Raw genomic sequence first — 57,671 nt, forward strand, 5'->3', positions numbered from 1 at the left:
GCCGCGTTCCTGACGCTGCACCCGACGCAGTATGCTGAGGTGCTGGTGAAACGTATGCAGGCAGCAGGCGCGCAGGCTTATCTGGTTAACACCGGCTGGAATGGCACCGGCAAACGTATCTCCATCAAAGATACGCGCGCGATTATTGACGCCATTCTGAACGGTTCTCTTGATAACGCGGAAACCTTCCGTCTGCCGCTGTTCGATCTGGCGATCCCGACTGAACTGCCAGGCGTGGATACCCACATTCTCGACCCGCGTAACACCTACGCGTCGCCGGAACAATGGCAGGAAAAAGCCACCGCGCTGGCGAAACTGTTCATTGAGAACTTCGAGAAGTATACGGATACCCCGGCAGGCGAAGCGCTGGTTAGCGCCGGACCGAAGCTGTAAGGAACAGGCCGGATGGCGGCTTTGAACGGCGTCATCCGGCGTTAAGAAGAAAGGGAGGATAATACCTCCCTTTCTTATGCCTCTTTTGTCGTCCCCTGGACGCGAGCCACAGGAACCGGTAGCCAGGCGCGAATTGACAATCCGCCACGCTCGCTGGTGCCAATCTCCAGCATCCCGTTATGGTTATCGATAATGCGCTGCACAATCGCCAGCCCCAGCCCTGTGCCGCTGGTGCTACGGGCGCTGTCGCCGCGCACAAAAGGCTGGAACAGATGTTTACGCTGCTCCGGCTTAATGCCCGGCCCGTCATCTTCTACCTGAAACCAGGCGCGATGCGACTCGGTGCCGCTGCTGACCTTAATCCAGCCGTTGCCATAGCGGGCAGCATTGACCACCATATTCGCCACCGCGCGCTTAATCGAGAGCGGGTGCATTTTCACCTGGATGCTCCCTGCCTGAAGCGCAGTGTTAATCTCACGCTCATAGCCGCTTTCCGCCGCAATCACCTCGCCCAGCACGGAATTGAGATCCGCCATCTCCATTGGCATTTCCTGACCGGTACGCAGATAGTCAATAAACTGTTCGATAATGGCGTTACACTCTTCGATGTCTTTATTGATCGACTCCGCGAGATAACCGTCTTCCTCGCCCATCATCTCCGTCGCCAGACGAATACGGGTCAGCGGCGTGCGCAAGTCGTGGCTGACGCCCGCCATCAATAGCGTACGGTCATCGGCCAATTGTTTCACGCCGGCTGCCATATGGTTAAACGCCCGAGTCACAGAGCGCACCTCAGAGGCGCCATATTCACGCAGCGGCGGCGGAATAATTCCCTTCCCTACCTGCAGGGCGGCATGTTCAAGATCCACTAACGGTCGATTCTGTATACGAATAAACAGCCACGCGCCGCCTATCGCCAGGAGCATGATCGCCAGCGTGTAACGGAAAAGCGGAGAAAAATCGCCCTGATGAATCTCGGTCAGCGGCACGCGCACCCAGATATTGGGCGACAGCCAGGTTTTGAGCCACACGACGGGCGAGCTTTTGTTGACCTCAACGCGCACTTCCGTCGGGCCGCCTAATTGCTGCGCCATCTGGTGGCTTAAGAATTCGTAGTGTTGCGCCCAACGCAGCCCGGCCTCTTCGGCGGCTTCGTTGGTGTAGAGAGAGATCCCCAGCTCGCGATAGATTTCCCGGCGAAACGCAGGCGGCACGACTAACTGCGTGCCGTCCTCCAGTTGCAGCTTATCGGTCATCAGCATACGGACTTCGTAAGCCAGAACCTTATTAAACTGCTGGAGGCTCGGCAAAATCGCGAAGTTCAGCACCACCAGGTAGGTCGTCACCAGGCTGACGAACAGCAAGGTGACGATGAGCAACAGCGTGCGGGCAAATGAACTTCGCGGCGAGAAGCGCATTCGCCTCATGCTTTAGAACCGTCCGGTACGAAGACGTAGCCCAGGCCCCATACGGTCTGAATATAACGCGGATGTGCCGGATCTTCTTCCACCATACGGCGCAGGCGGGAGATCTGGACGTCGATGGAGCGTTCCATCGCGGAATACTCGCGGCCACGGGCCAGATTCATCAGCTTATCGCGAGAGAGCGGCTCGCGCGGATGGCTGACTAACGCTTTCAGTACCGCAAACTCCCCGCTGGTCAGCGGCATCGGTTCATCTTCACGGAACATCTCGCGCGTACCGAGGTTCAGTTTAAACTTACCGAACGCGATAACGGCCTCTTCCTGCGACGGCGCGCCGGGCAGTTCGTTTGCCTGACGACGTAGCACGGCGCGGATACGCGCCAACAGCTCGCGCGGGTTAAACGGTTTAGGAATGTAGTCATCGGCGCCGATTTCCAGCCCGACGATACGGTCAACTTCTTCACCCTTCGCCGTGACCATAATGATCGGCATTGGATTACTCTGACTACGCAGGCGACGACAAATCGACAGACCATCTTCACCTGGCAGCATTAAATCCAGTACCATGAGATGGAAAGATTCACGGGTCAGCAGACGATCCATCTGCTCGGCGTTAGCGACGCTTCGAACCTGGAAGCCCTGCTCGGTCAGATAACGTTCCAGTAGCGCCCGCAGACGCATATCGTCATCAACCACCAGAATCTTATAATTCTCTTGCATTGTCTGTACTCCCAAAGGTTCGCAACAAATGTAAGTGTGTATTCTTAAAAAAGCTCACGTGAGTCACCAGCAAATTCTGGTATGAATTTCAGGCTAAATTGTTACAAAGCATATTTAACAGCAGCTTAAATATACAATTAATCGGCAACCCCATTATTTATTCTGTCGGGACGATCACGTTATACCCCGTGTGCGCAATATCGACAGCAAAGGTAAATCAACGAGATGAAAACGCCCCTGATCACCCGCGAAGGGTACGAAACACTCAAACAAGAGCTCAATTATCTCTGGCGTGAAGAGCGCCCGGAGGTCACCAAAAAAGTGACCTGGGCTGCGAGTCTGGGCGACCGCAGCGAGAATGCCGACTATCAGTATAATAAAAAGCGCCTGCGTGAGATCGACAGACGCGTCAGATATCTGACCAAATGCATGGAAAATCTCAAAATCGTGGATTATTCCCCGCAGCAGGAGGGCAAAGTCTTCTTCGGCGCCTGGGTGGAAATTGAAAATGATGACGGCGATACGCTGAAGTTCCGCATTGTCGGCTACGATGAAATTTTCGGACGTAAGGATTACATCTCTATCGACTCGCCGATGGCGCGGGCGCTACTGAAAAAAGAAGTGGGCGATCTGGCGGTGGTCAACACCCCTGTCGGCGAAGCAAACTGGTACGTCAATGCGATCGAATACGTCAAATAAGACAAGAAGAATCCTAAGCCCCCGCTGATGGCTGGCATTTTTGCCAGCCAATCCGTATAACTATCCCCTGATTTTTATCCTGAAGACGAAGCTAACCCATGATGAATGATTCTTTCTGCCGCATTATTGCGGGTGAAATCCAGGCAAATGCCGGACAGGTTGAAGCTGCCGTTCGCCTGCTTGACGAAGGGAACACCGTGCCGTTTATCGCACGTTATCGTAAAGAAATCACCGGCGGTCTGGATGACACGCAGTTGCGTAACCTGGAAACGCGTCTGGGCTATCTGCGTGAGCTGGAAGACAGGCGTCAGGCCATCCTCAAGTCCATTTCCGAACAAGGCAAACTGACCGATGAGCTGGCTGGCGCCATCAACGCTACGTTAAGTAAGACCGAGCTCGAAGACCTCTACCTGCCCTATAAACCTAAACGCCGCACCCGTGGACAAATCGCCATTGAAGCCGGCCTTGAGCCGCTGGCCGATCTGCTCTGGAACGAGCCGTCCCACGATCCTGACGTGGAAGCGGCAAAGTACATTGATGGCGACAAAGGCGTGGCGGACACGAAAGCCGCGCTCGACGGCGCACGCTACATTTTGATGGAGCGCTTTGCCGAAGACGCCGCATTGCTGGCGAAAGTGCGTGATTACCTGTGGAAGAACGCCCATCTGGTCGCCACAGTCGTGAACGGCAAAGAGGAAGAAGGGGCAAAATTCCGCGACTATTTCGACCATCATGAGCCCATTGCTAACGTCCCGTCTCACCGTGCGCTGGCCATGTTCCGTGGTCGTAACGAAGGCATTCTGCAACTTTCGCTCAATGCCGACCCACAGTTTGATGAGCCGCCGAAAGAGAGCTACTGCGAGCAAATCATCATGGACCATCTCGGCCTGCGGCTAAATAACGCCCCGGCGGATAGCTGGCGCAAAGGCGTAGTGAGCTGGACGTGGCGTATCAAAGTCTTAATGCACCTCGAAACCGAACTGATGGGCACCGTGCGCGAACGTGCGGAAGATGAAGCGATTAACGTGTTTGCCCGTAACCTGCACGACCTGCTGATGGCAGCCCCCGCAGGCCTGCGCGCCACGATGGGCCTTGATCCTGGCCTGCGTACCGGCGTAAAAGTCGCTGTCGTTGACGGCACCGGCAAGCTGGTGGCGACGGATACCATTTATCCGCATACCGGTCAGGCGGCCAAAGCGGCTACCGTGATCGCCGCGCTGTGCGAAAAATACCACGTCGAACTGGTCGCGATTGGCAACGGTACGGCCTCGCGTGAAACCGAACGCTTCTATCTCGACGTACAGAAACAGTTCCCGAACGTGACGGCGCAGAAAGTGATCGTCAGCGAAGCGGGGGCGTCCGTATATTCCGCTTCTGAGCTGGCGGCGCAGGAGTTTCCAGATCTCGACGTCTCCCTGCGCGGCGCGGTCTCTATCGCGCGTCGCCTGCAGGATCCGCTGGCGGAACTGGTGAAAATCGATCCGAAATCGATCGGCGTCGGCCAATATCAACACGATGTCAGCCAGACGCAGCTGGCGCGTAAGCTGGATGCGGTGGTCGAAGACTGCGTAAACGCCGTCGGCGTCGATTTGAATACCGCCTCCGTACCGCTGCTGACCCGCGTCGCGGGCTTAACGCGCATGATGGCGCAAAACATCGTCGCCTGGCGCGATGAGAACGGTCAGTTCCAGAATCGCCAGCAACTGTTGAAGGTGAGCCGTCTGGGGCCGAAAGCGTTTGAGCAGTGCGCGGGCTTCCTGCGTATTAACCACGGCGATAACCCGCTGGATGCCTCCACCGTCCACCCGGAAGCCTATCCGGTTGTCGAACGCATTCTGGCGGCGACGCAGCAAGCGCTAAAAGATCTGATGGGCAACAGCAACGAATTGCGTCACCTCAAGGCCGCTGATTTTACCGACGATAAATTCGGCGTGCCGACCGTGAGCGATATCATCAAAGAGCTGGAAAAACCGGGCCGCGACCCGCGTCCTGAATTTAAAACCGCGCAATTCGCCGATGGCGTTGAAACCATGAACGACCTGCTACCGGGGATGATTCTGGAAGGGGCGGTCACTAACGTCACTAACTTCGGCGCGTTTGTCGATATCGGCGTTCATCAGGATGGTCTGGTCCACATCTCTTCCCTGTCGACTAAGTTCGTCGACGATCCACACACCGTGGTAAAAGCTGGCGACATCGTGAAGGTGAAAGTGCTGGAAGTGGATCTGCAACGTAAGCGTATTGCGCTGACGATGCGTCTGGACGAACAGCCCGGCGAAACCGCCGCTCGCCGCGGCGGCGGCGCCGATCGCGCTCAGGGCAACCGCCCGGCATCAAAAGCGGCGAAACCGCGCGGTCGTGACGCCCAGCCAGCCGGTAACAGCGCCATGATGGACGCGCTGGCAGCGGCAATGGGAAAAAAACGCTAATCGGGTAATACGCAGGCCGGGTTACTTCTTATCCGGCCTGCGATTTTGCAATACGTCCAACCCTTTCTTTTTTAATTAACAATTAAATCTTACCCATTAGAATCTGTTAATTAATTTTCTTCTGCTATCCGCACTATTAATTATCACTTTATTAACAGATGAAACCTTAATTAAACATTAAAAACGGTGAATATTTGCACATTAGGGGTATTTGCAAAAAGACAAATAAATGTTGAGCCATATCAATATCGGCGCAAATTATCGCTTATTTGTACATTCCGTCACATTTTAATCGTTGAAGATAGAAACCATTCTCATTATCATTGTGTTGTTGATTATTTACTCTTTCCTTCGTTGGCTAAACATCGGGTCTCCTGCCGCCCCCCTGAGCGCCGCATGAGGTATACATCCAGTTAGTAAGAAACAAGTAGGTCGTATGCAATTCACTCCTGACACTGCGTGGAAAATCACCGGCTTTGCGCGTGAAATCAGCCCGGCGTATCGTCAAAAACTGCTTTCGCTCGGCATGTTGCCCGGCTCTTCATTTAATGTCGTCCGCGTCGCGCCCTTAGGCGATCCGATCCATATCGAAACACGACGCGTGAGTCTGGTTTTGCGTAAAAAGGATTTGGCGTTAATAGAAGTGGAAGCGGTTTCCTGTTAATACAGTGAGTCTATAAAAATGAAAAAATTAACCATTGGTTTAATTGGTAATCCTAATTCCGGCAAGACCACCTTATTTAACCAACTCACCGGCGCGCGTCAGCGCGTGGGGAACTGGGCGGGCGTCACCGTCGAGCGTAAAGAGGGCCAGTTCGCGACAACTGACCACCAGGTCACGCTGGTAGATTTACCCGGCACCTATTCTCTGACGACCATCTCGTCACAAACCTCTCTCGACGAACAGATCGCCTGCCACTACATCCTGAGCGGCGACGCCGATCTGTTGATAAACGTTGTGGACGCCTCCAATCTGGAGCGCAACCTCTATTTGACGCTGCAACTGCTGGAGCTGGGTATCCCCTGTATTGTCGCGCTCAACATGCTGGATATCGCCGAAAAACAGCAGGTTCGTATTGATGTCGACGCTCTGTCCACGCGTCTGGGTTGCCCTGTCGTACCGCTGGTATCGACTCGCGGTCGCGGTATCGAGGCGCTGAAACTGGCCATTGACCGTCACAACGCTAACGACAACGTCGAACTGGTGCATTATGCCCAGCCGCTGCTGCGCGAAGCAGGTTTCCTGGCCGACGCGATGGCCCAGGAGATGCCTTTACAACAGCGCCGCTGGCTGGGTCTGCAAATGCTGGAGGGCGATATCTACAGCCGGGCTTACGCAGGCGAGGCGGCGCAAAACCTGGACACCTCCCTGGCCCGTCTGAAGGACGAAATGGACGACCCGGCGCTGCATATCGCCGACGCCCGTTATCAGTGTATCGCCGCTATTTGCGACGTGGTCAGCAATACCCTGACAGCCGAACCCAGCCGCTTCACCAGGGCGGTCGATAAAATTATTCTGAACCGCTTCCTCGGCTTACCGATTTTTTTGTTCGTGATGTACCTGATGTTCCTGCTCGCCATTAACATCGGCGGCGCGTTGCAACCCCTGTTTGATGCCGGTTCCGTCGCCATCTTTATTCATGGCATTCAATGGATTGGCTACACGCTGCACTTCCCGGACTGGCTGACCATCTTCCTGGCGCAAGGTCTTGGCGGCGGGATTAACACCGTGCTACCGTTGGTACCGCAAATCGGCATGATGTACCTGTTCCTCTCCTTCCTTGAAGACTCCGGTTATATGGCGCGCGCGGCCTTCGTCATGGATCGCCTGATGCAGGCGCTGGGACTACCGGGTAAATCCTTCGTGCCGCTGATTGTCGGCTTCGGCTGTAATGTACCTTCCGTGATGGGCGCCCGCACGCTTGACGCTCCGCGCGAACGCCTGATGACCATCATGATGGCGCCGTTTATGTCCTGTGGCGCGCGCCTGGCGATTTTCGCCGTCTTTGCCGCCGCCTTCTTCGGGCAAAACGGCGCGCTGGCGGTCTTCTCGCTGTACGTGCTGGGTATTGTCATGGCGGTATTAACCGGCCTGATGCTGAAGCATACCATTATGCGCGGCGAAGCCTCTCCGTTTGTGATGGAGCTGCCGGTTTACCACGTCCCGCATATCAAGAGCCTGATCATCCAGACCTGGCAACGCCTGAAAGGTTTTGTACTACGCGCCGGTAAAGTCATTATCATCGTGAGTATTTTCCTGAGCGCGTTTAACAGTTTCTCGCTGAGCGGCAAAATCGTCGATAACATTAATGACTCCGCCCTCGCCTCTGTAAGCCGGGTCATCACGCCAGTCTTTAAACCGATCGGCGTCCATGAGGATAACTGGCAAGCGACCGTGGGTCTGTTTACGGGCGCCATGGCGAAAGAGGTTGTCGTCGGTACGCTGAACACGCTCTACACCGCCGAAAATATTCAGGACGAAGCGTTTAATCCTGCCGACTTCCACCTCGGCGATGAACTGCTGGGCGCGGTTGACGATACCTGGCAAAGCCTGAAAGACACCTTTAGCCTGAGCGTACTGGCTAACCCGATCGAAGCGAGTAAAGGCGACGGCGAAATGGCGACCGGCGCGATGGGCGTGATGGGTCAAAAATTCGGCAGCGCCGCAGCGGCGTACAGTTACCTGATTTTCGTCCTGCTTTACGTACCGTGTATCTCGGTAATGGGCGCTATCGCCCGCGAGTCCAGCCGCGGCTGGATGGGCTTCTCCATTCTGTGGGGGCTGAATATCGCCTATTCGCTCGCCACGCTGTTCTACCAGGTTACCAGCTTCAGTCAACACCCGACGTACAGCCTGATCTGTATTCTGGCAGTGATCGTCTTTAACGTTGTGGTGTTAAGCCTGTTACGCCGCGCCCGCAGCCGTGTAGACATTGAACTGCTGGCAACCCGCAAAAACGTCAGTTCCTGTTGTTCGGGCACTGCGGGCAATTGTCACTAAGGGATGTAAAAAATGGCTTCATTGATACAGGTTCGCGATCTACTGGCGCTACGGGGGCGTATGGAGGCAACGCAGATCAGCCATACGCTGCACGCTCCGCAGCCCATGATCGACGCCATGCTGAATCAACTGGAGATCATGGGTAAAGCGGTACGTATCCCGGAAGAACCGGACGGCTGCCTTTCAGGCAGCTGTAAAAGTTGTCCGGAAGGTAAAGCCTGCCTGCGCGAATGGTGGGCCTTGCGTTAGCCTTCGCCGGGTAGTGACGTAACGCGTCTTATCCGGCCTTTATCCCGCGTTATGTTGCCCGGTACGCGTCACGCTGCCGGGCAATTTTGCGTCATGCCTTCCACAAAGATGAAAGCGTTACCGCCGTGCGCATTTATCTCCCCACGCGCCTCGCAAGCGCGCTAATCCTCTACTGCAATCAGCCCGGTCTGCGCGTAGTGTCACGCCATTGAACTTCACCGATGACGGATCGATATGGCGACCTCAACAACATCCACGCCGCATGACGCGGTATTCAAACAGTTTCTATGCCACCCCGATACTGCACGGGATTTTTTGGAAATTCATCTCCCGACGACATTACGTCAAATCTGTAATCTGAATACGTTACGGCTGGAGTCCGGTAGCTTTATTGAAGAGGATTTACGCCCCCATTATTCCGATATTCTTTGGTCGCTGGAAACAAGTGAAGGTGAAGGTTACATTTACGTGGTTATTGAACATCAGAGTACGCCAGACGCGCATATGGCATTTCGGCTGATGCGTTACGCAATGGCTGCAATGCAACGGCACCTGGAGGCCGGGCATAAGACGTTGCCGTTAGTGGTGCCAATGCTGTTTTATCACGGAAACCGCAGCCCGTATCCGTTCTCATTATGCTGGCTGGATGAATTTGCCGACCCGGTGATGGCGCGTAAGCTATACGCCACCGCCTTTCCTCTGGTCGATATTACGGTCGTGCCGGACGACGAGATTATGCGGCACCGACGGGTCGCGCTGCTGGAACTCATACAAAAACACATCCGCCAGCGTGATCTGATGGGGCTTGTCGAACAGCTGGTCGCCCTGCTGGTTAAGGGATACGCTAATGACACCCAGCTTCAAAGTCTGTTTAATTACATGATGCACACTGGCGACGCCGCGCGCTTCAATACGTTTATCCGCCAGGTGGCTATGCGTATCCCACAGCATAAGGAGAAGATCATGACTATCGCAGAAAGATTACGTCAGGAAGGGCATCGTAACGGGTTACAGAAAGGGCTACAGCAAGGCAAACAGGAAGGCCAACGGCTCGCCGCATTGCGCATTGCCCGCTCCATGCTAAACGATGGTTTCGATCGCGATACCGTGCTTAGGGTTACCGGGCTGGCGCCTGCCGATCTGGCGTCTGAAAGCCATTAACCTTGCAGAATGGTCCGGGCCCGGCAACGCCCTGGTTACAGCGATGATTTTAGCGTCATCAGCGCCTGACAAAACGCCGCCGGATGCGAGATAAACGGCGCATGGGCCGCCTTCGCCATTATCTGTGATGTACTGTGCGGCCATAACGTATCGAGCAAAGGCACGATTTTACGCGGCACCAGACCGTCCAGATAACCATACAAACGCAAAAACGGCATGTTCACATTTTTAAGCGCTTCTCGTAGATCGACCGTTTTTAAGATTTCCAGTCCGCCATTGAGCACGTCTACATCCGGCATAGGCTGCGCCAGCACCACGCTTTTTAAGGTGCGGGCATCCTGACGCGCCGTCTCCGTCCCTAACGTTTGCAGCGCCAGAAAACGCTCCACCGTGCGCTGAAAATCGTCGCTAAGCTGCTGCTGGAATCCGCCGAGGATTTCTGGTTTTATTCCCGGCCACCCCTCACGCGCGCTAAAGCATGGCGAAGAGGCGACAGTCACCAGCGCCTGGACGCGTTCAGGGTGGGTGAGCGCCATCTGACTCGCCACCAGGCCACCCAGGCTCCAGCCAAGCCAGATAGCCTGGTCCGGCGCGTTTTTCGCTACCTGCGCCGTCATCTCTTCAAACGTCATAGCGCCAAACCCCGAACTACGGCCATAGCCCGGCAAGTCGACCAGATGCAGCGTAAAATGCGAGCCGAGTTCCTCGCGAATGCAATGCCATACCTCCGCGTTCAATCCCCATCCGTGCAGCAGCACAAGATGACAATTTCCCTCGCCGTAGGTCTGCCACCAGATGTCATTCATCAGTTACTGTTCTCTTTTGTCTAACAAGGATGCACCTATGCTAACAGTACCGGGATTATGCTGGCTATGCCGAATGCCGCTGGCGTTAAGCCACTGGGGGATTTGTTCCGTATGCGCGCGCGCCGTTCGTCAGCGCGTCAGCCTGTGTCCGCAATGCGGATTACCTGCCGCGCATCCTTCGCTCCCCTGCGGTCGCTGCCTGCAAAAACCACCGCCCTGGCAGCGTCTGGTGAGCGTCAGTGACTATACGCCGCCCTTGAGTTTACTGGTGCATCAGCTTAAATTTACCCGCCGCAGCGAAATTGCCGCCGCTCTGGCGCGTCTACTGTTGCAGGAAGTACTCATGGCGCGCCGCAGCACTGGCTTGCAGCTTCCCGATAGAATCGTCAGCGTTCCGCTCTGGTCGCGCCGACACTGGCGGCGGGGATTTAACCAAAGCGATCTGTTATGTCAACCGTTAGCGCGCTGGCTTGGCTGCGCGTGGGACAGCCAAACCATCACGCGGGTACGGGCGACCGCAACACAACATCATCTCAGCGCCAGGTTACGTAAGCGCAATTTGAAAAACGCGTTTCGCCTTGAATTGCCGGTACAGGGTCTCCATATGGTTATTGTGGATGATGTCGTCACTACCGGAAGTACCGTCGCGGAAATCGCGCAACTGCTTTTGCGCAACGGCGCAGCGACTGTCCAGGTATGGTGCCTGTGTCGAACCTTGTAGAGCCTCGATGATGGGCGTATTATAACCAACTAAAATAGTCAACTATTAGGCCATTACTATGATCCGTATTTCCGATGCTGCACAAGCGCACTTTGCCAAACTGCTGGCAAATCAGGAAGAAGGGACGCAAATCCGCGTATTTGTCATTAATCCCGGCACTCCTAACGCAGAGTGCGGTGTTTCTTATTGTCCGCCCGACGCCGTAGAAGCCACCGATACTGCACTGAAATTTGACCTGTTGACCGCTTATGTCGACGAGCTGAGCGCGCCCTATCTGGAAGACGCGGAAATTGATTTCGTGACCGACCAGCTAGGTTCTCAACTTACATTGAAAGCGCCAAACGCGAAGATGCGCAAAGTGGCCGATGACGCGCCGCTGATGGAGCGCGTGGAATATGCTCTGCAATCGCAGATTAACCCGCAGTTGGCGGGCCACGGCGGTCGCGTCTCGCTGATGGAAATTACCGATGAAGGCTATGCAATTCTGCAGTTTGGCGGCGGTTGTAACGGTTGCTCGATGGTTGACGTCACGCTGAAAGAAGGGATCGAGAAACAGTTGCTGAATGAATTCCCGGAACTGAAAGGGGTTCGCGATCTGACCGAACACCAGCGCGGCGAGCACTCCTACTACTAAGATTTTCCCCGCATCCATGCCCGATGGCGCTTGCGCCTGTCGGGCCTTGTCTGCGCCACCGTAGGCCGAATAAGGCGTCTACTCCTCCATCCGGCGCCATCAGCCACCTCTCAGAACAATGGTCCTTCTTCTTGCGCCGATAACATGACCTGTGTCTCATAATTTAAATTTTGCCTGCCAGGGTCATTTTCAACACCCATATGTTACCCGTATCATTCTTATGGGCACCTAACATCCATATAACATCTGACTACGCTCATTCGTTTCAACGGTAATCAGTATTGGTGCTATTGCGACTCTGTTCCCGTCGGGAACAACAGGAATTTGTCGTCGAAACAATGACGTTACCCATAACAAAGTAAAGGCCAGGTAAATCATGCCATTAGTCATCGTTGCTATCGGTGTTATCTTGTTACTTCTTCTGATGATCCGCTTCAAAATGAACGGATTTATCGCCCTTGTCCTGGTAGCGCTCGCTGTCGGGTTGATGCAGGGAATGCCGCTGGATAAAGTCATCGGCTCCATCAAAGCCGGTGTCGGCGGTACGCTTGGCAGTCTGGCCCTGATTATGGGGTTCGGCGCCATGCTGGGCAAAATGCTTGCCGACTGCGGTGGCGCTCAACGTATCGCCACTACCCTGATCGCGAAATTTGGTAAAAAGCATATTCAGTGGGCCGTAGTGTTAACCGGCTTTACCGTCGGCTTCGCTCTGTTCTATGAAGTGGGCTTCGTTCTGATGCTGCCGCTGGTATTCACCATTGCCGCAGCGGCGAATATCCCGTTACTGTACGTCGGCGTGCCGATGGCCGCGGCGCTCTCCGTCACACACGGCTTCCTGCCGCCGCACCCGGGTCCAACCGCGATCGCCACGATTTTCCATGCCGATATGGGTAAGACGTTGCTGTTTGGTACGATTCTGGCAATCCCGACCGTGATCCTTGCCGGACCGGTTTACGCCCGTTTCCTGAAAGGTATCGATAAGCCGATCCCGGAAGGCCTGTACAGCGCGAAAACTTTTACGGAAGAAGAGATGCCGGGCTTTGGCGTCAGCGTCTGGACGTCGCTGGTTCCGGTGATTCTGATGGCGATGCGTGCGATTGCCGAGATGATTCTGCCAAAAGGCCACGCTTTCCTGCCCGTTGCCGAGTTCCTGGGCGACCCGGTAATGGCTACGTTAATTGCCGTACTGATTGCGATGTTCACCTTTGGCCTGAACCGCGGGCGTTCCATGGATCAGATTAACGATACGCTGGTCTCTTCCATCAAAATTATCGCCATGATGCTGCTGATCATCGGCGGCGGCGGCGCGTTCAAGCAGGTGCTGGTCGATAGCGGCGTGGATAAATACATCGCTTCAATGATGCATGAAACCAATGTCTCTCCGCTGTTGATGGCGTGGTCTATCGCGGCGGTGCTGCGTATCGCGCTGGGCTCTGCGACTGTCGCGGCGATTACCGCAGGCGGCATTGCGGCGCCGCTGATCGCCACTACCGGCGTTAGCCCTGAACTGATGGTTATCGCGGTCGGTTCCGGGAGCGTGATTTTCTCTCACGTCAACGACCCGGGCTTCTGGCTGTTCAAAGAGTATTTCAATTTGACTATCGGCGAGACCATTAAATCCTGGTCGATGCTGGAAACGATCATCTCCGTCTGCGGCCTAATCGGCTGTCTGCTACTGGGTATGGTGGTTTAAGCGAGGCGGCTTGTAGGCCGGATAAGGTAGCAATGTGCGCCAGGATTGCCTGATGGCGCTGCGCTTATCAGGCCTACGTGCTCTCACCATAATAAAGCCGGGGAAATCCCCGGCTTTATTACTTCTTCTTCGCGGCCGCTTTTCGGCGCTTATCCAAATCCTTAATCAGCTTGTTTACGCCCTCATCGGCAAACATGGCCTCAAGAGATGCAGACAATTTCCGCCGCCAGTTTTTATACTGATCGCTGGTGCCCGGTACGTTAACCGGATCGGCCATATCCAGCCAGTCCTCCGGCTGAAGCCCCAACAGACCGCTGTTACTGTCGGCGATGTAGCGCTGAAGCCCGCGATTTAGCGTTGGCGTCATCGACATTAACGATGCCTTATGCCCGGCGCGTTTTGGCAGACAGCCATATTTATGCAGCGCGTCCAATAGCCCCTGTTTCGCCCGCTCGCGATCCTCATACAGCCCGCGCAGAATCACTTCATCCGGATAAAGCCCCAGAGCTTTACCCAACGTCAGGTCACCGCATTCCCAATAGCCGCGCAGCGTGGGGAGATCGTGCGTCGAGGCGACAGCCATCGATTGTTGCGGATACGCGCCTGGCGCGCGGAAGTTTTTCTCAAGATCATTTTCAAACCACAGCACTTTATAAGAATAGACCCCGCTATCGCGCAGCTTGCCGACAATCTCAACTGGCACCGTCCCCAGATCTTCACCTATCACCATACAGCGGTGACGTTGGCTCTCCAGCGCCAGAATAGAAAGCAAATCATCTACCGGATAATGGACGTAAGCCCCCTGATCCGCTGTTTCGCCATACGGTATCCACCACAGACGCAGCAACGACATGACATGGTCAATGCGCAACGCGCCGCAGTTTTGCATATTGGCGCGCAGCAGGTCGATAAAGGGCTCATACGCCCGGGCGACAATGATATGCGGGTCCATTGGCGGCAGCCCCCAGTTCTGACCGAGCGGGCCGAGGATATCCGGCGGCGCGCCGACAGATGCTTTCAGGCAGTACAGCTCCCGGTCGCACCAGGTTTCCGCGCCGCCTTCCGCTACGCCAACCGCCAGATCGCGGTACAGACCAATCGGTAGTTTAAAACTCTGGCAGGTATCCCAGCAGGCGGCGAATTGGCGCCAGGCCAGCCACTGAAGCCAGAGGTAAAACTCCACCTCTTCGCGGTGCGCTTCACAGAATTGTTTTACAGCGGGAGACTCTACCGACTGGTACGCCTCCGGCCAGGCTGGCCAGCCCCAGCGCTGCTCATCCTCTTTTACCTGATACGCATGCAGCGCGTCGAATGCCGCCTGCCAGTAAAGGCTCTCGCCTTCGCGGGCGATAAAGTGACGAAACTCCGCCATTTGCGCATCGTCGCGAGCGGCAAACCGCGTCCACGCCATCCGCAGCGCCGTGATTTTCAGCGCGGTAACGGTAGCGTAATCCACCCATTGCGCATCGCGTGCCTGTCGCAGCTTTTGCTGTGTGGCGGGCATTTGCCACCATGCCTGCGCCTCTTCGCTCAGGCGGAAATCTTCGACGGCGTTGACGTCGATATATATCACGTTCAGCCAGCGACGAGACGAGGGGCTGTAGGGACTGGCGCTCTCCGGATTCGCCGGATAAAGCGCGTGGATCGGGTTCAGGCCGATAAACGCGCCGCCGCGTGTCGCCACATCGACCAGCATCGACTTCAAATCGCCGAAATCGCCAATACCCCAGTTTTTTTCTGAACGCAGAGTATAAAGCTGGACGCAGGCCCCCCAGAGTTTTTTCCCTTCCAGCAGCGCCTGCGGCTCATAGCATCGCGGCGGGGCGACGATAATCCGGCAGTGCGTACGCTGTTCATCCTGGGTCAACGTCAGGGTGTGGTAGCCCTCCGGCAATGTAGCCGGAAGGTTAAGTTTTTTACCGCCCGTCACGCGCCCTTTGTAATGCATGCCCTCTTCCGTAGTCAGCAGCCAGGCAAACTCACCGCGCCCCTCTACCGGCAACGCCATTTTTTTACCCGCGGTATAAACCTTCACATTCGGCACGACCGCCTGTGGTCCTGTTGTCGTGCCGTGCATCGCCGCCAGCAAACGTCTCTTGGTTTCAGCGCCAATAGACTGCGGTTTGCCATGAGCATTGATGTAACTGGGGCTGATCCCCGCCGCCAGCGCGGCACTATCGAGACGTTTATTTTCCATCGCGCTCCCTTAGCGTTTTGCCTGCCAGATACGGGCCTGATAATCGCGAATAGAGCGATCGGAACTGAACATACCGCAGCGCGCGGTATTGAGGATCGCGGCGCGCGTCCACGCTTCCTGGTCGCGATACAGCGCATCCACCTGCTTTTGCGCCTCGACATAAGCGGCGAAGTCCGCCATGACCAGGTACGGATCGCCCCCCTGTTTGCCGAGGCTATGCAGCATCTGGTCAAAGGCATGTTTATCGCCATCGCTGTATTGACCGCTTTCCAGCTCTTTTAGCACCGCATCCAGCACTTTGTCTTTTTTACGCCATTTCACCGGATCGTAGCCTTTGGCTTTGAGCGCCTTGACCTCTTCCACAGTATGGCCAAAGATAAAGATATTCTCTTCACCCACCTTCTCAGCGATTTCAACGTTAGCGCCGTCCAGCGTTCCCACAGTCAACGCCCCGTTCAGCGCCAGTTTCATGTTGCCGGTGCCGGACGCCTCTTTCCCGGCGGTAGAAATTTGCTCTGAAATATCCGCCGCCGGAATGAGCATTTCCGCCGCCGAGACGCAGTAATCCGGCAGGAAAACCACCTTCAGCTTATCACCCACCGCCGGGTCGTTATTAATGGCTTCCGCAACCTTATTGATAGCAAAAATGATGTTCTTCGCCAGGTAATAGCCCGGCGCCGCCTTCGCGCCAAACAGGAATACGCGCGGTACGCGATCAGCCTGCGGGTTTTCGCGAATCTCGTTGTACAGCGCCAGAATATGCAACAGATTCAGATGCTGACGCTTGTACTCGTGCAGACGTTTGATCTGAATATCAAAAATCGCATGGCTCGAAATCTCAATCCCGGTACGGGCCTGGATAAATTTCACCAGCCGTTCTTTGTTCGCCCGCTTGATGTCGCGATACTGCTGACGGAATGTGGCGTCGTCAGCGTATTTTTCGAGGTTGATCAACTGGTCGAGATCGTTAGCCCACTCTTTTTTCAGCGTTTTATCCAGCAACGCCGCAAGCTGCGGATTGCACTGTTTGATCCAGCGACGCGGCGTAATGCCGTTGGTGACATTGTGGAATTTGTTCGGCCAAAGTTGGTGATATTCCGGGAACAGATCTTTCACCACCAGATCGGAGTGCAGCGCCGCCACACCGTTGACCGCAAAGCCGCTGACCACGCACATATTGGCCATGCGCACCTGACGGTCATGCACCACCGCCAGTTTTGCCCATACCTGCTTATCACCAGGCCAGGTGTTATCGACCAGCGTCTTAAAGCGATCGTTAATCTGCTTGATAATCTGCATATGACGCGGCAGCAGCGCTTTCACCAGCTTCTCATCCCAGCACTCCAGCGCTTCCGGCATCAGAGTGTGGTTGGTGTAGGCGAAGGTTTTGCTGGTGATAGCCCAGGCGTCATCCCAGCTCAGTTGGTGCTCGTCAATCAGCACGCGCAGCAGTTCCGGAATGGCAATAGTCGGGTGGGTATCATTTAGCTGAATGACCTCATAATCCGCCAGCTCATGCAGTTTGCGTCCGGCCAGATGATGGCGACGCAGAATATCCGCTACCGAGCAGGCGCACTGGAAGTATTGCTGCATCAGGCGCAGTTTTTTGCCCGCCGTGTGGTTATCGTTGGGATAAAGCACCTTCGTCAATTTTTCCGCATCGATACCCTGCTGTTCCGCCCGCAGGAAAGCGCCGTCGTTGAATTTGGTCAGATCAAACGGATGCGCGTGGGTCGCCTGCCACAAACGCAGCGGTTGCGCGACACCGTTACGATAGCCTAACACCGGCAGATCCCAGGCCTGGCCTGTAATCACAAAACCTGGCTCCCAGCTCCCTTCTTTGGTGACTTTACCGCCGATCCCAACCTGGACGTCCAGCGCCTCGTTGTGGCGGAACCACGGATAGCTGCCGCGATGCCAGTCATCCGGCGCTTCCATCTGCTTGCCTTCAACAAATGACTGACGGAACAGCCCATACTGGTAGTTCAGACCATAGCCCGTAGCGGACTGCCCGACGGTGGCCATCGAATCGAGGAAACAGGCGGCCAGACGACCCAAACCACCGTTGCCGAGCGCCGGATCGACTTCCTCTTCCAGCAGATCGGTCAGATTAATATCGTGCGCTTTCAGCACATCGCTAACGTCCTGGTACCACCCCAGATTTAACAGGTTATTTCCCGTCAGGCGGCCAATCAAAAACTCCATCGAAATGTAGTTCACATGACGCTGGCCTTTCGTCGGCTGCGCTACCGGTTGCGCGCTCAGTAATTCCGCCAGCGCGCCGCTAACGGCCTGCCACCACTGACGAGGCGTCATGTCGGACGCCGACAGTAAACCGAAACGCTGCCACTGACGCGTCAGGGCGGCCTGGAATTGATCTTTATTGAAGGTTGGCTGTGACATAGGAAATCCGTCCTCGGGTAATAAAACAACGTTATCGCTAGTTTGCCAGGCTCGATGTTGACCTTCCTCCTCCCGGCAATGATTAGGGAGGGAGGAGGAGCGGGGATGAGCATAAAAGTGTGATCGCCGCCACTTACCCCTGTATAAACGCGCCGATTCCTGTCAACGACACCCAGTGTTACGCATAATCAAATGAATAAACAGAAATAACAGTAAATCGCGAAGGGATATTTTCGAAGATTATATGAACGCCAAAATAGTTTCTTACCTGAAATATTCAGCGGCGGGAGATTCACTAACTAAACATAATTAATTAAACGCCTGGTATCGCCATTGTGTTAAATCCGGATGATGTCCAGGACATTATTTACAATAACGGAAATATGACCTCAGCCCAGCGCTGACGCTCGTTTCAACCGCGCCGAATACTTTTTTAATACCGTTATTTAGAATTGTGACAGAGTGCAAATTCAGACACATAAAAAGTCTGCTTAGCTTGCATTAAAATGCTTTCTGGCCGACCTTATATCTATTAATTACGAAGCGCAAAAAAAATCGCAGTTCCCCCCATTTCCCACAGTGAAGTGATTGCTATGTTGATTCCGTCTAAATTAAGTCGTCCGGTTCGTCTCGACCATACCGTGGTTCGTGAGCGGCTGTTGGCTAAACTTTCCGGCGCGAACAATTTCAGGCTCGCCCTGGTAACCAGTCCTGCTGGCTATGGGAAAACCACGCTTGTCTCACAGTGGGCGGCGGGCAAAAATGAATTAGGCTGGTACTCTCTCGACGAAGGCGATAACCAGCAAGAGCGGTTCGCCAGTTACTTAATTGCCGCAATCCAACAGGCCACCGGCGGACACTGCTCTACCAGCGAAGCGATGGCGCAAAAACGTCAGTACGCCAGCCTGACGTCCCTCTTCGCACAGCTCTTTATTGAACTGGCGCAGTGGCATCGCCCGCTTTATCTGGTGATTGACGACTACCATTTGATTACCAATCCGGTGATTCACGACGCGATGCGCTTTTTCTTACGGCATCAGCCGGAAAATTTCACCCTGGTGGTGTTATCGCGTAATTTACCGCAACTGGGCATCGCTAACCTGCGCGTGCGCGATCAGCTGTTGGAAATCGGCAGCCAGCAGTTGGCTTTTAACCATCAGGAAGCAAAGCAATTTTTTGACCGTCGCCTTTCGTCGCCCATTGAAGCCGCTGAGAGCAGCCGCATGTGCGACGATGTTGCCGGTTGGGCCACTGCGCTACAGTTGATCGCCCTCTCCGCGCGCCAGAACCATACCTCTGCGCATCACTCCGCCCGCCGTCTTGCCGGGATTAATGCCAGCCACCTTTCTGATTATCTGGTGGACGAAGTACTGGATAACGTGGATGTCAGCACCCGACATTTTTTACTTAAAAGCGCGATCTTACGCTCAATGAATGACGCGTTGATCGTACGCGTGACCGGCGAAGAAAACGGCCAGATGCGGCTGGAGGAGATTGAGCGCCAGGGGTTATTCCTGCAACGCATGGACGACACGGGCGAGTGGTTTAGCTATCACCCGTTGTTTGGTAGCTTTCTGCGCCAGCGTTGCCAGTGGGAACTGGCGGCGGAACTGCCGGAGATCCACCGTGCGGCCGCGGAAAGCTGGATGGAACAGGGTTTTCCCAGCGAAGCTATACATCATGCGCTGGCGGCGGGTGACGCGCAAATGCTGCGCGATATCCTGCTTAATCATGCGTGGGGGCTGTTTAATCACAGTGAACTGGCGCTGCTGGAAGAGTCATTAAAAGCGCTGCCGTGGGAAAGCCTGCTGGAAAATCCGCGGCTGGTGTTGTTACAGGCCTGGCTGATGCAAAGCCAACACCGCTACAGCGAAGTGAATACGTTGCTGGCGCGCGCCGAGCAAGAGATCAAAGGGGTCATGGACGGCACGCTACATGCTGAATTTAACGCGCTGCGCGCTCAGGTCGCCATCAACGACGGCAATCCGGAAGAGGCAGAGCGGCTGGCGAAACTGGCGCTGGATGAGCTTCCTCTCGCCTGGTTTTATAGCCGCATTGTCGCGACCTCCGTTCACGGAGAAGTGCTGCACTGTAAAGGCGATCTCAGCCAGTCTTTATCGCTGATGCAGCAAACCGAACAAATGGCGCGCCATCATGACGTCTGGCATTACGCGCTGTGGAGCTTAATTCAACAAAGCGAAATTCAGTTCGCCCAGGGATTCCTGCAGGCCGCATGGGAAACGCAGGAGCGAGCCTTCCAGTTGATCAAAGAGCAACATCTGGAACAACTGCCGATGCATGAGTTTCTGGTACGTATCCGCGCGCAATTGCTGTGGGCGTGGGCGCGCCTTGACGAAGCGGAGGCCTCGGCGCGCAGCGGTATCGCTGTGCTGTCCACCTTCCAGCCGCAACAACAGTTGCAGTGCCTGACGCTACTGGTGCAGTGCTCGCTGGCGCGCGGCGATCTGGATAATGCCCGTAGTCAGCTTAACCGACTGGAAAATTTATTAGGCAATGGTCGTTATCACTGCGACTGGATCTCTAACGCCGATAAGGTGCGTGTCATTTACTGGCAGTTAACCGGCGACAAAAAATCCGCCGCCAACTGGTTACGTCATACGCCCAAACCGGCGTTTGCCAATAACCATTTTCTGCAAGGGCAATGGCGGAATATCGCCCGCGCGCAGATCCTGCTGGGCGAATTCGAGCCTGCGGAAATCGTGCTGGAAGAGTTAAATGAGAATGCCCGTAGCCTGCGCTTAATGAGCGATTTAAACCGCAATCTGCTGTTACTCAATCAGCTTTACTGGCAATCCGGGCGGAAAAACGATGCCCAGCGCGTATTGCTTGATGCCTTACAGCTTGCCAACCGCACCGGATTTATCAGCCATTTTGTGATTGAAGGCGAAGCCATGGCGCAACAATTGCGTCAGCTGATTCAACTCAATACGCTGCCGGAGATGGAGCAGCATCGCGCGCAGCGCATCCTGCGAGAGATTAACCAACATCACCGGCATAAATTCGCCCATTTTGACGAAGGCTTCGTCGAGCGTCTGCTTAACCATCCGGATGTCCCGGAGCTTATTCGCACCAGCCCGCTCACCCAGCGTGAATGGCAGGTGTTAGGGCTTATCTATTCCGGTTACAGCAACGAACAGATTGCCGGCGAACTGGCGGTGGCCGCGACCACCATTAAGACGCATATCCGCAACCTCTACCAGAAACTCGGCGTCGCGCACCGTCAGGACGCGGTACAGCACGCACAACAGTTGCTGAAGATGATGGGGTACGGGGTTTAACGTGTGCCTGATGGCGCTTCGCTTATCAGGCCTGCAGAGTCATTTTAAATCATATTGATATTGCTGGTTTTGTAGGCCGGGAGCATAAACGTAAATCCAGACGTTGAGTTGGCTTCAGGCCCGATGGCCGTCGCTCAGCCGCAGGTTAAATGGCGCCCATCCATCCGGCGGGTCCCATTCGCCACTGCCATAAATAATACCCTCCCGGATATCGTGAATAATGACGCCATCAATACCACACGGTTCCGATCGCCAGATAATGCCGGAACTCACGTTGATAAGAAACGTATACTGAAAGGTTGTGACCAGGAAATTCTCGCTCAGCGAGGCCTTATGATCCCAAACATCGGGTATTGAATAAATATGGCCAACATAATCATCAAGAAACAGGCTCTTAACCTGATGTGAATCCGTATCAAATAAGTGAACGTGCTGACCGTATAATATCGCAATAGTCTTATCATTATTCATGATGCCGCTGAAGCACTGCTCAACGATCCAGCGCCCCTCTTCCAGCGCGACAAAAAGACACAGCACGATAACCGGCTCGCCGTCCTGACTCACCAGCACTCTTCGCCGCATCGTTGAAGGGCCGGAAAAGGGATTAACATCCCTCTCCGGGATGGCGTCAGCAACGCGTTGTTCAGCATCAAGGAAATCAGCGTGGTATGTTATGATCCGCTATCCTTTTTACTTACCATAACCTGCACCATCCCCCTCGCCTCCTCCAGGTTGAACGTTACCGGCAAAAACCGTTCCACCACCACAATATTGGTAAGCAAGTGAGCGGAAGCCCGCGCCACGGTAAACGCGCCTTCGCCCGCCAGCGCCAGCGGTAAAATCAGCTGGTCGGCCAGATGCTCTCCCACCGCTGCCGGGCTTGCGAGATAGCGCCGCGCTTCATGCGCAACCTGGTTAGCTACCGCTTCCGCGCTGGTGCCTTTTACGCCGAACGCGGCGAACAGTTCGGTTAACTGTTCGCTTTGGATCACCAGCAACAGCGCATTGCCCGGCCCGCAGCCGCCTTCCAGCGCAACGACGTTTTTCTCCGCCTGCGGGAAGTGGGCTTCCAGCGTTGCGACTTCACGTTCGCCAACGTGGTGAGGCACCGAGGCCAGCAAAGCTTCGGCGGTGATACGCAGCGTCTCGCCGCGCGATATCAGCGTCAGACCGCGTAAAGACGCCGCCGGTTCGACGACCGTTGCCGCCGCGCCGCCGCCTGCCGGATAAAAGCCGTGTTTTATCAGCGTGGTGCGCTGGTTGATACCCATCCTCGCCAACAGCGGCTCCCAGACGCGGCAGATAAAATCGGCGCTGGGCGCGGCCTGATTATGCGTCCCGCCGTGAACCTCCACACGGGATGAACCATCGGCAAACCACAGCGCGGGCAGAACGGTTTGTAGCACCAGCATACAACTGCCCGCGCTGCCAATCGCGAAACGGTACTCGCCGCCGCGAATCGGCCCCGGCGTAAAACGCAACTGTTGCGAGCCCAGCTCGTCGCCGTTCACCTGTGCGCCGCAGATTTCCGTCGCCGCCCGCACCGCCGTTAAATGCTGGCGCAGCAGCCCCGGTTTGGCGCGCCCGGCGCGGATGCCGCTCATTTCAAACGGCTGGCCGGTTATCATTGATAAACTCAGCGCCGAGCGCAAAATCTGCCCGCCGCCCTCTCCCTGTGCGCCATCCAGCGCGATAATCCTTGCCATTTTCTATCCTTTAACGCACACCACCTGCCGCAGGGTGTACATGATTTCCACCAGGTCAGACTGCGCCGCCATCACCGCATCAATATCTTTATACGCCATTGGGATCTCGTCGATCACATCCGCATCTTTACGGCATTCGACATGCGCGGTGGCGCGAATCTGATCGTCAACGCTAAACAGTTTCTTCGCTTTCGTTCGGCTCATCACACGTCCGGCGCCGTGGCTGCACGAACAGAACGACTCTTCGTTACCCAGCCCGCGCACGATAAAGCTTTTCGCCCCCATCGAACCAGGAATGATACCGAACTCACCGCGCCGCGCCGAAACAGCCCCTTTACGCGTCACATAAATCTCTTCGCCAAAGTGCTGCTCTTTTTGCACATAGTTATGGTGGCAGTTGATCTCGTCCATATCGAGGGCGATCGGTTTTTCCACGCAGCGCTGGAGCGCCGCCAGCGCGTTTTCCATCATCGCCTCGCGGTTCAGGCTGGCGAATTGCTGCGCCCAGTGTACCGCTTTCAGATAATCATCAAAATATTCGCTTCCTTCATTAAAATACGCCAGATCGCGGGACGGCAGCGTTTCTAACTGCTCCTGCATTTCTTGCTGCGCCAGGCCGATAAAATAGGTGCCGATGGCGTTACCGATCCCGCGCGAACCGGAGTGCAGCATGATCCATACCCGATCGGTTTCATCCAGACAGATCTCAATAAAGTGGTTACCGGTTCCCAACGTTCCCAGGTGCTTATAGCTATTGGTATTCAAAAAGCGCGGATATTTTTGCGTTAACCACTGATATCCCGCTTCCAGTTGCACCCATTTTTCATCAACGTTGGCGGGCGGGTTTCCCCATGCGCCCACATCGCGACGCCCGCGTCCGGTGGTACGCCCGTGAGGCACAGCGGCCTCTATGGCGTTACGCAGTTCTGCCAGATTTTCCGGCAGATCGGCCGCCGTTAAGCTGGTACGCAGCGCGTTCATTCCACAACCGATATCCACGCCCACCGCCGCCGGAATAATCGCCCCTTTCGTCGGGATCACGCTACCGATGGTCGATCCTTTCCCCAAATGCACATCCGGCATAACGGCAATATGTTTGAAAATAAACGGCATTTTCGCCGTATTGATCAGCTGCTGACGGGCATCGTCTTCTACCGGTACGCCTTTGGTCCACATTTTTACCGGTGCATTCTGGGTGGTCATCAATTCGTAATTCATCATTTTTTTCTCGTTTTAATCATTAGGGTGGCGACAAGTTTATGTGAATACACCGCTCTACCATTGAGCTACAGAGCCGGGCTCTGACGGGTCTCGAACCCGCAACAAATGTAGATCCACAGGCATTCGCCAAAATAGGGTGGCACGACAAGTTAAGGTGAATCACCCGCTCTACCGTTGAGCTACAGGGCTAAGCCCCGGCAGGGTTTGAACCTGCGTCTGGCCATACAAGGTGTAGATCCACCAGCATTCGTGCCTTCAGCGTTGCGCGACAAATTCATAGCCGGGATGATACGCATCGGGAAAGATGTAATCCCGGCCAGCATTCGCGCCGCGCTGAATACTCTTTACAGCGTCACGGCTTCAATCTCTTCCAGCCAGTGCGCGCTGCCATAGCGACCGTTAACAAAGTTATCTATCACCGTAAACACCTCGTCGCTGAAGCTGCCGACGTTCAAAATATCGCTTCGTTCCGCCGCCTGCGTGGTGCCGTAAGGCAGCAGATCGATACACACCAGGCGCGCCTGCGGGTTGCGCTTTTTCAGTTCGATCCAGCATTCCATGGTGGCCGTTGAGCCATGGCGCGATTTATCAACCCACGATTCGTTATCCGACACCATAATCACCAGATCCACCCGCGCCCGCTCGTTCAACAACCTACGTAGCGGCGCGGAGCAGTTGGTGCCGCCGCCGCCAACCGCCGCCAGCTTTTGCGCGTTGTGCATAACCGACTGGCGCGCATCAAGCTGCACGTCGACCACATCGCATTCAAACGGCAGCACGCGGGCCAGCGGATGATTACGCAGCACGGCGGCGGCGATCAGCCCGGCAACGTCCACGCAGCGGATCTTACTGGTCGCCCCCTTGCGATAGCCGGTTATCGACGACTTCATCGACCCCGACACGTCCGGGCAGACCACCACGTTGCCGCGAAACGACGGAATGTTCTCCAGCGCGTACTCCATCGCCTGCGCTAAAGCCTCGCGAATAACCTGCGGCACGCCGCTTTGCAGATTGCTCCACGCCGACAGCAGCTGATAAGGATAAACCCAGGACTGGCGCACCTGCGCCCTGTCCGCCAGCCGCTGCGCCACGCTGGCGGCAAGCGTTGCATTCTCAAACACGTTATGACGCGCCAGGGTATTCAAATTCATCCGCAACGTTTGCCAACTCATCCGCTGCGCCAGCTGTGCCCACTGTTCACGACTCAGCGGCGCGTTGGTCAGCAGTAAAAACGGCACATCGGGTAAGGCCGCGCCCATGTCGCCTTCACGAAACGCCAGCAGCGCGCGCGTTTTTTCCGGCAGTTGCGCCTTATCGCACGGCTTACCAATCAGCCAGGCGAAGAAGGCTTTCTGCCACGCCGCCTGCGGCCGTGGGTGCACCATTTTGACGATATCCGCCAGCGACGGCGCATTGCCCACCGATGCCTGCAATAAACGCTCTTCGCTGGCGTTCTGTAACCAACGCTGCACCAGCTTCTTTGGCCGCGTCCCCAGCGAGCGCCGCCCGGTCACGCCGCTGCGCAAAATTTGCACAAAGTTACGCAGCATCCGGCCATTATTGATCACCCGCGTAAATACTACCGGCAGCAGCGCCGAACCACGCGCCGCCAGAATGGCGGTCAACAGCGCGGGCATATCCTTCATCATCCCGCGTTCGCGGCCATAAATCGCCAGTTGCGCTAAAAACAGATCGTCGAGATCTTTCGCCGTCGCCAGAACATCATTTAGCTGCGCCTGGCCGCTGGCATAAAAAGTCTCGTTCATGCAGCCGGTCATCACCATTTGCGCCAGTTTATGGCGCGGGGTGAAGGCGAAAGCCGCTGCGCCTTGCTGATTGCTGGCGTTGGCCAGCGGCGCGTCCCTTAACAGCGAACGGAACAAAAGTGGATTAGCCATTTGTTTTTCCCATTTCCGTTATTCTCCATGCCATGGTTATTGCAACCAGCGTGCCAGAAAATAAATTATTTTGTAATTTATTGATTTTTAAATACTTTATTTATTTAACGTTCAGATGAAAGAAAAATGCCTGCACGGCAGCCATTAAAAAGCGATAAAATTATCTCGTCTTTTAGAAGGAAATCTAAGATGCGAAAAACGGTGGCCTTTGGTTTTGTCGGTACGGTGCTCGACTATGCAGGACGCGGCAGTCAGCGTTGGGAAAAATGGCGCCCTACTTTGTGTCTGTGTCAGCAGGAGACGCTGGTCGTTCACCGCCTGGAACTGCTGTACGATGCCCGCTCTCGCTCGCTGTTTGAAGGATTAAAGAAGGATATCGCCAGCGTCTCACCGGAAACGGAAGTCGTCGGCGTAGAAATCGCGATCCGCACCCCGTGGGACTTCGAAGAGGTTTACGCCTGCCTGCACGATTTCGCCCGCAGCCATACCTTTCATCCCGAAGATGAAGACTATCTGATTCATATCACCACCGGCACCCACGTCGCGCAGATCTGCTGGTTCCTGCTGGCGGAGGCGCGCTATCTACCGGCGCGATTAGCGCAGACCTCGCCACCGCGCAAAAAAGATAAACCGCATAGCACGGGCGACGTGACGATTATTGACCTCGACCTCAGCCGCTACAATGACATCGCCACCCGCTTCGCCCAGGAGCGGGAGGAGACGCTCAACTTCCTGAAGTCCGGCATTGCAACCCGCAACCCGTGTTTCAACCGGATGATTGAGCAAATTGAGCGCGTCGCGATACGCTCCCGTTCGCCAATCCTGCTCAACGGCCCGACCGGCGCGGGCAAGTCGTTTCTCGCCCGTCGCATCTATGAACTAAAACTGGCCCGCCACCAGTTCAGCGGCCCGTTTGTCGAAGTGAACTGCGCCACCCTGCGCGGCGACACGGCAATGTCGGCGCTGTTCGGCCACGTTAAGGGGGCGTTTACCGGCGCGAGAGAGGAGCGTGCAGGACTGCTGCGCAGCGCCGACGGCGGCATGTTGTTTCTTGATGAAGTGGGAGAGCTGGGTGCGGATGAACAGGCCATGTTGCTGAAAGCCATTGAAGAGAAACGCTTTTACCCTTTCGGCAGCGACCAGCAGGTCAGCAGCGATTTCCAGTTGATTGCCGGCACGGTGCGCGACCTGCGCCAGCGGGTGGCGGAGGGGACATTCCGCGAAGACCTGTACGCGCGCATTAATCTCTGGACCTTCGAACTACCGGGCCTGCGTCAGCGCCAGGAAGATATTGAACCAAACCTTGACTACGAACTGGAACGCCACGCGGCGCTAACCGGCGACAGCGTGCGTTTTAATACCGAAGCGCGCCGCGCCTGGCTGAGCTTCGCCACCTCGCCGCAGGCCGCCTGGCGCGGTAACTTCCGCGAACTCTCTGCCAGCGTCACCCGCATGGCGACGCTGGCGGACAACGGGCGAATCACGGTCGAAACGGTAGACGATGAAATCGCGCGTTTGCGCTATAGCTGGAATGACCATCGCCCCTCCGCGCTCGACGGATTGCCGGGCATTGACGCAACGGCGCTGGATCTGTTTGACCGTATGCAGCTGGAAAACGTCGTTGCGGTCTGCCGCCAGGCGAAAACCCTTTCCGACGCCGGGCGGCAGCTATTCAACGTTTCCCGCCAGGGGAAAGCCACGGTGAATGACGCTGACCGGCTGCGTAAGTACCTGGCGCGTTTTGGTCTGACGTGGGACGTTTTACAGAATTAACACAGCTCCAGTTGGATATGGTTCTCCGTCAACACCTGCATCACGCCCGGCGGCGGCAGGGTATCGGTGTAGACCGCATCGACCATACTAATGCTGCCCATGTTTACCATCGCATTACGGCCAAATTTAGAGTGATCCACCACCAGCATCACGTGGCGCGAATTTTCGATAATCGCGCGCTTGGTGCGTACCTCATGGTAGTCAAATTCCAGCAATGAGCCGTCGCTATCAATACCGCTAATACCGAGAATGCCGAAATCGAGACGGAACTGGGCGATAAAGTCCTGCGTCGCTTCGCCAATAATGCCGCCGTCGCGGCTGCGGAGTTCGCCGCCGGCGAGGATAATACGAAAATCCTCTTTCGCCATTAGCGTGTTCGCTACGTTCAAATTGTTGGTCACGATCCGCAAATTACTGTGCCCTAACAGGGCGTGCGCTACGGCTTCCGGCGTCGTGCCGATATCAATAAACAGCGTTGAACCATTGGGGATCTGGGCCGCGACTTTGCGAGCGATGCGCTCTTTTTCTTCCGTTTGCGTCGCCTTACGATCGTGCCACGGCGTGTTCACCGAGCTGGATGGCAACGCCGCGCCGCCGTGGTGGCGCAAAATCATATTCTGTTCCGCCAGATCGTTAAGATCCCGACGAATGGTTTGCGGGCTGACAGAAAAATGCTCCACCAGCTCTTCCGTACTGACGTACCCCTGTTTTTTCACCAGTTCAATGATCGCGTCATGCCGTTGTGTTTGTTTCATGAATAATCTCTGAAAGTAACCAACCTTGCGCCGGATAGCGGCATTCGCCCTACCCGGCCTGGAAAAATATCTCGACCACAGGCCGGATACGCCTCACGTTCGTTTTCGCGCATTCAGCGTATCAACAAAGGCCATCGCTAAACCGACGATAAGCCCGGCGATGTGCGCGCCGTTCGCCATAGACATGCCAAACCAGTCAAACCAACCAGCGACTATCCACAATAATGCAAAAATAATTAAGCCGCGCTGGAGGTAAATTCCGCTTTGCGGATCGCGCTCTCCGCGCAGCCACACGTAACCCATCAGCGCATAGACGACGCCAGACAGCCCGCCAAACCACGGGCCGCTAAATTTCTGCTGTACATAGCCGCTTAGTAGCGCGCTTATCACCGTAATGACGATTAATTTACCGCTGCCCAGGCGCTTCTCTACCGCCCCGCCGAGATACCACCACCACAGCAGGTTAAAAAGAATATGCATCAGTGAAAAGTGCATAAAGATATGGGTGAAGTAGCGCCAGAATTCAAATTTTAAAACCGGATCGAACGGCCACGCCAGCCACACCATCACCGTCTGATCGCCGATGAGACTCATCGCGATATAGACCAGCACGCAGGCGAGCATCACGATCCAGGTAACAGGGCCGGCTCGTTCACGCAGCGTGGCGAGAAAGGGAAAACGACGGTAGCGTAGCCCGCTGTTCGTCTGCCCGGACTGCCAGCTAGCCGCCAGATAACGCGGATCGCCGGGATTTTCTATAAACCGCGCCAGCTCGACCCGCACACGTTCGGCCTGCGATTCATCTGCCAACCAGATATCGCTTTGATTATGTTGCTGAATAGTAAGAATGACGCCCTGGGTGGCCATGTAATCAACAAATGCCTGCGCCACGCGAGGATTCGCAAAGGAAGTAATCATCAACATTATTGCTGTCGCTTAGTCCATACAAAAGAAGACAGTATATATACCCTTCTCGTCGGAGGCTGCATCTTTATGGGATTACGCGCCATTCGCGACATCGGCAGGGAAACGGCGATGCCAGGCCTCAAACCCGCCGTCAATGCTGTAAACCGCATCATAGCCTTGCTGGAGCAGATACTGCGCGGCGCCTTTACTACTGTTGCCGTGATAGCACATTACCATCACGGCGGTATCGAAACCATGCTCACGCATAAACGCGCCCAGCGTATCGTTAGTCAAGTGAAACGCCTGCGGCGCATGACCCATGGCATAACTTTGCGGATCGCGAATATCGACCAGCACCGCCGCGCCCTGGTGCAGTTTCTGATACGCCTCTTCTACAGTGATACATTCAAATTGTTCCATGAATCGCTCTTTCATTATTGCCGGTGAAGCCAATTAAGGCATTTTATCGCCCAGTGTACGTTGACGGAGTAGCTTAACGCCATAATGTTATACATATCACTCTAAAATGTTTTTTCGATGTTACCAATAGCGCGTTTCTTTGCTATTATGTTCGATAACGAACATTTTTGAACTTTAACGAAAGTGCAAGAGGGCAGCATGGAAACCAAAGATCTGATCGTGATAGGCGGGGGCATTAACGGTGCAGGCATCGCGGCTGATGCCGCCGGACGCGGTTTGTCCGTACTCATGCTGGAAGCGCAGGATTTGGCCTGCGCGACCTCTTCCGCCAGTTCGAAACTTATCCACGGCGGCTTACGCTACCTTGAACACTACGAGTTCCGTCTGGTCAGCGAAGCGCTGGCAGAACGTGAAGTGCTGTTGAAAATGGCGCCGCACATCGCCTTCCCGATGCGTTTTCGTCTGCCGCACCGCCCGCATTTACGTCCGGCCTGGATGATCCGTATCGGTCTGTTTATGTACGATCACCTCGGCAAACGTACCAGTTTACCCGGTTCCACCGGTGTGCGGTTTGGCGCAGATTCGGTGCTCAAACCGGAAATCGTGCGCGGATTCGAATACTCCGACTGCTGGGTAGACGATGCGCGTCTGGTGCTGGCTAACGCACAGATGGTGGTGCGTAAAGGCGGCGAAGTCCTTACCCGTACTCGCGCAACCGCCGCTCGTCGGGAAAATGGCCTGTGGATTGTCGAAGCGGAAGATATCGACACCGGTAAAAAATATGTCTGGCAGGCGCGCGGACTGGTTAACGCCACTGGACCGTGGGTCAAACAGTTCTTCGACGAAGGGATGCATCTGCCGTCACCGTATGGCATCCGCCTGATCAAAGGCAGCCATATCGTCGTGCCGCGCGTCCATAATCAGAAGCAGGCGTATATTCTGCAAAACGAAGATAAACGTATCGTCTTTGTCATTCCGTGGATGGAGGAGTTTTCGATCATTGGCACAACCGATGTCGAATATAAAGGCGATCCGAAAGCGGTAAAAATCGAAGAGAGCGAAATTAATTACCTGTTGAAGGTCTATAACGCGCACTTCCAGAAACAACTGGGGCGCGATGACATCGTGTGGACGTACACCGGCGTCCGTCCGCTGTGCGATGATGAGTCCGACTCACCGCAGGCGATCACTCGCGATTATACCCTTGATATTCATGATGAAAACGGCAAAGCGCCGCTGCTTTCCGTGTTTGGCGGTAAGCTCACGACCTACCGTAAGCTGGCCGAACATGCGATGGAAAAACTGGCGTCTTATTATCCAGGCATCGGGCCGGCATGGACCAAAACGTGCGTACTGCCCGGCGGCGACATCGACGGCAGCCGCGAAGATTACGCGGCGAAGCTGCGTCGTCGTTATCCGTTCCTGACGGAATCGCTGGCGCGCCACTATTCGCGCACTTACGGTAGCAACACGGAGTGGATTCTCGGCGAAGCTACGTCACTGCTTGATTTAGGCGAAGATTTCGGTCATGAGTTTTACGAAGCGGAACTCAAGTACCTGGTGGATCACGAATGGGTACGCCGTACTGAAGACGCTATCTGGCGTCGCACCAAAGAAGGCATGTGGCTGACCGCCGAACAGCAGTCCCGCATCACTCAGTGGCTGGCGGCGTATGTTGAGAAACACCAGCTTTCACTGGCGTCCTGAGAAAAATGCCGGATGGCGGCTAACGCCTGATCCGGCCTACAAGGATACATAAACGTAGGCCGGGCAAGCGAAGCGCCGCCGGCATCGGGATTTACAACCGCACCGGATCAATATGCCAGATATTTTCGGCATACTCTTTGATGGTTCTGTCCGATGAGAAGTAGCCCATATTGGCAATGTTGAGCATCGCTTTCGTCGTCCACTCTTCCGGGCGACGATACAACTCATCCACCTTATCCTGGCAGTCCACGTAGCTGCGGTAGTCCGCCAGCACCTGATAGTGATCGCCAAAGTTAATCAGCGAATCTACCAGATCGCGGTAACGGCCTGGCTCTTCCGGATTAAAGACGCCGCTACCAATCTGCGTCAGTACCTGATGTAGCTCTTCATCTTTTTCATAATAGTCGCGAGGCTTATAACCCTGCCTGCGCAACGCTTCCACCTCTTCGGCAGTATTACCGAAGATAAAGATATTCTCCTCGCCGACATGCTCTTGCATCTCTACGTTCGCGCCATCCAGCGTACCAATGGTGAGCGCGCCGTTCAGGGCAAATTTCATATTACTGGTGCCGGAAGCTTCTGTCCCTGCCAGCGAAATCTGCTCAGACAGGTCGGCAGCGGGAATGATCACCTGCGCCAGGCTGACGCTGTAGTTCGGGATAAACACCACTTTCAGCTTGTCGCCAATCTGCGGATCGTTGTTAATCACTTTCGCCACGTCGTTGATCAGATGAATAATGTGTTTTGCCATGTAATAGGCGGAAGCCGCCTTACCGGCAAAAATATTCACCCGCGGCACCCAGTCGGCCTCCGGATTTTCTTTAATGCGGTTATAGCGGGTAATGACATGCAGCACGTTCATCAGCTGACGTTTGTACTCGTGAATACGCTTGATCTGCACGTCAAACAGCGCCTTCGGGTTCACCACCACATTCAGTTGTTGCGCTATCACTACCGCCAGCCGTTTTTTATTTTCCAGCTTCGCCTGACGCACCGCATGATTGACCAGCGGATAATCACAATGCTGCTTCAGCTCGCTGAGCTGACTAAGATCGGTACGCCAGGTACGGCCAATATTCTCATCCAGCACGTCAGACAGCGGCGGGTTTGCCAACGCCAGCCAGCGGCGCGGCGTAACGCCGTTAGTGACGTTACAAAAACGGGTCGGGAAAATCTTCGCAAAATCCGCGAACAGCGACTGCACCATCAGGTTGGAATGGAGTTCAGAAACGCCGTTGACTTTATGGCTGACCACCACCGCCAGCCAGGCCATCCGTACCCGGCGACCGTTCGACTCATCAATAATCGACGCGCGTCCAAGCAGGCTGGTATCGTTGGGATATTGCTCTTGCAACGTTTTCAGGAAATAGTCGTTAATCTCGAAGATAATCTGCAGGTGACGGGGCAGAATTTTCCCCAGCATATCGACAGGCCAGGTTTCCAGCGCCTCGCTCATCAGCGTATGGTTGGTATAAGAGAAGACCTGACAGCACACCTCAAACGCGTCGTCCCAGCTAAATTTATGTTCATCAATCAGCAGACGCATCAGCTCCGGAATTGACAGCACCGGATGCGTATCGTTGAGGTGAATGGCGATTTTATCCGCCAGATTCTCATAGGTTTTATGCAGTTGATAATGACGGTGCAGGATATCCTGCACTGTCGCCGAGACCAGAAAATACTCCTGGCGCAGGCGTAGCTCTCGTCCGGAATAGGTGGAATCGTCCGGGTAGAGCACCCGCGACACGTTCTCAGAGTGGTTTTTATCTTCCACCGCCGCGAAGTAGTCGCCCTGGTTGAATTTACCGAGGTTGATTTCACTACTGGCCTGCGCATTCCACAGCCGCAGAGTGTTAGTGGCGTCGGTGTCGTAACCGGGGATGATCTGATCATACGCGACGGCCAGAATCTCTTCCGTCTCAATCCAGCGCGCTTTTTTACCTTCCTGCTGAATGCGCCCGCCAAAAAGCACTTTATAGCGTGTATTGTGGCGCTTGAACTCCCACGGGTTGCCATATTCCAGCCAGTAATCCGGGGATTCTTTTTGCCGCCCGTCGACAATATTCTGCTTAAACATGCCGTAATCGTAGCGAATGCCATACCCGCGACCCGGTAATCCTAGCGTCGCCAGCGAGTCCAGGAAGCAAGCCGCCAGCCGTCCTAAGCCGCCGTTACCAAGCCCTGGGTCATTCTCTTCATCGATCAGCTCTTCGAGATCTAAGCCCATGGCCTCCAGCGCGCCTTTAACGTCATCATAAATGCCCAGCGAGAGCAGCGCGTTAGAGAGAGTACGACCAATCAAAAACTCCATCGACAGGTAATAAACCTGCCGGGTTTCCTGCGATAATTGGGCTCGATTAGAACGCAGCCAGCGCTCCACCAGACGATCGCGCACCGCGAACAATGTGGCGTTCAGCCATTCATGTTTATTGGCAATGACCGGGTCTTTACCAATCGTAAACATCAGCTTATAGGCAATAGAATGCTTAAGCGCCTCAACGCTGAGTGTGGGCGATGCATAAGTAAACGGAGCATTCATATAAATGATTCCTGGATGACTATTTCAAGCGATAGTACAGCTCGCGGTATGATTTCGCGGCAACTTGCCAGCTAAAATCCATCGCCATCGCCTGCCGTTGTACAAACCGCCAAAGCGAAGGCCGTGACCACAACACAAAAGCACGCCGAATCGCGCGTAGCAACGACCAGGCGTTACTGTCTTCGAAGACAAAACCGCTGGCGATACCGTCCGCCAAATTTTCCAGCGAACTGTCGGAGACCGTATCGGCCAACCCCCCGGTACGCCGCACCAGAGGCAGCGTGCCATACTTTAAGCCATATAACTGCGTTAAGCCGCACGGTTCGAAACGACTGGGCACCAGAATAACGTCCGCGCCGCCCATAATGCGATGCGAGAAAGCTTCGTGATAGCCGATCTGTACGCCAACCTGCCCTGGGTGTTCCGCCGCCGCCGCGAGGAACCCCTCCTGAAGCACCGGATCGCCCGCGCCGAGTAGCGCCAACTGCCCGCCCTGCTCCAGCAGCCCCGGTAACGCCTCCAGCACCAGATCCAGACCTTTCTGGTTGGTCAGACGGCTTACCACGGCAAACAGCGGCACTTTGTCGTTAACCTTCAACCCCATCGCAATTTGTAGCTGACGCTTGTTTTCCGCCTTCTCTTCCAGGGTATCGCGCGTGTAGCGCGACGCCAGCAGCAGATCGGATTCCGGGTTCCAGATCTTCTCATCCACGCCGTTCAGTATGCCGGACAAGCGCCCTTCCAGATGACGCTGGCGCAGCAGGCCTTCCATACCATAAGCAAACTGCGGTTCGGTAATTTCACGCGCATAGGTCGGGCTCACCGCCGTAATATGGTCGGCATAGTACAAACCGGCCTTCAAAAAGGAGAGTTGTCCGTTGAACTCCAGCCCATGCATATTAAAGAATGACCACGGCAGTTCGATGTCATCCATATGCTTTGCATAAAACATGCCTTGATAGGCCAGGTTGTGTACGGTAAAGACCGATTTCGCCGGCCGCCCGCGCGCCGCCAGATAGGCGGGCGCCAGCCCGGCGTGCCAGTCATGGGCGTGCACCACGTCGGGGCGCCAGAATGGATCAAGTCCGCAGGCCATTTCACAGCCGACCCACCCTAACAGGGCAAAGCGCAGCACGTTATCGGTATAGGCATATAAATTCGTATCGTGATAGGGACTGCCTGGACGCTCGTACAGATGCGGCGCGTCGATCAGATAAATACCCACGCCGTTATAATGCCCGAACAGCAGCGATATCTTACCTGCGAAAGTATCGCGGCGGCTCACCACATGCGCATCGGGTATCCCCCGACGGATATCGGGAAACCCAGGAAGCAGAACGCGAACATCAACACCATCCGCAATTTGTGCCGCAGGCAACGCGCCTATCACATCCGCCAGCCCCCCAGTCTTCAGCAGGGGGAACATCTCTGAACATACATGTAAAACCTGCATTATCGCTCCTGTTTGACCTGCAGTTTGCGCAGCATTTCACGCGTGACCAGTACAATACCTTCTTCTGAACGGTAGAAACGACGAGCGTCCTCTTCCGCATTTTCACCAATCACCATGCCTTCCGGGATAATACAGGCACGGTCAATAACACAGCGACGTAAACGGCAGGAGCGCCCTACCCAAACCTCAGGTAACAACACTGCCGAATCAATATTACAAAAAGAATTTATTCTCACCCGTGGGAAGAGCACAGATTGCACCACCACCGAACCGGAGATAATGCAGCCGCCGGAGACCAGCGAGTTCAGCGTCATACCGTGGCTACCGGAGCGGTCCTGCACGAATTTCGCAGGCGGTAGCGATTCCATATGCGTACGGATAGGCCAGTTCTGGTCATACATATCCAGCTCCGGCGTCACTGAGGCTAAATCCAGGTTCGCCTTCCAGTAAGCTTCCAGCGTACCTACATCGCGCCAGTACGGTTCGGCTTGTGGATCGGACTGCACGCAGGAGAGCGGGAAAGGATGCGCGTAAGCCATACCTTCGCGGGTGATTTTGGGGATAATGTCTTTACCGAAATCGTGGCTGGACGCGTCATCTTTATCGTCTGCCGCCAGCAATTCATACAGGTAATCGGCGTCAAAAACGTAAATGCCCATACTGGCCAGCGATTTGCTGGCGTCACCAGGCATTGCGGGGGGATTCGCCGGTTTTTCGACAAAATCAATAATCTTGTCGCTTTCATCGACCGCCATCACGCCGAACGCCGTCGCTTCTTTGATCGGCACCGGCATACAGGCCACCGTGCAACGCGCGCCCTTTTCAACGTGATCGATCAACATACGCGAGTAGTCCTGCTTATAGATATGATCGCCTGCCAGGATGACGACATATTCCGCTTTATAGCGACGAATAATATCCAGGTTCTGGGTCACCGCGTCTGCCGTGCCGCGATACCAGTTTTCGCCCTTCATACGCTGTTGGGCTGGCAGCAGATCGACAAATTCGTTCATCTCTTCGCTAAACAGTGACCAGCCGCGCTGAATATGCTGCACCAGCGTATGGGACTGATACTGAGTGATCACGCCGATACGGCGAATCCCGGAGTTCAGACAATTAGATAAGGCGAAATCGATGATGCGGAACTTCCCACCAAAGTGGACGGCTGGTTTGGCGCGTTTGTTCGTTAAATCTTTTAGACGCGTGCCGCGGCCGCCGGCCAGGATTAGGGCAACAGATTTCAGTGGCAGCTGGCGCGCCAACATTACACGATCGTTCTTCTCTAAACTCACCATGATTAACTCCTTTTTTATCCTCTCTGGAACACACACAGTCCATGCGCAGGTCCCTGCCAGACCGCCGTTATCACCGGATTATCCTCTCCAGCGAATGGGGGAACGGCGCGCCATTCCCCTTCGGGTAAAACTATATCTGTCACCTCAAGCGTGGCATTTATCGCAATCAGAAAACGGTCCGACAACAGAATTTGCATCAGCTTAGGCCCGTTTTGCCACTCATCCGCACTCAAGGGTTGCGCGTTTTTATTTAGCCAACGCACGTTGCCATCGCCTTCTTCCCACCAGCTATTGCCGGTTAAAGCCGGTATCTGCTGACGCAAACGAATCAGCGCGGCGGTAAACGTGGTTAACCCACGGTTTGCCTGCTGCCAGTCCAGCCAGGTTAAGGCATTATCCTGACAGTAGGCGTTATTGTTGCCGTGCTGGCTATGGCCATGTTCATCGCCTGCCAGCAGCATCGGCGTTCCCTGAGAGAGCAGTAGCGTCGCCAGCAGGGCATGAATGCTGTCGCGCCGCCGCTCCATTAAATCAAGCGGACCGCCTAATCCTTCTTTACCATGATTGTCGCTGTAATTGCTGTTGGTGCCGTCGCGATTTTCCTCACCGTTCGCCTCATTGTGTTTCTGATTGAAACAGACGCAGTCCCGGAGCGTAAAACCGTCATGCGCCGTGAGCAGATTGACAGAGGCGCCGGGCGTGCGGCCATTGCGTTTAAACACATCGCTGGAAGCGGCGAAACGACAGGCAAACTCCCCGGTCGTCAGGTTACGCGGCAACCAGAATCGGCGGGCCGCATCGCGAAAATGATCGTTCCACTCGGCAAACGGTGGCGGAAAATTCCCGACCTGATAGCCGCCCTCGCCAATATCCCACGGTTCAGCAATCAGCTTGACCGTTGATAACACAGGACACGCTTTAATCGCGGCGAACAGCGGCGCATCCTGGCGAAACGTCGGCGTGCGCCCCATGACGGACGCCAAATCAAAACGAAAACCATCGACATGACAGGTTTCCACCCAATAGCGCAAACACTCGCACGCGTATTCCACCACGCCGGGATGGCTTAAATTGAGCGTGTTGCCGCATCCCGTCCAGTTGTGATAATCGCCATCGTCCCTTATCCAATAATAGCTACGGTTATCAATTCCGCGCAGGGAGAAGGTTGGACCGTCCAGATCCAGCTCGGCGCTATGGTTTAATACGATGTCCAGAATGACCTCAATCCCCGCGCGATGCAGCGCTTTCACCGCATCGCGAAACTCGTCCAGCGCCGTCTCGGGCGAACTGGCCCAGGCGGGATGCAGCGCGAACATCGCCATCGGGTTATAACCCCAATAATTGGTCAGTCCCATACGTTGCAGGCGCGGCTCGCTGGCAAACTGCGCCACCGGCAACAGTTCCAGCGCCGTAATGCCAAGCTGTTTGAAGTACGCCACCATGACCGGATGACCGAGCGCTTTATAGGTGCCGCGTATCTCCTGGGGGAGCTCCGGATGCAGGTAGGTAAGCCCTTTGACATGCGCTTCATAGATGACCGTTTTTCCCCACGGCGTGCGCGGCGCGGCGTCATCTTCCCAGTCATAATGGTCGCTGATTATCACGCTTTTCGGCGCCACCGCCGCGTTATCGCGGTAGTCCGGTTCATCGTGTCCGCCGTGCAACAGCGGATGATCTTTTAGTTCGCCCTCGACCCGGCGCGCATAAGGGTCAAGCAGTAACTTCGCCGGATTAAACCGATGCCCCTGCGCTGGCTGCCACGGGCCATGTACGCGATAGCCATAGCGCAAACCTGGCCTGGCGCCTGCCAGATAACCATGCCAGACATCGCCGCGACGTCCTGGCAGGTCATAGCGACGCTCATTCCCTCGGGAATCAAAAACGCACAGCTCTACGCGCTCCGCATGGGCGGAAAAGAGCGTGAAATTCACGCCATGACCGTCATACGTTGCGCCATGCGGCGTTGCTTCGCCGATCGCAAGCTGCGTCATTCCCCCTCCCGCATCAGCCAGATCGTCGCCAACGGCGGTAACGTCAGGTTAAGAGAGTGCTGACGGCCATGGCTTTCGATCTCATCGCTGTGCACCACGCCGCCGTTGCCGGTGTTGCTACCGTGATAATGCATCGAATCAGTATTGAGAATTTCACGCCAGCGTCCCGGCTGGTTGATGCCAAAACGGTAGTCGTGGCGAGGAACGGGCGTAAAGTTGCTGGCGACGATGATCTCGTTACCGGCTTTATCACGGCGTACAAAAATCAGTACCGAGCGTTCATTGTCATCGACCACCAGCCACTCAAAGCCGTAAGCATCAAAATCCAGCTCATGCAACGCTTTATGGTGGCGATAGGTGTGGTTGAGATCGCGTACCAGACGCTGAACCCCGTGGTGCCAGTTATCGCCCCCCTCCAGCAAGTGCCAGTCGAGGCTGGCGTCATGGTTCCACTCGCGTCCCTGGGCAAACTCATTCCCCATAAACAGCAGTTTCTTGCCGGGGAAGGCCCACATCCAGCCATAGTAGGCGCGCAGGTTGGCGAATTTTTGCCACGCATCGCCCGGCATACGATCGAGAATGGATTTCTTGCCGTGAACCACCTCATCGTGCGACAGCGGCAGAACAAAGTTTTCGGTATGGTTGTACAACATACCAAAGGTCAGCTTGTCGTGATGATACTGGCGGTACACTGGGTCCAGCTTCATATAGTCCAGCGTGTCGTGCATCCAGCCCAGGTTCCACTTGTACCAGAACCCCAGGCCGCCCGTTTCCGGTGGACGCGTCACGCCAGAGAAGTCTGTCGACTCTTCCGCCATGCTGACCGCGCCGGGCACCTGCTCGCCAATAATGCGGTTGGTATTACGCAGAAACTCAATGGCTTCCAGGTTTTCACGACCGCCGAACTCGTTCGGTATCCACTCGCCCTCTTTGCGGCTGTAGTCGCGGTAGATCATAGAGGCCACCGCATCGACACGCAGCGCATCAATCCCAAAACGCTCCATCCAGTACAGGGCGTTACCCACCAGATAATTACTGACTTCACGACGACCATAGTTGTAGATCAGCGTATTCCAGTCCTGGTGATAGCCCTCGCGCGGGTCGCTGTGCTCATAGAGGTGGGTGCCGTCAAACTCCGCGAGGCTAAATTCATCGGACGGGAAATGGCCCGGCACCCAGTCGAGAATGACGTTAAGGCCCGCCGCATGGGCCGCATTGATGAAATAGCGGAAGTCGTCCCGCGTACCAAAGCGGCGGGTCGGCGCGTAGAGGCCGGTCGGCTGGTAGCCCCAACTGCCGTCAAACGGATGTTCGTTGACCGGCAAGAGTTCAAGGTGCGTAAAGCCCATCCATTTGGCGTAAGGCACAAGCTGATCCGCCAGCTCACGATAGCTCAGCCAGAAATTGTTATCCGTATGGCGGCGCCATGAACCTAAATGCACCTCATAAATCGAGATCGGCGCATCAAACTGATTGGCTTTTTGTCGTTCTTCGCTTGGCGTCACTTTCTCCGGCAGTCCGCAAATCATCGACGCCGTTTCCGGACGCATCTGCGCCTCAAAAGCATAGGGATCGGCTTTAATGCGCAGATTACCGTTCGCATCAAGCAGCTCGAATTTATACAGCTGTCCATTATGCGCGCCGGGGATAAACAGCTCCCAAATACCGCTCTCTTTGCGCAGACGCATCGGGTGGCGACGCCCATCCCAATAGTTGAATTGCCCGACAACCGAAACGCGACGAGCATTAGGCGCCCAGACGGAGAAACGGGTGCCGGTGACGCCATCCATCGTATCGGCGTGCGCGCCCAGCGTTTCATAAGGACGCAGGTGGGTGCCTTCCGACAATAGCCAGACATCCATTTCCTGTATTAATGGACCAAAACGGTAAGGATCGTCGATGAGGTTCTGCTGTCCGTGCCAGGTCACGGCGAGCTGATAGCGAAAGAAATTTTTACGTCGGGGTAAAACGCCGCAGAAAAAACCGCGAGCGTCGAGACATTCCAGTTTGCCGACTTTACGTCCGGTTTTGGGTTCAATCACCCATACGTCGGTGGCGTCAGGTAATAGGGCGCGGACTTCTAGTCCGGCTTGGGTCTGGTGCATTCCGAGTACGGAAAAAGGGTCCGCAAAATGTCCTGCAATTAGCGCATTAATCACGTCTCTATCGATACGACTGGACATGGTTTGTCATCCTGTTTTGTGGCGTCACTCCATCTCACTGAATTCAACATCAGGTAGTGACACTTCTTTGACCTGAACGGCGCAGCACACTGTGCATCCTATCTGCGTCGTCCTACCTTCAGGTTAGGCTTAATACCCGTGGGATTAAGCTACCCTTAAAGAATAGCCAATGCTCTGCTTAACTCCTGATAAAAATGAAACATCTGCGTTTACTCCTGTATTACGCAAAAAAAAGGGTGACAATGCACCCCTGGTTTAACACAAATTTCCCCGCCGGATGGCGGCGCTGACGCGCCTTATCCGGCCTACAGAACCACACGCAGGCCCGATAAGCGCTGCAATAGCCACTACGCCAACTGGCGCAGCATTCGACGCAGCGGCTCGGCGGCGCCCCATAACAACTGGTCGCCTACGGTAAACGCCGACAAGAACTCTGGCCCCATGTTCAGCTTACGCAGACGACCAACCGGCGTAGTCAACGTGCCGGTCACCGCCGCCGGGGTTAATTCGCGCATAGTGATATCACGATCGTTCGGCACCACTTTCGCCCACGGATTATGTGCCGCCAGCAGTTCTTCCACCGTCGGAATGGATACCTCTTTTTTCAGCTTGATGGTGAACGCCTGGCTGTGACAGCGCAGTGCGCCGACGCGCACGCACAAACCATCAACCGGGATCACAGAGGCAGTATTGAGGATCTTGTTGGTTTCCGCCTGGCCTTTCCACTCTTCGCGGCTCTGGCCGTTATCGAGCTGTTTGTCGATCCAAGGGATCAGGCTTCCCGCCAGCGGTACGCCAAAGTTATCAACCGGCAGCTCGCCGCTGCGGGTCAATGCCGTAACTTTGCGTTCAATATCAAGAATTGCGGAAGACGGCGTCGCCAGTTCATCGGCGACATGGCCATACAACTGACCCATTTGGGTTAACAGCTCGCGCATATGGCGCGCGCCGCCGCCGGAGGCGGCCTGATAGGTCGCGACGGATACCCAGTCAACGAGATTATGGGCAAAGAGACCGCCCAGCGACATCAACATCAGGCTAACGGTACAGTTACCGCCCACAAAGGTCTTCACGCCATTGTTCAGGCCGTCGGTAATCACGTCCTGGTTGACCGGGTCGAGAATAATAATGGCATCATCTTTCATGCGCAGCGTAGAAGCCGCGTCAATCCAGTAACCCTGCCATCCGCTTTCGCGCAGCTTTGGATAAATTTCGTTGGTATAATCGCCGCCCTGGCAGGTTACGATGATATCGAGCGCTTTTAGCGCATCCAGATCAAAAGCGTCCTGTAGCGTGCCGGTGGAGGTGTCGCCGAAGGTGGGCGCCGCCTGTCCAAACTGGGAGGTAGAAAAGAAAACAGGGCGAATAGCGTCGAAATCGCGCTCCTCTACCATGCGTTGCATGAGAACAGAGCCGACCATTCCGCGCCAGCCGATAAAACCAACATTTTTCATAGCGTTTTTTTCCTGCAAAGAGATGTGCTGTGTATGCGCGCCAGTATCCTGTGGCGCATCCTTCACCATACAAAAAGCAGCCAAAGTCGCAAGTGAAATTAATCAATGATAGCGAAGCCATCAGTAATGCGACTTATCCTGCCTTACCGCGCAAGCAGAAAGTCCAGTGGCGATTATCAGGGAATTTGCGTTAGGAAGGGAATCATTTCCGTCGCTGTTTTATTGATCCTAATTATGGATCAGCGTAGAAATTTGCCTGCTTTTATGCGCGTACTGAAACATGGCGAGGCAAAATGTCGTTGGGCGATTGCCATGCACACCTCAATAAAAAAACCGGGTAGCGATTACGCCTTACCCGGCTTACGGTGTCGATATGTGCCCGTTTCCAGGCCCGGTAAGCACAGCGCCACCGGGCAACAAGACTCAGCTCAGCAGTTGGAAAGCAATCATCCCGACAATCGCGCCGACCGTACCGAGGATAGTTTCCATCATCGTCCAGGTCTTCAGCGTCTGCGCTTCGGTCGCGCCGGTAAATTTACCGAACAGCCAGAAGCCAGCGTCGTTAACATGAGAAACCACAATTGAACCGCCGGCGATACAGATAGAGAGCGCCGCCATCTGCGCGCCAGAGAAATTCAGTTGCTCAATGACCGGCATCACCAGACCGACCGCGGTTAAACACGCCACGGTCGCGGAACCCTGAATGATGCGCACCGCCGCCGCCAGCACAAAGCAGGTAATGGCAATCGGCAGCCCCATGCCGGTTAACGCTTCGCCCAGCGCCGGGCCGACGCCGGAGTCAACCAGTACCTGTTTGAACACCCCGCCTGCGCCAATCACCAGCAGAATAATGCCCGCCGGTTGCAGCGCGTGGCCGCAGATTTCCATCACTTTGTCTTTCGGCATCCCCTGACGCATCGCCAGGCCGTAAATCGCTACCAGACAAGCGACCAGAATCGCAGTGAAGGGGTGGCCGATAAACTCAAACCATTCGTAAGTGGTGGAACCTTCCGGCACAAAACGCGCGGCAATCGTTTTCAGTCCTACCAGCACCAACGGCAGCAGGATCAGCGACAGGCTGAAGCCGAAAGAAGGCATTTTACCTTCACCCAGATGCGGCTCGGTAATGTCGTCAGGAATACGCAGCTCAACGTAACGGCTGATAAAATTCCCCCACAGCGGCCCGGCGATAATCATGCCCGGAATGGCAGCGCACAGCCCAATCAGGATCATCCAGCCGAAATCAGCATGCATCTGAGAAGCCAGCAGCATCGGCGCAGGCCCAGGCAACAAAAACGCCGCGGCAGCCGCCACGCCCGCAAACAGCGGAATGACCAGCTTCACCAGGTTTGTGCCGGTATGACGCGCCATAGAGAACGCCACGCTTATCAGCAGCACAATCGCCACTTCAAAGAACAGCGGAAGCGCGCAAATCAGCCCGGCCAGGCCAATCGCATAGTGCGCGCGGTTATGACCAAAGGATTTAAGCATCTTGACGGCTATCTGATCGACCGCGCCGGTTTCATGCAGAATTTTACCGAACATCGCCCCCAGCGCGACCACAATCGCCAGGAAGCCCAGCGTGCCGCCCATCCCTTTTTCCATGGTCGCGGCGATTTTATCAAGCGGCATCCCTGAAAAAAGCCCCGCGCCCATTGAGACGACCATTAACGCGACGAAGGCGTGCATACGCGCCTTCATCACGAGAAACAGCAGCAGTAAGACGGAACCGACGGCGGTTAAAACCAGTGTTAATGTACTCACAGCGTACTGCCTTTATTGATGACCTCAATGGTGCTCGCCACGACGCCTTCCAGCGGCTGGTCGATATCCACCACCAGAACATCGCGTTCGTCGGCACCCGGCTCTTGCAGCGTTTCAAACTGCGTCACCAGCATCTGGGTTTTGAAGAAATGACCTTTGCGCGCTTTCAGACGGCTTTCAATGACGTCGAAATCACCTTTCAGATAGATAAAGGAGAGGTTCGGGTTTCCCTCGCGCAGCAGGTCACGATAATGTTTTTTCAGTGCGGAACAGACGATCAGCGAGATTTTATTGGTACGCTGCATCGCGAAAGCGGCGTCGTTCAGCGCCTGTAACCACGGTTTGCGGTCATCATCATTCAACGGCTCGCCGGAAGCCATTTTTTCAATATTGCAGCGCGGATGCAGAAAATCGCCGTCCAGAAACGCGGCATGAAGCTGATGCGCCACGGCGCTTGCGACAGCGGATTTACCGCTGCCTGATACGCCCATCAGAACGTAAACGTGGTGATCATGATTAGTCGTGCTCAAAGCGGGCCCCCACTCTACAAGTTGCAAAATTTGTTACGGGTAACTGTTATCGGTAACATTGTCCAACCGCACCATTCACGACGCAATGACCATTCGTGCCAAAAGTGAATAAGTGTGAGCTACTTCAAAGTTGTCAGACTAAATAGATCCGCCCGGTGACAAGGTGAAACCTAAATCTAACATTTTCGGCGTGACCGTTTCGCCGCGAATGCGGGCTAACAGACGTTCCGCGCCAATGCTGCCCATTCGCTCGCGCGGCGTCAGGACGCTTGCCAGACGCGGTTCCATCACCTGGCCGATGTCATGACCGTGGAACCCGGCGATCGCCATGTCGTCCGGGATTTTTAGCCCCAGGCGCTGGCATTCGAAGGCCGCCCCCACCGCCAGGTCATCGTTGGTGCAAAAAATACCGTCAAGCTGTGGGTATTCACGTCGCGCCTGGCGCATGAGTTCGATACCGGAAGAGTAGGATGAAGATTGCTCCATCATCACACTGTAAGGAACCAGGCCTGCGTCCCGCATCGCCTGTTCATAGCCCTTCTGCTTGATGATAGTACGTTCGTCGAGGCGCGCCCCCAGATAGGCGATATGACGATGACCGCGCGCGATAATCGCGGCGGTCATCTGACGGGCGGCCTCGAAGTTGTCAAAACCAACGGCAATATCGAGACACGGCGACTGGCTGTCCATCAGTTCCACCACCGGAATCCCGGCGACTTCGATCATTTTTAAGGTGCGCGGCGTATGGGTACGCTCAGTGAGGATCAGGCCGTCGATATTCCAGGAGAGCATCGATTCCAGGCGCTCCTGCTCCATCTCCGGTTTATAGCCGTAGTGCGCCAGCATGGTTTGATAACCATGCGCGTCGGTGACAGCCTCAATGCCGCGTAACACTTCCGCAAAGACCTGGTTGGTTAAAGACGGCAGCAGAACGCCAATGGCGCGGCTGGTGGCGTTGGAAAGAATGTCAGGCGCGCGATTAGGAATGTACCCGAGCTCATCAAGCGCAGCCGCAATTTTACCCCGCAGCGCGACGGAGACCTGCTCCGGATTACGCAAAAAACGGCTGACCGTCATTTTGGTCACGCCCACACGGTCGGCCACATCCTGAAGTACGGGTCTTTTCTTTTTCATCGTCCTGAAAGGTATAAAAGGGATAGATTTGCCCAGTTTACCACGGACGTGCGTGAACCTTCGCAGAGAAAAAAGTCGTTTTTTTATTGTGAGAAATACACAAAATCATTCGAGTTGCATCAAGGCGGCGACGCAGTGAATCCCCGGGAGCGTACATTAAGTACGCGACCGGGGTGAGCGAGGAAAGCCAACACAGATGCGGCTTGAAGGATGACGTGTATTTTTAGACTGGCGGCAAGTCAAACAACAACACTTCACTGTCGCTGTCGGCATGAATCGAGATTGCCTGCTCATCCCAAATCGCCAGACCATCGCTGGTGGTGGCTTTAGTACCGTTAATGGTCACGTTACCTTTTACCACCTGGATCCAGACGCGGCGCTCAGCGGCAATCTGATGCACCGACTGCTCATCTTTGAGCAGCGCCCAGCGGTACAGCTCCATATCCTGGTGGACCTTCAGCGAACCATCGCGAGCATCTGGCGAAAGCACCAGTTGCTTGCCCTGCGCGGCGTCGAAGCGACGCTGTTCGTAGCGCGGCGTGATGCCGGTTTCTTGCGGAATGATCCAGATCTGGTACAGCCGCAGACGATCCGTTTTGCTCGGGTTGTACTCGGAGTGGCGAACGCCGGTCCCGGCGCTCATAATCTGGAATTCACCTGCCGGAACCTGTTCTTTATTGCCCATACTATCCTGGTGTTCTACGGCGCCTTCCAGCACATAGGTCAAAATTTCCATGTCTTTATGCGGATGCGTGCCGAACCCCTGGCCTGCGTCGATCACATCGTCGTTAATCACACGCAGCGCCGAGAACCCCATAAAGTTCGGATCGTAATAATCGGCAAAAGAAAAGGTATGCCAGGAGTCAAGCCAGCCATGATTCGCATGACCGCGGTCGTTTGCTTTGCGTAAGTAGATCATTGTGTTCACCCCCAGATGTTTTCGATGGAATAAGTGTGGACTCATTCCGTCCGGGATCATAGAGGGTGAAAATTGACTCCTCTGTTCAAAAAATATGAATAAGCGCAGAGGAGTCTGTAAGGGCTATTTAGCGAGGGTTATCGTCGCAGGCGATGCCTGTTCGAAAGCACGTTCGAGGATTTCCAGATTGGTAAGAACTTCAGATTCCTTGACGTAATTAGGCGTACCGACGGTCAACGTCTGGTACAGCGCATCATAAACACGACCATAGTCACCCGTTTCCGGTTTCACCTCTTCTTTCACCGTAACACCGTCATCGTTAACATATTCCAGCACGCCGACGGATTCGTCAGCGGCGAAACCGGGTTCACCGGGCATAATGTTCGCTTTCAGGCTGGTTTCTTGTTGATCGATACCGTATTTCACAAACGAACCTTTGGTGCCGTGAACAATAAACTTCGGATAGTCGATTTTCACCAGATGGCTGGTTTTAACGATAGCCTTCAAATCGCCATAAAACAGTTGCGCTTCAAAGGTGTCATCCGGGTTCGCTTTATTACGCAGGCTACGAATGTCATACGCGACATGATCCGGGCGGCCAAATAGCGAAATAATTTGATCCATGGTGTGGACGCCAAGTCCATAGAATGCGCCGTCCTGCGGCAGGCCCGGTTTGGTTTCTGCTACCGGGCGGTAATAATCGAAATGGCTTTCAATTTCGACAATCTTGCCCAGTTTCCCGCTCTCAATCGCTTTTTTAGCAGTGAGAAAACAGGAATCAAAACGCCGATTCTGATACGGCGTGACGGTCAGTCCTTTGCTTCGCGCCAGGTCGAACAACACTTTTGCCTCCGCCAGCGTCGGCGTGAAAGGTTTCTCAACCAGCACGCTTTTACCCGCTTCCAGCACGCGTTTAGCGTATTCGAAATGGCTGTCAGCATGCGTACAGACGATCACCAGCTTTACCTGCGGATCGCCCAACACCTCATCCAGATCGCTGGTGAAGTGAATATGTGAATACTGCGGCGCCTGCTCTTCCGGTTTAGCGTGACGACGGAAAATATGCGCGACATGCCAGGTATCTTTACGATTCAGAACGTAGGGGAGATGGTAACGGGTGGTGCTTTTGCCGAATCCAATAAATGCGCAGTGTAAGGTCATGAGACGATCCTTTTGAAGATGATTGTTTACACCATAGCGCAAAGCGTGAGGAGACTGAATGTTGGATTCTTTGCCGGATGCGGAGAAGCCTTTTCGGGCCTACAAAAGCAGATGCCTCAAGATCAGCCGTCGGCGTCGCGGTCAGTTTGTTCACGGCAAGCGCGCAGGGCCCGGAGCGTACTAAATGTACGTGAGGAGCACGAGCACTTCCCGGGGACAAAATGACAAGTAAGCCAGGCTGAAACAAAACCCAAAAAAAAAGCCAGCAAAAGCTGGCTAAAATAATACTGGAAGCAATGTGAGCAATGTCGTGCTTTCAGGTTCTCCGTAGGGGTTCCCCTGAATGCAAGGCAATAATAATCATTCTCATTCGCACTTGTCTACTTCTTTTTGCAAAAAAATGCGGTTGACGGAATTTTCTTTCTCAGCGAGTGTAAATACACAATTACCCCTGCAGGAGATAAGGAATGAGTGAAATAGTGATACGCCACGCTGAACCGAAAGATTACGACGCCATTCGTCAGATCCACGCCCAGCCGGAGGTGTACCACAACACGCTACAGGTTCCTCATCCTTCCCTCGAAATGTGGCAGGCGCGGCTAACCGAGCAAGCCGGGGTTAAACAACTGGTTGCCTGCATTGACGATATTGTCGTTGGCCATCTTTCTATTCAGGTCACCCAACGTCCCCGCCGCAGCCACGTGGCCGATTTTGGTATCTGCGTGGATGCCCGGTGGCACAATCGCGGCATTGCCAGCGCGCTGATCCGCACGATGATCGACATGTGCGACAACTGGCTGCGCGTCGAGCGTATCGAGTTAACGGTGTTTGTTGATAACGAGCCCGCCGTGGCGGTGTATAAGAAGTACGGCTTTGAAATCGAAGGCACCGGTAAGAAATACGGCCTGCGCAACGGTGAGTACGTTGATGCGTACTTTATGGCGCGCGTGAAATAGCGCTTCCCCGCCCCACCCTGTGGGGCGAAACGTCACAAACCTTCATCACATTCCAGTTATTGCAACCTACTTCCCCTATATCAAAACAATAACCATCTGGATTTCATGGTTATTGCCACTTTAAGCTTTATCACCGTTTTTCCGTAATTTTAGCAATATTAATATTACATTTTTGTTTTTTTTTGGTTTCTGCCATCACTTTATGGTGACAATCACAACAATATACTCCTCCCGGGACTAATTTAACCACGGTGAGGTAAAAAATGAAATTTGAACGCCATCATAGAATATTGAAGGAACTCAGTATTTCGGGAGTTGTAAAAGTTTCAAATCTGGCGAAAAGTCTCAAGGTAACAAAGGAAACTATTCGTTCAGATCTCAATGAACTTGCCGGACAGGGATATCTTACTCGCTGTCATGGTGGTGCATTTATTACCCTTGATTCTCTTGATAACGTCGCAAAAAATGAAATTGCTTATGTGCTGGAAAAATATGAATCAGCGCAGAAAATAAAAAAAGGTCTCTCTGCCATGAAAAATAATGTATGTGTTATTGGCTCGTTCAATGTTGATATCATCAGTTATCTACCGAGATTACCCTCAACGGGAGAATCATTGCTGGCCGATAAATTTATTTTTTCACCCGGCGGTAAGGGATGTAATCAGGCATTAGCAGCAAGCTATGCCGACTCTGATGTGCATTTTATTACTAAAGTCGGCTCAGATCATTTTAGTGATTACGCCATTAATTTTATAAACTCATCAAAAATCCATAAAAGTGTTATCTACCAGACCAAAGAAACACAAACAGGTACAGCAACTATCATGGTGAATGGAGATACCGGAGATAACGTCATCGCTATCTACCCTGGCGCCAACATGACAATTTCCCCTGATGAAATCACCATTCAGAAAGAAGCCATTGTTCATTCAGATATTGTTCTTGTCCAACTGGAGACGAATTACGAAGCGCTGCAGCAAACAATTCGTCTCGCACAAAAAAATGACATACCGGTCATTATCAATCCAGCGCCATACAATGACATGGTTAACACCATCATTGATAACATTGACTATATTACGCCAAATGAAACGGAAGCAGGCCTGCTGGCCAATATGGCGGTTAATGATATCGAATCAGCCAAATGCGCGGCCAAAATTATTCACCAGAAAGGCGTCAAAAATACCATTATTACGTTAGGTAGCAAAGGTTCGCTTGCTTATGATGGCACACAATTCATCTATTCCCCGGCATTTCCGGCAGTTGTAAAAAATACTGCGGGAGCGGGTGACGCTTTCAATGGCGCCCTCGCATCTGGTCTTGCAAAAGGAAAGTCACTGGCATCCGCATTGTGCTACGCCAGCGCATTTGCCTCACTTGCGGTTGAAACGCCTAATGCCTCTGATATGCCGGAAAACGACTCCGTTCTTCATCGTATTCAGGGTTCACATTACAAACAAACTATCTCTACTCACTAAATCAAGGAGCAGACTATGAACAATACGCAGAAAAAACTAAAGGTGCTCTTTATTGGAGAATCCTGGCATATTCATATGATTCATTCAAAAGGTTATGACAGTTTCACCTCCAGTAAATATGAAGAAGGCGCTACATGGTTACTGGAATGTCTGAGGAAAGGCGGCGTTGATATTGATTACATGCCTGCCCACACAGTACAAATTGCCTTTCCAGAGAGTATTGACGAATTAAATCGTTACGATGTGATTGTTATTAGCGACATTGGTAGTAATACCTTCCTGCTACAAAATGAAACCTTCTATCAGCTAAAAATAAAGCCAAACGCTCTGGAATCCATTAAAGAGTACGTCAAAAATGGCGGTGGACTACTCATGATTGGCGGCTATCTGTCGTTCATGGGTATTGAGGCAAAAGCCAATTATAAGAACACCGTTCTTGCTGAGGTTCTACCAGTTATTATGCTTGATGGCGATGACCGGGTAGAAAAGCCAGAGGGTATCTGTGCTGAGGCTGTCTCACCTGAACATCCTGTTGTTAACGGGTTCTCAGATTATCCGGTATTTCTTGGATATAACCAGGCCGTCGCCAGAGACGATGCCGATGTCGTATTAACAATAAATAATGACCCATTGTTAGTGTTCGGTGAATACCAACAGGGTAAAACCGCCTGTTTTATGAGCGACTGCTCCCCACACTGGGGAACCCAGCAGTTTATGTCATGGCTATTTTATACCGACCTGTGGGTCAACACGCTTCAATTCATCGCCAGAAAATAAAAAACAATGGAGTAACGAAAGTTACTCCTTTTATAAAATATAAGGATTGATGTATGAACAAGAATAAGTACTCAACCCCCTTACTGATGCTTGCCACCATCTTAGCCGGTATGCTTTCCCCGATGCAGTCTGCCGTTAATGGGCAGTTAGGACATTGGTTACAAGACGGTAATGCTTGCGCAGTAATCTCGTTTGCCAGCGGTCTGGTCGTCATGTTTTTTATTATTATTGCGCGCAAAGAAACACGCCAGCAATTCGCCTCAATCCCTACTCTGATTAAAAAGAGAAAAATCCCGCTATGGAATTGGTTTGCAGGATTATGCGGGGCGATGGTCGTATTTTCTGAAGGCGCATCTGCCAGCGCGCTGGGCGTTGCCACCTTTCAAACGGCATTAATTTCCGCTCTGCTTCTTTCCGGCCTGCTGTGCGACCGTTTTGGCATCGGTGTGGAGGAGAAGAAATATTTTACGCCATGGCGCATTACTGGCGCATTGTTCGCCGTTATCGCCACCATTTTTGTCGTGTCGCCACAGTGGCACTCAACCTCGTTTATCCTGCTCGCTATCCTCCCCTTTTTGGCAGGGTTACTCGCTGGCTGGCAGCCTGCGGGGAATGCTAAAGTCGCCGAGGCAACGGGCTCCATGCTGGTGTCCATTACATGGAACTTCATCGTCGGCTTTTGTGTCCTGGGCGCGGCGCTGGCGATACGTATCGCATTAGGCCATGTCACCATCCAGTTACCCGATACATGGTGGATGTATCTCGGTGGTCCGCTGGGTCTGCTGTCCATCGGGCTAATGGCGATTCTGGTGAGAGGCTTAGGGCTATTGATGCTGGGCGTAGCGTCAACAGCAGGCCAACTGCTTGGCTCAGTGCTAATTGATGAATTGATCCCTTCATTAGGCAATACGGTCTACCTGGTCACCATCATCGGTACGCTGTTCGCGTTAGTCGGTGCGATTGTGACCACCATCCCTGAATACAGAGCATCCAAAATGGCGCAAAGAATGGAGGTGTCAGAATGAAAGGTTTCCTGCAAACCGTAACAGGCCCGGTGGCGCATACGGATATGGGGCTGACGCTACCGCATGAACATCTGTTTAACGATCTGTCTTCGGTCGTAGACGAGCCACATTATGCTTTTTCACAGCAACTGGTGGGAAAGAAAGTCAGTGCTGACCTGCAGTGGGGGCTGAAACACGACCCATACTGCTGCGCCGATAACATGGACCGCAAAGAGATTGATGATGTTATCTTCGAAATCAATAACTTTATGGCTTTAGGCGGCAGGACGATTGTCGACGCCACCGGTTCTGAATCCATTGGGCGGGATGCCTCAGCGCTGCGAGAAGTTGCCTTAAAAACGGGTTTGAATATCGTCGCGTCATCCGGGCCTTATCTGGAGAAATTTGAAAGCACCCGGATCCATAAACCTGTTGAGCTGTTAGCCTCACTCATTGATAAAGAACTGAATCAGGGTATTGGCGAGACGGATATTCGCGCTGGCATGATCGGTGAAATCGGCGTATCTCCCGCGTTTACCCAAGCGGAGCGTAACAGCCTGCGGGCAGCGTCTCTGGCACAATGTAACAACCCCCACACGGCGATGAATATCCATATGCCAGGGTGGCTGCGACTGGGTGATGAGGTGCTGGATATTGTGCTGGAAGAAATGAACGTCTCTCCGGCAAAAGTCTCGCTGGCGCATTCGGACCCTTCAGGAAAAGATGTCGTCTATCAACGTAAAATGCTCGACCGCGGCGTATGGCTTGAATTTGACATGATTGGTCTGGACATCACCTTTCCAAAAGAAGGTGTCGCGCCGGGCGTTCAGGAGACCGCAGATGCAGTAGCGAATCTGATTGCACTGGGTTACGCCGACCAAATCGTTTTAAGCCATGATGTTTTTCTCAAACAGATGTGGGCGAAAAATGGCGGAAATGGCTGGGGGTTTGTCCCGAATGTCTTCCTCGCCTATCTGGCTGCTCGCGGAGTAGACAACGATACTCTGCGCAAGCTTTGTATTGATAATCCAGCCCGATTACTCACGGCATAATCTGCAAATAGCCCGGTGTCTGACACCGGGCCTGGAATTAAAAATCAGTATCCCGCCGTTAAATCATCCACCGAACGCGGGTCAGACGCACCGTACAGTTCGCCATCCGGTCCAACCATAATACTTTGGGTGCTGCCCATCGCTTCTTTCAGCGCAACTTTCTGCCCTTTCTGTTCCAGCAACTTCAGCGTATCGGGGCTGAAGCCCTTTTCTACCCGCAGTTCGTCCGGCAACCATTGATGATGGAAACGCGGCGCGTTGGTCGCTTCGGCGACGTTCATGCCAAAATCAATGCTGTTCACTACCATTTGCAGCACGGTAGTGATGATTCGACTCCCGCCAGGGCTGCCGGTCACCAGCCAGGTTTTGCCCTCTTTAACGACGATAGTCGGCGACATCGACGACAGCGGACGCTTCTTCGGACCGACCGCGTTAGCATCGCCGCCCACCAGGCCATAAACATTAGGTACACCGGGTTTAGCAGAAAAATCATCCATTTGATTATTCAGCAGAATACCGGTATTTCCCGCCACAATTCCTGTGCCGAAGGTGGTGTTCAGGGTATAGGTCACCGCCACGGCATTGCCGTCTTTATCCACCACCGAGAAGTGGGTGGTCTGGTTGCTTTCATACGGGGCGAGCTTGCCCGGTTTTATCTGGCTGGAAGGTTTGGCCTTGTTGATATCAATTTGATCGGCCAGCGTTTTCGCATAGGCTTTGTGGGTCAGCGCCTGCCACGGCACTTTCACAAAGTCCGGATCGCCCAGATACTCTGAGCGGTCAGCGTAGGCGTATTTTTCCGCTTCCGCCATGATTTGCATGGCATCGGCGCTGCCAAAGCCGTACTTCTTCATGTCGAAGTTTTCGAGGATATTCAGGATCTGTACGATGTGAATACCGCCCGAGGATGGCGGCGGCATGGAGAAGACCTGATACCCGCGATAGTCACCGCTGATTGGCGTACGCTCAACGGCTTTATAGCTGGCTAAATCCTCTTTGGTCATCAGACCGCCGTTCTTCTGCATTTCTCCGGCAATCTGGTCAGCAATCACCCCTTTATAAAACGCATCCGGGCCGTTTTCGGCAATCATTTCCAGGCTTTTCGCCAGATTCTTCTGGACCAGCTTATCGCCTTTTTTCAGCGGCTCGCCGTCTTTCCAGAAAATGGCTTTGCTGTTCTCATGGTTGGGGATCACTTCGCTGCCGTAAGTTTTTAAGTCGTCGGCCAGCGCATCGTTAACCACAAAACCCTCTTCCGCCAGCTTCATCGCCGGACGCACCACTTTATTCAGCGGCATCGTGCCGTATTTCTCCAGCGCCAGCGAGAACCCCGCCACGGTACCCGGCGTACCGGATGCCAGATGCGACGTCAGCGACTTTTTCGCATCGGCGTTACCCTGATCGTCGAGGAACATATCACGGGTCGCGCCAGCAGGCGCCATTTCACGAAAATCGATCGCCGTGGTAGCGCCATCTTTAGTGCGCAGCAGCATAAATCCTCCGCCGCCCAGATTCCCGGCTTGCGGATGCGTGACAGCCAGCGCATAGCCCACGGCGACGGCGGCATCCACGGCATTACCGCCCTGCTTTAAGATATCCACGCCAACCTGCGTCGCAATTGCATCCACCGAGGCCACCATCCCTTGCGTCGCCCGCACAGGATGAAAGACATCTTCTTCAACACCATAGGAGACTGGCGGCGCGACGGGAGGATTGGCCACCGCGCTAAACGTCCCCCCGGCCAGCAGAGCGGCGATCGCCACCCAGCGCATAAACGTTGGTTTCATCGTTGTTTTTCTCCAGATAAATGGGTGTATGTCCCGTTTAATCCTGGTCCACAACGCTTAAAAAATCATCATCATGGCGAAATAGAGGTACACTTAAAAAGAGGCCTCATCGGGAGGAGACGACAATGAAACGCTTACTACTTATTACGGCTTTGTTACCCTTTGCTGTATTGGCCCAGCCAATTAACACTATGAATAATCCTAATCAGCCAGGTTATAAGATTCCCAGCCAGCAGCGTATGCAGACGCAGATGCAAACGCAGCAGATTCAGCAGCAGGGTATGTTGAAACAACAGATGCAAACGCAGGCGCGCAGCCAGCAGCAAAATCTACAGTCGCAGTTGAATGCCAATACGCAGCGGGTTCAGCAGGGACAGCCGGGCAACGGTATGCTCGGCCAGCAAACGCTGCCCAATACGCAGGGCGGAATGCTCAGCGGCAGCGGAAATCCGGACCGGATGCTAAACCATTCCCAGCCAATGTTGCAGCAGGACAGCGGAACGCCGCAGCCTGACATCCCGCTGAAAACCATCAGCCCTTAAAACTGACAGCCCTTAAAACTGAAAGTGAGGGCCGATGTCATCAATACGATCGGTGCAGATACAATCCACGCCCCAGCGCAGCAGCTCTGCCGCCCGCTGGGGCTGATTGACGGTATACACCAGAATCCGCAGACCCGCGGACTTAATCTCTTGTACTCGCGTCTCATCGAGTAATTTATGGTTGAGATGGAGGGAAACACAGCCCAGACGGGTCGTCAGTTCACGCCAGTCTTCACGCCATTTATCCAGCAGTAACCCGCGCGGCAGTTCAGGTGCTGCCGCCTGCGCCGCTTCCAGCGCCTCTATCTCAAAGGAGGAAAGCAGCGGCGGCGTCATCCCGGCCCACAGTTCGCGGGCGGCCAACGCCACGACGCGTCCTGTTAGCCTTCCGCTCCCCGTTGTCGGTTTGATCTCAATATTCGCCATCATGCCGTGTTTACGGCAGCGCTCCGCCACCTGCGAGAGCAGCGGCAGCGGCTCGCCTTTAAATTCGCCGCTAAACCAACCGCCAGCGTCCACACGCAATAAATCCTGCCAGTTCAACTCGCCCGCCACGCCCCAACCATTGCTGGTGCGCTCCAGGTTATCGTCATGCAGCAGGAAAATTTCGCCGTCTTTCGACAGCTTGGCATCAAACTCAATCATGGTGTGCCCGTATCGCGCGCCCACGTCAATCGCCGCCAGAGTGTTTTCCGGCGCCAGTTTACCGCCGCCGCGATGGGCGACAATGTGGGGATAAGGCCAGTTACTCATACGCGTTGTCCTGTTTCGCCATCAAAAAGATGCCGCTGATGTTCCGGCAGATGCAGCCATAGCGTACTGCCCGCCGCCGGGCGCTGCTGATGCGCCAACCGCACCACCAGTTTCTGATCGCCCCAGCGCCCATGCGCCAGATTATCCGCGCCCAGAATCTCCAGCGTGTCTACCGTTAGCGGCACGCCGCCTTCCGCCTGCGAGCTTAACGCAATATGCTCCGGGCGGATACCCAGCGTCATTTTACGTCCGGCATGACCCCGATAGCCCGCACCAATCGGCAACGCCAGACCGCCAGGCAATTCGAAACGGTCGCCGGAAGCGCTGATAACGCCGTCCAACAGGTTCATCGCCGGGCTGCCAATAAAGCTCGCCACGAAGCGACTGGCCGGTTTTTCATATACCTCTACCGGCGTGCCAATCTGTTCTGCGACGCCTTTATTCATCACCATCACCCGCTGGGCCAGCGTCATCGCCTCTACCTGATCGTGAGTAACATAGAGCGAGGTGGTACGAAGACGACGATGCAGATGTTGTAACTCCAGACGCATCTGCACGCGCAGCTTGGCGTCGAGGTTAGAAAGCGGTTCGTCGAATAAAAAGACTGCCGGCTCGCGGACGATCGCGCGCCCCATTGCCACGCGCTGCCGTTGACCGCCGGAAAGCTCGCGTGGACGGCGTTTAA

At 54.4% G+C, this 57,671-nt stretch carries 45 protein-coding genes and 1 pseudogene (2 of these 46 cut by a window edge); 20 read left to right on the forward strand and 26 right to left on the reverse strand.

The features are described 5' to 3' along the window. A protein-coding gene (gene pckA, locus NAZ64_RS09625) for a phosphoenolpyruvate carboxykinase (ATP) (protein ID WP_020899320.1) crosses the window boundary here: on the forward strand, positions 1-393 show its end. 1,227 nt of this gene lie to the left of the window's left edge; 393 of the gene's 1,620 nt are visible here — the last part of the coding sequence; its start codon lies off the left edge, out of view; its stop codon occupies positions 391-393. 74 nt (positions 394-467) lie between these two features. Here the strand turns inward: pckA and envZ are convergent, their stop codons facing one another. Together envZ and ompR are read right to left on the reverse strand one after the other, a co-directional pair. Next, positions 468-1,820 carry a two-component system sensor histidine kinase EnvZ gene (gene envZ / locus NAZ64_RS09630; protein ID WP_001253818.1) on the reverse strand — a complete coding sequence of 451 codons (1,353 nt, stop codon included), beginning with the start codon at positions 1,818-1,820 and terminating at the stop codon, positions 468-470. Next, the gene (ompR, locus tag NAZ64_RS09635; protein ID WP_001157751.1) at positions 1,817-2,536 is read right to left on the reverse strand and encodes an osmolarity response regulator transcription factor OmpR; all 720 of its coding nucleotides are present in this window, start codon (positions 2,534-2,536) and stop codon (positions 1,817-1,819) included. The genes envZ and ompR overlap by 4 nt, the downstream gene beginning before the upstream one ends. A gap of 225 nt (positions 2,537-2,761) precedes the next feature. Between ompR and greB the strand changes: the two genes are divergently transcribed. The 6 genes from greB (at position 2,762) to NAZ64_RS09665 (ending at position 10,075) form a co-directional block, all read left to right on the forward strand. Continuing rightward, entirely contained in the window at positions 2,762-3,235 is a 474-nt protein-coding gene (greB, locus tag NAZ64_RS09640; protein ID WP_000856695.1) for a transcription elongation factor GreB, read from the forward strand. Between the two features lie 98 nt (positions 3,236-3,333). Next, positions 3,334-5,664: a Tex family protein gene (locus NAZ64_RS09645; RefSeq protein WP_000980653.1), complete on the forward strand. Its 2,331-nt coding sequence runs from the start codon at positions 3,334-3,336 to the stop codon at positions 5,662-5,664. A gap of 436 nt (positions 5,665-6,100) precedes the next feature. Further along, positions 6,101-6,328, forward strand: coding sequence for a ferrous iron transporter A (gene feoA / locus NAZ64_RS09650; RefSeq protein ID WP_001160955.1), 228 nt, complete (start codon positions 6,101-6,103; stop codon positions 6,326-6,328). 18 nt (positions 6,329-6,346) lie between these two features. Next, a complete protein-coding gene (gene feoB, locus NAZ64_RS09655) occupies positions 6,347-8,665 on the forward strand; it encodes a Fe(2+) transporter permease subunit FeoB (RefSeq protein ID WP_017441593.1) in 2,319 nt (772 codons plus the stop codon). Between the two features lie 12 nt (positions 8,666-8,677). Further along, on the forward strand, positions 8,678-8,914 hold the full coding sequence (feoC, locus tag NAZ64_RS09660; RefSeq protein WP_000157589.1) for a [Fe-S]-dependent transcriptional repressor FeoC: 237 nt from the start codon (positions 8,678-8,680) through the stop codon (positions 8,912-8,914). A gap of 234 nt (positions 8,915-9,148) precedes the next feature. Further along, positions 9,149-10,075: an Rpn family recombination-promoting nuclease/putative transposase gene (locus tag NAZ64_RS09665; RefSeq protein WP_001646535.1), complete on the forward strand. Its 927-nt coding sequence runs from the start codon at positions 9,149-9,151 to the stop codon at positions 10,073-10,075. A gap of 35 nt (positions 10,076-10,110) precedes the next feature. Here NAZ64_RS09665 and bioH read toward each other — a convergent pair whose 3' ends face one another. Continuing rightward, positions 10,111-10,881 carry a pimeloyl-ACP methyl ester esterase BioH gene (gene bioH / locus NAZ64_RS09670; RefSeq protein WP_000998138.1) on the reverse strand — a complete coding sequence of 257 codons (771 nt, stop codon included), beginning with the start codon at positions 10,879-10,881 and terminating at the stop codon, positions 10,111-10,113. A gap of 37 nt (positions 10,882-10,918) precedes the next feature. Here bioH and gntX point away from each other — a divergent pair, with 37 nt between their 5' ends. The 3 genes from gntX (at position 10,919) to gntT (ending at position 13,929) form a co-directional block, all read left to right on the forward strand. Then, positions 10,919-11,602 (forward strand): DNA utilization protein GntX, encoded by a 684-nt coding sequence (gene gntX, locus NAZ64_RS09675; RefSeq protein ID WP_000958733.1) that lies wholly within the window; start codon positions 10,919-10,921, stop codon positions 11,600-11,602. Between the two features lie 58 nt (positions 11,603-11,660). Continuing rightward, positions 11,661-12,236 (forward strand): Fe-S biogenesis protein NfuA, encoded by a 576-nt coding sequence (nfuA, locus tag NAZ64_RS09680; RefSeq protein ID WP_000619387.1) that lies wholly within the window; start codon positions 11,661-11,663, stop codon positions 12,234-12,236. Between the two features lie 376 nt (positions 12,237-12,612). Beyond that, entirely contained in the window at positions 12,613-13,929 is a 1,317-nt protein-coding gene (gene gntT / locus NAZ64_RS09685; RefSeq protein ID WP_001131737.1) for a gluconate transporter, read from the forward strand. Between the two features lie 118 nt (positions 13,930-14,047). Here the strand turns inward: gntT and malQ are convergent, their stop codons facing one another. Together malQ and malP are read right to left on the reverse strand one after the other, a co-directional pair. Next, positions 14,048-16,126, reverse strand: a complete 2,079-nt coding sequence (gene malQ, locus NAZ64_RS09690; RefSeq protein ID WP_133322406.1) for a 4-alpha-glucanotransferase — start codon at positions 16,124-16,126, stop codon at positions 14,048-14,050. 9 nt (positions 16,127-16,135) lie between these two features. Next, on the reverse strand, positions 16,136-18,529 hold the full coding sequence (gene malP / locus NAZ64_RS09695; protein ID WP_024797715.1) for a maltodextrin phosphorylase: 2,394 nt from the start codon (positions 18,527-18,529) through the stop codon (positions 16,136-16,138). Positions 18,530-19,122: 593 nt separating this feature from the next. Between malP and malT the strand changes: the two genes are divergently transcribed. After that, the gene (gene malT, locus NAZ64_RS09700) at positions 19,123-21,828 is read left to right on the forward strand and encodes an HTH-type transcriptional regulator MalT (protein WP_000907030.1); all 2,706 of its coding nucleotides are present in this window, start codon (positions 19,123-19,125) and stop codon (positions 21,826-21,828) included. A 114-nt stretch (positions 21,829-21,942) separates the two neighbouring features. Here the strand turns inward: malT and NAZ64_RS09705 are convergent, their stop codons facing one another. The 4 genes from NAZ64_RS09705 to NAZ64_RS09720 all read right to left on the reverse strand — a co-directional run bounded on the left by NAZ64_RS09705 (position 21,943) and on the right by NAZ64_RS09720 (position 26,653). Beyond that, positions 21,943-22,410, reverse strand: a complete 468-nt coding sequence (locus tag NAZ64_RS09705; protein ID WP_483640920.1) for a hypothetical protein — start codon at positions 22,408-22,410, stop codon at positions 21,943-21,945. Positions 22,411-22,499: 89 nt separating this feature from the next. After that, positions 22,500-23,534, reverse strand: coding sequence for an RNA 3'-terminal phosphate cyclase (gene rtcA, locus NAZ64_RS09710; RefSeq protein ID WP_220569594.1), 1,035 nt, complete (start codon positions 23,532-23,534; stop codon positions 22,500-22,502). A 3-nt stretch (positions 23,535-23,537) separates the two neighbouring features. After that, entirely contained in the window at positions 23,538-24,752 is a 1,215-nt protein-coding gene (gene rtcB, locus NAZ64_RS09715; protein ID WP_220569906.1) for an RNA-splicing ligase RtcB, read from the reverse strand. A 347-nt stretch (positions 24,753-25,099) separates the two neighbouring features. Further along, complete coding sequence (locus NAZ64_RS09720) at positions 25,100-26,653, reverse strand: vWA domain-containing protein (protein WP_220569593.1); 1,554 nt, start codon at positions 26,651-26,653, stop codon at positions 25,100-25,102. 189 nt (positions 26,654-26,842) lie between these two features. Between NAZ64_RS09720 and rtcR the strand changes: the two genes are divergently transcribed. Beyond that, on the forward strand, positions 26,843-28,426 hold the full coding sequence (gene rtcR, locus NAZ64_RS09725) for an RNA repair transcriptional activator RtcR (protein ID WP_220569592.1): 1,584 nt from the start codon (positions 26,843-26,845) through the stop codon (positions 28,424-28,426). Here the strand turns inward: rtcR and NAZ64_RS09730 are convergent. From NAZ64_RS09730 to glpE, 3 genes are all read right to left on the reverse strand, one after another. Beyond that, positions 28,423-29,181, reverse strand: a complete 759-nt coding sequence (locus NAZ64_RS09730; protein ID WP_000815085.1) for a DeoR/GlpR family transcriptional regulator — start codon at positions 29,179-29,181, stop codon at positions 28,423-28,425. The two genes, rtcR and NAZ64_RS09730, sit on opposite strands and share 4 nt — an antisense overlap. Positions 29,182-29,274: 93 nt before the next feature. Further along, the gene (gene glpG / locus NAZ64_RS09735; protein WP_000928701.1) at positions 29,275-30,105 is read right to left on the reverse strand and encodes a rhomboid family intramembrane serine protease GlpG; all 831 of its coding nucleotides are present in this window, start codon (positions 30,103-30,105) and stop codon (positions 29,275-29,277) included. Between the two features lie 75 nt (positions 30,106-30,180). Beyond that, positions 30,181-30,507, reverse strand: a complete 327-nt coding sequence (gene glpE, locus NAZ64_RS09740) for a thiosulfate sulfurtransferase GlpE (RefSeq protein ID WP_000434523.1) — start codon at positions 30,505-30,507, stop codon at positions 30,181-30,183. Between the two features lie 198 nt (positions 30,508-30,705). On the opposite strand from glpE, the gene glpD reads away from it, so the two are divergent. Further along, complete coding sequence (gene glpD / locus NAZ64_RS09745) at positions 30,706-32,214, forward strand: glycerol-3-phosphate dehydrogenase (protein ID WP_483640921.1); 1,509 nt, start codon at positions 30,706-30,708, stop codon at positions 32,212-32,214. Positions 32,215-32,305: 91 nt separating this feature from the next. Here the strand turns inward: glpD and glgP are convergent, their stop codons facing one another. From glgP to asd, 6 genes are all read right to left on the reverse strand, one after another. Further along, positions 32,306-34,753 carry a glycogen phosphorylase gene (gene glgP, locus NAZ64_RS09750; RefSeq protein ID WP_000993424.1) on the reverse strand — a complete coding sequence of 816 codons (2,448 nt, stop codon included), beginning with the start codon at positions 34,751-34,753 and terminating at the stop codon, positions 32,306-32,308. 19 nt (positions 34,754-34,772) lie between these two features. After that, positions 34,773-36,206, reverse strand: coding sequence for a glycogen synthase GlgA (gene glgA / locus NAZ64_RS09755; RefSeq protein WP_001197669.1), 1,434 nt, complete (start codon positions 36,204-36,206; stop codon positions 34,773-34,775). Next, on the reverse strand, positions 36,206-37,501 hold the full coding sequence (gene glgC, locus NAZ64_RS09760; RefSeq protein ID WP_000253995.1) for a glucose-1-phosphate adenylyltransferase: 1,296 nt from the start codon (positions 37,499-37,501) through the stop codon (positions 36,206-36,208). Before glgC ends, glgA begins: the two co-directional genes overlap by 1 nt. A gap of 14 nt (positions 37,502-37,515) precedes the next feature. Then, positions 37,516-39,492, reverse strand: coding sequence for a glycogen debranching protein GlgX (gene glgX / locus NAZ64_RS09765; RefSeq protein WP_000192478.1), 1,977 nt, complete (start codon positions 39,490-39,492; stop codon positions 37,516-37,518). After that, positions 39,489-41,675, reverse strand: a complete 2,187-nt coding sequence (gene glgB / locus NAZ64_RS09770) for a 1,4-alpha-glucan branching enzyme (RefSeq protein WP_079954304.1) — start codon at positions 41,673-41,675, stop codon at positions 39,489-39,491. Before glgB ends, glgX begins: the two co-directional genes overlap by 4 nt. Positions 41,676-42,022: 347 nt before the next feature. Beyond that, positions 42,023-43,129, reverse strand: coding sequence for an aspartate-semialdehyde dehydrogenase (gene asd, locus NAZ64_RS09775; RefSeq protein ID WP_000799940.1), 1,107 nt, complete (start codon positions 43,127-43,129; stop codon positions 42,023-42,025). Positions 43,130-43,255: 126 nt separating this feature from the next. On the opposite strand from asd, the pseudogene NAZ64_RS09780 reads away from it, so the two are divergent. After that, positions 43,256-43,630, forward strand: a pseudogene (locus NAZ64_RS09780) (MarC family protein); the annotation flags it as partial. On the opposite strand, the gene gntU reads toward NAZ64_RS09780, so the two are convergent. The 5 genes from gntU to NAZ64_RS09805 all read right to left on the reverse strand — a co-directional run bounded on the left by gntU (position 43,553) and on the right by NAZ64_RS09805 (position 48,637). Next, entirely contained in the window at positions 43,553-44,893 is a 1,341-nt protein-coding gene (gene gntU / locus NAZ64_RS09785) for a gluconate transporter (protein WP_131046765.1), read from the reverse strand. The pseudogene NAZ64_RS09780 and the gene gntU sit on opposite strands and share 78 nt — an antisense overlap. Further along, entirely contained in the window at positions 44,890-45,423 is a 534-nt protein-coding gene (gntK, locus tag NAZ64_RS09790) for a gluconokinase (protein ID WP_000108342.1), read from the reverse strand. The genes gntU and gntK overlap by 4 nt, the downstream gene beginning before the upstream one ends. A gap of 138 nt (positions 45,424-45,561) precedes the next feature. Then, positions 45,562-46,557, reverse strand: a complete 996-nt coding sequence (gene gntR / locus NAZ64_RS09795; protein ID WP_000730239.1) for a gluconate operon transcriptional repressor GntR — start codon at positions 46,555-46,557, stop codon at positions 45,562-45,564. A 223-nt stretch (positions 46,558-46,780) separates the two neighbouring features. Continuing rightward, positions 46,781-47,476 (reverse strand): pirin family protein, encoded by a 696-nt coding sequence (locus NAZ64_RS09800; protein ID WP_000639789.1) that lies wholly within the window; start codon positions 47,474-47,476, stop codon positions 46,781-46,783. A gap of 123 nt (positions 47,477-47,599) precedes the next feature. Then, entirely contained in the window at positions 47,600-48,637 is a 1,038-nt protein-coding gene (locus NAZ64_RS09805) for an oxidoreductase (protein ID WP_220569591.1), read from the reverse strand. A 467-nt stretch (positions 48,638-49,104) separates the two neighbouring features. On the opposite strand from NAZ64_RS09805, the gene yhhY reads away from it, so the two are divergent. From yhhY to NAZ64_RS09830, 5 genes are all read left to right on the forward strand, one after another. Then, positions 49,105-49,593: an N-acetyltransferase gene (gene yhhY / locus NAZ64_RS09810; protein ID WP_001290279.1), complete on the forward strand. Its 489-nt coding sequence runs from the start codon at positions 49,105-49,107 to the stop codon at positions 49,591-49,593. Between the two features lie 263 nt (positions 49,594-49,856). Continuing rightward, a complete protein-coding gene (locus NAZ64_RS09815) occupies positions 49,857-51,071 on the forward strand; it encodes a PfkB family carbohydrate kinase (protein ID WP_000667440.1) in 1,215 nt (404 codons plus the stop codon). A 15-nt stretch (positions 51,072-51,086) separates the two neighbouring features. Further along, on the forward strand, positions 51,087-51,848 hold the full coding sequence (locus tag NAZ64_RS09820; RefSeq protein ID WP_220569590.1) for a glutamine amidotransferase: 762 nt from the start codon (positions 51,087-51,089) through the stop codon (positions 51,846-51,848). A 53-nt stretch (positions 51,849-51,901) separates the two neighbouring features. Next, entirely contained in the window at positions 51,902-52,873 is a 972-nt protein-coding gene (locus tag NAZ64_RS09825) for a DMT family transporter (protein WP_001038949.1), read from the forward strand. Beyond that, positions 52,870-53,904, forward strand: a complete 1,035-nt coding sequence (locus NAZ64_RS09830; protein WP_000675705.1) for a phosphotriesterase family protein — start codon at positions 52,870-52,872, stop codon at positions 53,902-53,904. The genes NAZ64_RS09825 and NAZ64_RS09830 overlap by 4 nt, the downstream gene beginning before the upstream one ends. A gap of 44 nt (positions 53,905-53,948) precedes the next feature. Here the strand turns inward: NAZ64_RS09830 and ggt are convergent, their stop codons facing one another. Then, entirely contained in the window at positions 53,949-55,691 is a 1,743-nt protein-coding gene (ggt, locus tag NAZ64_RS09835) for a gamma-glutamyltransferase (RefSeq protein ID WP_411022288.1), read from the reverse strand. A gap of 125 nt (positions 55,692-55,816) precedes the next feature. On the opposite strand from ggt, the gene NAZ64_RS09840 reads away from it, so the two are divergent. Further along, positions 55,817-56,233, forward strand: coding sequence for a DUF2756 family protein (locus tag NAZ64_RS09840; protein WP_023224168.1), 417 nt, complete (start codon positions 55,817-55,819; stop codon positions 56,231-56,233). 12 nt (positions 56,234-56,245) lie between these two features. On the opposite strand, the gene ugpQ is transcribed toward NAZ64_RS09840, so the two are convergent. Continuing rightward, complete coding sequence (ugpQ, locus tag NAZ64_RS09845; protein ID WP_220569589.1) at positions 56,246-56,986, reverse strand: glycerophosphodiester phosphodiesterase; 741 nt, start codon at positions 56,984-56,986, stop codon at positions 56,246-56,248. Beyond that, positions 56,983-57,671 carry the 3' portion of a sn-glycerol-3-phosphate import ATP-binding protein UgpC gene (locus tag NAZ64_RS09850; protein WP_000907842.1) on the reverse strand. The gene runs 382 nt beyond the window's last position, so the window shows 689 of its 1,071 coding nt (coding positions 383-1,071); its start codon lies beyond the right edge, outside the window; it ends in the stop codon at positions 56,983-56,985. Before NAZ64_RS09850 ends, ugpQ begins: the two co-directional genes overlap by 4 nt.

It is taken from the genome of Salmonella sp. A1325 (assembly GCF_056991255.1).

Bases quoted from the DNA above. Each gene is read 5' to 3' on its own strand.
- envZ (WP_001253818.1), bottom strand. From the start codon at position 1,820: ATGAGGCGAATGCGCTTCTCGCCGCGAAGTTCATTTGCCCGCACGCTG.
- ompR (WP_001157751.1), bottom strand. From the start codon at position 2,536: ATGCAAGAGAATTATAAGATTCTGGTGGTTGATGACGATATGCGTCTG.
- greB (WP_000856695.1), top strand. From the start codon at position 2,762: ATGAAAACGCCCCTGATCACCCGCGAAGGGTACGAAACACTCAAACAA.
- NAZ64_RS09645 (WP_000980653.1), top strand. From the start codon at position 3,334: ATGATGAATGATTCTTTCTGCCGCATTATTGCGGGTGAAATCCAGGCA.
- feoA (WP_001160955.1), top strand. From the start codon at position 6,101: ATGCAATTCACTCCTGACACTGCGTGGAAAATCACCGGCTTTGCGCGT.
- feoB (WP_017441593.1), top strand. From the start codon at position 6,347: ATGAAAAAATTAACCATTGGTTTAATTGGTAATCCTAATTCCGGCAAG.
- feoC (WP_000157589.1), top strand. From the start codon at position 8,678: ATGGCTTCATTGATACAGGTTCGCGATCTACTGGCGCTACGGGGGCGT.
- NAZ64_RS09665 (WP_001646535.1), top strand. From the start codon at position 9,149: ATGGCGACCTCAACAACATCCACGCCGCATGACGCGGTATTCAAACAG.
- bioH (WP_000998138.1), bottom strand. From the start codon at position 10,881: ATGAATGACATCTGGTGGCAGACCTACGGCGAGGGAAATTGTCATCTT.
- gntX (WP_000958733.1), top strand. From the start codon at position 10,919: ATGCTAACAGTACCGGGATTATGCTGGCTATGCCGAATGCCGCTGGCG.
- nfuA (WP_000619387.1), top strand. From the start codon at position 11,661: ATGATCCGTATTTCCGATGCTGCACAAGCGCACTTTGCCAAACTGCTG.
- gntT (WP_001131737.1), top strand. From the start codon at position 12,613: ATGCCATTAGTCATCGTTGCTATCGGTGTTATCTTGTTACTTCTTCTG.
- malQ (WP_133322406.1), bottom strand. From the start codon at position 16,126: ATGGAAAATAAACGTCTCGATAGTGCCGCGCTGGCGGCGGGGATCAGC.
- malP (WP_024797715.1), bottom strand. From the start codon at position 18,529: ATGTCACAGCCAACCTTCAATAAAGATCAATTCCAGGCCGCCCTGACG.
- malT (WP_000907030.1), top strand. From the start codon at position 19,123: ATGTTGATTCCGTCTAAATTAAGTCGTCCGGTTCGTCTCGACCATACC.
- NAZ64_RS09705 (WP_483640920.1), bottom strand. From the start codon at position 22,410: ATGCGGCGAAGAGTGCTGGTGAGTCAGGACGGCGAGCCGGTTATCGTG.
- rtcA (WP_220569594.1), bottom strand. From the start codon at position 23,534: ATGGCAAGGATTATCGCGCTGGATGGCGCACAGGGAGAGGGCGGCGGG.
- rtcB (WP_220569906.1), bottom strand. From the start codon at position 24,752: ATGAATTACGAATTGATGACCACCCAGAATGCACCGGTAAAAATGTGG.
- NAZ64_RS09720 (WP_220569593.1), bottom strand. From the start codon at position 26,653: ATGGCTAATCCACTTTTGTTCCGTTCGCTGTTAAGGGACGCGCCGCTG.
- rtcR (WP_220569592.1), top strand. From the start codon at position 26,843: ATGCGAAAAACGGTGGCCTTTGGTTTTGTCGGTACGGTGCTCGACTAT.
- NAZ64_RS09730 (WP_000815085.1), bottom strand. From the start codon at position 29,181: ATGAAACAAACACAACGGCATGACGCGATCATTGAACTGGTGAAAAAA.
- glpG (WP_000928701.1), bottom strand. From the start codon at position 30,105: ATGTTGATGATTACTTCCTTTGCGAATCCTCGCGTGGCGCAGGCATTT.
- glpE (WP_000434523.1), bottom strand. From the start codon at position 30,507: ATGGAACAATTTGAATGTATCACTGTAGAAGAGGCGTATCAGAAACTG.
- glpD (WP_483640921.1), top strand. From the start codon at position 30,706: ATGGAAACCAAAGATCTGATCGTGATAGGCGGGGGCATTAACGGTGCA.
- glgP (WP_000993424.1), bottom strand. From the start codon at position 34,753: ATGAATGCTCCGTTTACTTATGCATCGCCCACACTCAGCGTTGAGGCG.
- glgA (WP_001197669.1), bottom strand. From the start codon at position 36,206: ATGCAGGTTTTACATGTATGTTCAGAGATGTTCCCCCTGCTGAAGACT.
- glgC (WP_000253995.1), bottom strand. From the start codon at position 37,501: ATGGTGAGTTTAGAGAAGAACGATCGTGTAATGTTGGCGCGCCAGCTG.
- glgX (WP_000192478.1), bottom strand. From the start codon at position 39,492: ATGACGCAGCTTGCGATCGGCGAAGCAACGCCGCATGGCGCAACGTAT.
- glgB (WP_079954304.1), bottom strand. From the start codon at position 41,675: ATGTCCAGTCGTATCGATAGAGACGTGATTAATGCGCTAATTGCAGGA.
- asd (WP_000799940.1), bottom strand. From the start codon at position 43,129: ATGAAAAATGTTGGTTTTATCGGCTGGCGCGGAATGGTCGGCTCTGTT.
- gntR (WP_000730239.1), bottom strand. From the start codon at position 46,557: ATGAAAAAGAAAAGACCCGTACTTCAGGATGTGGCCGACCGTGTGGGC.
- NAZ64_RS09800 (WP_000639789.1), bottom strand. From the start codon at position 47,476: ATGATCTACTTACGCAAAGCAAACGACCGCGGTCATGCGAATCATGGC.
- NAZ64_RS09805 (WP_220569591.1), bottom strand. From the start codon at position 48,637: ATGACCTTACACTGCGCATTTATTGGATTCGGCAAAAGCACCACCCGT.
- yhhY (WP_001290279.1), top strand. From the start codon at position 49,105: ATGAGTGAAATAGTGATACGCCACGCTGAACCGAAAGATTACGACGCC.
- NAZ64_RS09815 (WP_000667440.1), top strand. From the start codon at position 49,857: ATGAAATTTGAACGCCATCATAGAATATTGAAGGAACTCAGTATTTCG.
- NAZ64_RS09820 (WP_220569590.1), top strand. From the start codon at position 51,087: ATGAACAATACGCAGAAAAAACTAAAGGTGCTCTTTATTGGAGAATCC.
- NAZ64_RS09825 (WP_001038949.1), top strand. From the start codon at position 51,902: ATGAACAAGAATAAGTACTCAACCCCCTTACTGATGCTTGCCACCATC.
- NAZ64_RS09830 (WP_000675705.1), top strand. From the start codon at position 52,870: ATGAAAGGTTTCCTGCAAACCGTAACAGGCCCGGTGGCGCATACGGAT.
- ggt (WP_411022288.1), bottom strand. From the start codon at position 55,691: ATGAAACCAACGTTTATGCGCTGGGTGGCGATCGCCGCTCTGCTGGCC.
- NAZ64_RS09840 (WP_023224168.1), top strand. From the start codon at position 55,817: ATGAAACGCTTACTACTTATTACGGCTTTGTTACCCTTTGCTGTATTG.
- ugpQ (WP_220569589.1), bottom strand. From the start codon at position 56,986: ATGAGTAACTGGCCTTATCCCCACATTGTCGCCCATCGCGGCGGCGGT.